At 63.5% G+C, this 54,172-nt stretch carries 56 protein-coding genes and 3 pseudogenes (1 of these 59 cut by a window edge); 31 read left to right on the top strand and 28 right to left on the bottom strand.

Going from position 1 to position 54,172, the window contains the following annotated elements:
* Positions 1 to 202, bottom strand: partial view of an ABC transporter ATP-binding protein/permease gene (locus AC0L3B_RS05900; protein ID WP_018453429.1) — the 5' end (the start) only. It extends 1,562 nt beyond the left edge of the window; the window shows 202 of its 1,764 coding nt (coding positions 1-202); it begins with the start codon at positions 200 to 202; its stop codon lies beyond the left edge, outside the window.
* Between the two features lie 312 nt (positions 203 to 514).
* Here AC0L3B_RS05900 and AC0L3B_RS05895 point away from each other — a divergent pair.
* Both AC0L3B_RS05895 and AC0L3B_RS05890 read left to right on the top strand, forming a co-directional pair.
* Positions 515 to 820, top strand: a pseudogene (locus AC0L3B_RS05895) (L-lactate permease); the annotation flags it as partial.
* A 259-nt stretch (positions 821 to 1,079) separates the two neighbouring features.
* A complete protein-coding gene (locus AC0L3B_RS05890) occupies positions 1,080 to 1,478 on the top strand; it encodes an META domain-containing protein (protein WP_018453431.1) in 399 nt (132 codons plus the stop codon).
* Between the two features lie 196 nt (positions 1,479 to 1,674).
* Here AC0L3B_RS05890 and AC0L3B_RS05885 read toward each other — a convergent pair whose 3' ends face one another.
* The 3 genes from AC0L3B_RS05885 to AC0L3B_RS05875 all read right to left on the bottom strand — a co-directional run bounded on the left by AC0L3B_RS05885 (position 1,675) and on the right by AC0L3B_RS05875 (position 5,157).
* Positions 1,675 to 2,886, bottom strand: coding sequence for a hypothetical protein (locus AC0L3B_RS05885; protein ID WP_247299347.1), 1,212 nt, complete (start codon positions 2,884 to 2,886; stop codon positions 1,675 to 1,677).
* Between the two features lie 200 nt (positions 2,887 to 3,086).
* A complete protein-coding gene (gene groL / locus AC0L3B_RS05880) occupies positions 3,087 to 4,718 on the bottom strand; it encodes a chaperonin GroEL (protein WP_446480847.1) in 1,632 nt (543 codons plus the stop codon).
* 142 nt (positions 4,719 to 4,860) lie between these two features.
* Complete coding sequence (locus AC0L3B_RS05875) at positions 4,861 to 5,157, bottom strand: co-chaperone GroES (RefSeq protein ID WP_007596954.1); 297 nt, start codon at positions 5,155 to 5,157, stop codon at positions 4,861 to 4,863.
* Between the two features lie 313 nt (positions 5,158 to 5,470).
* Between AC0L3B_RS05875 and AC0L3B_RS05870 the strand changes: the two genes are divergently transcribed.
* Complete coding sequence (locus AC0L3B_RS05870) at positions 5,471 to 5,992, top strand: hypothetical protein (RefSeq protein WP_018453434.1); 522 nt, start codon at positions 5,471 to 5,473, stop codon at positions 5,990 to 5,992.
* Positions 5,993 to 6,241: 249 nt separating this feature from the next.
* On the opposite strand, the gene AC0L3B_RS05865 is transcribed toward AC0L3B_RS05870, so the two are convergent.
* Positions 6,242 to 7,021, bottom strand: coding sequence for a protein phosphatase CheZ (locus AC0L3B_RS05865; protein WP_018453435.1), 780 nt, complete (start codon positions 7,019 to 7,021; stop codon positions 6,242 to 6,244).
* 314 nt (positions 7,022 to 7,335) lie between these two features.
* Here AC0L3B_RS05865 and AC0L3B_RS05860 point away from each other — a divergent pair, with 314 nt between their 5' ends.
* Positions 7,336 to 8,136 carry a L,D-transpeptidase gene (locus tag AC0L3B_RS05860; RefSeq protein WP_018453436.1) on the top strand — a complete coding sequence of 267 codons (801 nt, stop codon included), beginning with the start codon at positions 7,336 to 7,338 and terminating at the stop codon, positions 8,134 to 8,136.
* A gap of 73 nt (positions 8,137 to 8,209) precedes the next feature.
* Here AC0L3B_RS05860 and AC0L3B_RS05855 read toward each other — a convergent pair whose 3' ends face one another.
* From AC0L3B_RS05855 to AC0L3B_RS05835, 5 genes are all read right to left on the bottom strand, one after another.
* The gene (locus tag AC0L3B_RS05855; protein ID WP_018453437.1) at positions 8,210 to 9,022 is read right to left on the bottom strand and encodes a DUF2076 domain-containing protein; all 813 of its coding nucleotides are present in this window, start codon (positions 9,020 to 9,022) and stop codon (positions 8,210 to 8,212) included.
* Positions 9,023 to 9,158: 136 nt separating this feature from the next.
* Complete coding sequence (locus AC0L3B_RS05850) at positions 9,159 to 10,004, bottom strand: ChbG/HpnK family deacetylase (RefSeq protein ID WP_018453438.1); 846 nt, start codon at positions 10,002 to 10,004, stop codon at positions 9,159 to 9,161.
* Positions 10,001 to 11,062: a glycosyltransferase family 2 protein gene (locus AC0L3B_RS05845; RefSeq protein ID WP_018453439.1), complete on the bottom strand. Its 1,062-nt coding sequence runs from the start codon at positions 11,060 to 11,062 to the stop codon at positions 10,001 to 10,003. Before AC0L3B_RS05845 ends, AC0L3B_RS05850 begins: the two co-directional genes overlap by 4 nt.
* Before the next feature lie 100 nt (positions 11,063 to 11,162).
* Positions 11,163 to 12,140, bottom strand: a complete 978-nt coding sequence (gene hisG / locus AC0L3B_RS05840) for an ATP phosphoribosyltransferase (protein ID WP_018453440.1) — start codon at positions 12,138 to 12,140, stop codon at positions 11,163 to 11,165.
* Between the two features lie 3 nt (positions 12,141 to 12,143).
* Positions 12,144 to 13,292 (bottom strand): ATP phosphoribosyltransferase regulatory subunit, encoded by a 1,149-nt coding sequence (locus tag AC0L3B_RS05835; protein ID WP_026232531.1) that lies wholly within the window; start codon positions 13,290 to 13,292, stop codon positions 12,144 to 12,146.
* A gap of 734 nt (positions 13,293 to 14,026) precedes the next feature.
* Here AC0L3B_RS05835 and AC0L3B_RS05830 point away from each other — a divergent pair.
* On the top strand, positions 14,027 to 14,971 hold the full coding sequence (locus AC0L3B_RS05830) for a helix-turn-helix domain-containing protein (RefSeq protein ID WP_240543985.1): 945 nt from the start codon (positions 14,027 to 14,029) through the stop codon (positions 14,969 to 14,971).
* Between the two features lie 9 nt (positions 14,972 to 14,980).
* On the opposite strand, the gene AC0L3B_RS05825 is transcribed toward AC0L3B_RS05830, so the two are convergent.
* Positions 14,981 to 15,733, bottom strand: coding sequence for a 16S rRNA (uracil(1498)-N(3))-methyltransferase (locus AC0L3B_RS05825; protein ID WP_085361274.1), 753 nt, complete (start codon positions 15,731 to 15,733; stop codon positions 14,981 to 14,983).
* 208 nt (positions 15,734 to 15,941) lie between these two features.
* Between AC0L3B_RS05825 and AC0L3B_RS05820 the strand changes: the two genes are divergently transcribed.
* Positions 15,942 to 16,601: a hypothetical protein gene (locus AC0L3B_RS05820; protein ID WP_085350104.1), complete on the top strand. Its 660-nt coding sequence runs from the start codon at positions 15,942 to 15,944 to the stop codon at positions 16,599 to 16,601.
* On the top strand, positions 16,598 to 17,530 hold the full coding sequence (gene ubiA / locus AC0L3B_RS05815; protein WP_473380150.1) for a 4-hydroxybenzoate octaprenyltransferase: 933 nt from the start codon (positions 16,598 to 16,600) through the stop codon (positions 17,528 to 17,530). Before AC0L3B_RS05820 ends, ubiA begins: the two co-directional genes overlap by 4 nt.
* Here ubiA and AC0L3B_RS05810 read toward each other — a convergent pair.
* On the bottom strand, positions 17,527 to 18,045 hold the full coding sequence (locus tag AC0L3B_RS05810; RefSeq protein ID WP_085350102.1) for a DUF6101 family protein: 519 nt from the start codon (positions 18,043 to 18,045) through the stop codon (positions 17,527 to 17,529). The genes ubiA and AC0L3B_RS05810 overlap by 4 nt on opposite strands.
* A 264-nt stretch (positions 18,046 to 18,309) precedes the next feature.
* On the opposite strand from AC0L3B_RS05810, the gene AC0L3B_RS05805 reads away from it, so the two are divergent.
* The 7 genes from AC0L3B_RS05805 (at position 18,310) to AC0L3B_RS05775 (ending at position 24,431) form a co-directional block, all read left to right on the top strand.
* Positions 18,310 to 19,713 carry a TldD/PmbA family protein gene (locus tag AC0L3B_RS05805; protein ID WP_473380149.1) on the top strand — a complete coding sequence of 468 codons (1,404 nt, stop codon included), beginning with the start codon at positions 18,310 to 18,312 and terminating at the stop codon, positions 19,711 to 19,713.
* The gene (locus AC0L3B_RS05800; RefSeq protein ID WP_085350100.1) at positions 19,700 to 20,518 is read left to right on the top strand and encodes an inositol monophosphatase family protein; all 819 of its coding nucleotides are present in this window, start codon (positions 19,700 to 19,702) and stop codon (positions 20,516 to 20,518) included. The genes AC0L3B_RS05805 and AC0L3B_RS05800 overlap by 14 nt, the downstream gene beginning before the upstream one ends.
* A gap of 60 nt (positions 20,519 to 20,578) precedes the next feature.
* Complete coding sequence (locus tag AC0L3B_RS05795) at positions 20,579 to 20,821, top strand: DUF4170 domain-containing protein (RefSeq protein ID WP_007596929.1); 243 nt, start codon at positions 20,579 to 20,581, stop codon at positions 20,819 to 20,821.
* Positions 20,818 to 21,531 carry a lysophospholipid acyltransferase family protein gene (locus AC0L3B_RS05790; protein ID WP_085361277.1) on the top strand — a complete coding sequence of 238 codons (714 nt, stop codon included), beginning with the start codon at positions 20,818 to 20,820 and terminating at the stop codon, positions 21,529 to 21,531. Before AC0L3B_RS05795 ends, AC0L3B_RS05790 begins: the two co-directional genes overlap by 4 nt.
* Entirely contained in the window at positions 21,494 to 22,840 is a 1,347-nt protein-coding gene (locus tag AC0L3B_RS05785; RefSeq protein ID WP_085361278.1) for a 3-deoxy-D-manno-octulosonic acid transferase, read from the top strand. The genes AC0L3B_RS05790 and AC0L3B_RS05785 overlap by 38 nt, the downstream gene beginning before the upstream one ends.
* The gene (gene lpxK, locus AC0L3B_RS05780) at positions 22,833 to 23,849 is read left to right on the top strand and encodes a tetraacyldisaccharide 4'-kinase (protein ID WP_377829069.1); all 1,017 of its coding nucleotides are present in this window, start codon (positions 22,833 to 22,835) and stop codon (positions 23,847 to 23,849) included. Before AC0L3B_RS05785 ends, lpxK begins: the two co-directional genes overlap by 8 nt.
* Before the next feature lie 246 nt (positions 23,850 to 24,095).
* The gene (locus AC0L3B_RS05775; RefSeq protein WP_007596925.1) at positions 24,096 to 24,431 is read left to right on the top strand and encodes a GYD domain-containing protein; all 336 of its coding nucleotides are present in this window, start codon (positions 24,096 to 24,098) and stop codon (positions 24,429 to 24,431) included.
* Positions 24,432 to 24,758: 327 nt separating this feature from the next.
* On the opposite strand, the gene AC0L3B_RS05770 is transcribed toward AC0L3B_RS05775, so the two are convergent.
* Positions 24,759 to 24,953 carry a hypothetical protein gene (locus AC0L3B_RS05770; protein WP_083926320.1) on the bottom strand — a complete coding sequence of 65 codons (195 nt, stop codon included), beginning with the start codon at positions 24,951 to 24,953 and terminating at the stop codon, positions 24,759 to 24,761.
* 492 nt (positions 24,954 to 25,445) lie between these two features.
* Here AC0L3B_RS05770 and AC0L3B_RS05765 point away from each other — a divergent pair, with 492 nt between their 5' ends.
* A complete protein-coding gene (locus AC0L3B_RS05765) occupies positions 25,446 to 25,751 on the top strand; it encodes a hypothetical protein (protein WP_473380148.1) in 306 nt (101 codons plus the stop codon).
* A gap of 16 nt (positions 25,752 to 25,767) precedes the next feature.
* Here AC0L3B_RS05765 and AC0L3B_RS05760 read toward each other — a convergent pair whose 3' ends face one another.
* Positions 25,768 to 25,995 (bottom strand): DUF2093 domain-containing protein, encoded by a 228-nt coding sequence (locus AC0L3B_RS05760; RefSeq protein ID WP_007596922.1) that lies wholly within the window; start codon positions 25,993 to 25,995, stop codon positions 25,768 to 25,770.
* Between the two features lie 175 nt (positions 25,996 to 26,170).
* On the opposite strand from AC0L3B_RS05760, the gene AC0L3B_RS05755 reads away from it, so the two are divergent.
* The gene (locus tag AC0L3B_RS05755) at positions 26,171 to 26,995 is read left to right on the top strand and encodes a dienelactone hydrolase family protein (protein WP_085385430.1); all 825 of its coding nucleotides are present in this window, start codon (positions 26,171 to 26,173) and stop codon (positions 26,993 to 26,995) included.
* Between the two features lie 223 nt (positions 26,996 to 27,218).
* Positions 27,219 to 27,389, top strand: a complete 171-nt coding sequence (locus AC0L3B_RS05750; RefSeq protein ID WP_162496400.1) for a hypothetical protein — start codon at positions 27,219 to 27,221, stop codon at positions 27,387 to 27,389.
* 264 nt (positions 27,390 to 27,653) lie between these two features.
* On the opposite strand, the gene xseA is transcribed toward AC0L3B_RS05750, so the two are convergent.
* A complete protein-coding gene (gene xseA / locus AC0L3B_RS05745) occupies positions 27,654 to 29,294 on the bottom strand; it encodes an exodeoxyribonuclease VII large subunit (protein ID WP_473380147.1) in 1,641 nt (546 codons plus the stop codon).
* A 119-nt stretch (positions 29,295 to 29,413) separates the two neighbouring features.
* On the opposite strand from xseA, the gene AC0L3B_RS05740 reads away from it, so the two are divergent.
* The 6 genes from AC0L3B_RS05740 (at position 29,414) to AC0L3B_RS05715 (ending at position 34,569) form a co-directional block, all read left to right on the top strand.
* Complete coding sequence (locus AC0L3B_RS05740; RefSeq protein ID WP_204512391.1) at positions 29,414 to 30,424, top strand: alpha/beta hydrolase; 1,011 nt, start codon at positions 29,414 to 29,416, stop codon at positions 30,422 to 30,424.
* Positions 30,421 to 30,975 (top strand): hypothetical protein, encoded by a 555-nt coding sequence (locus tag AC0L3B_RS05735; protein WP_473380146.1) that lies wholly within the window; start codon positions 30,421 to 30,423, stop codon positions 30,973 to 30,975. The genes AC0L3B_RS05740 and AC0L3B_RS05735 overlap by 4 nt, the downstream gene beginning before the upstream one ends.
* Positions 30,975 to 31,274: a winged helix-turn-helix domain-containing protein gene (locus AC0L3B_RS05730; protein ID WP_204512389.1), complete on the top strand. Its 300-nt coding sequence runs from the start codon at positions 30,975 to 30,977 to the stop codon at positions 31,272 to 31,274. The genes AC0L3B_RS05735 and AC0L3B_RS05730 overlap by 1 nt, the downstream gene beginning before the upstream one ends.
* Positions 31,275 to 31,593: 319 nt before the next feature.
* Positions 31,594 to 31,773 carry a hypothetical protein gene (locus AC0L3B_RS05725; RefSeq protein WP_018453462.1) on the top strand — a complete coding sequence of 60 codons (180 nt, stop codon included), beginning with the start codon at positions 31,594 to 31,596 and terminating at the stop codon, positions 31,771 to 31,773.
* Between the two features lie 257 nt (positions 31,774 to 32,030).
* On the top strand, positions 32,031 to 34,211 hold the full coding sequence (locus tag AC0L3B_RS05720; protein WP_473380145.1) for a PAS domain-containing sensor histidine kinase: 2,181 nt from the start codon (positions 32,031 to 32,033) through the stop codon (positions 34,209 to 34,211).
* On the top strand, positions 34,204 to 34,569 hold the full coding sequence (locus AC0L3B_RS05715; protein ID WP_018453464.1) for a response regulator: 366 nt from the start codon (positions 34,204 to 34,206) through the stop codon (positions 34,567 to 34,569). The genes AC0L3B_RS05720 and AC0L3B_RS05715 overlap by 8 nt, the downstream gene beginning before the upstream one ends.
* A 168-nt stretch (positions 34,570 to 34,737) precedes the next feature.
* Here AC0L3B_RS05715 and AC0L3B_RS05710 read toward each other — a convergent pair whose 3' ends face one another.
* Positions 34,738 to 35,274 carry an REP-associated tyrosine transposase gene (locus AC0L3B_RS05710; protein WP_377788330.1) on the bottom strand — a complete coding sequence of 179 codons (537 nt, stop codon included), beginning with the start codon at positions 35,272 to 35,274 and terminating at the stop codon, positions 34,738 to 34,740.
* Positions 35,275 to 35,421: 147 nt separating this feature from the next.
* Positions 35,422 to 35,904, bottom strand: coding sequence for a hypothetical protein (locus tag AC0L3B_RS05705; protein ID WP_473380144.1), 483 nt, complete (start codon positions 35,902 to 35,904; stop codon positions 35,422 to 35,424).
* 188 nt (positions 35,905 to 36,092) lie between these two features.
* Here AC0L3B_RS05705 and AC0L3B_RS05700 point away from each other — a divergent pair.
* Both AC0L3B_RS05700 and AC0L3B_RS05695 read left to right on the top strand, forming a co-directional pair.
* Positions 36,093 to 36,392: pseudogene (locus AC0L3B_RS05700) on the top strand (winged helix-turn-helix domain-containing protein).
* A 168-nt stretch (positions 36,393 to 36,560) separates the two neighbouring features.
* Positions 36,561 to 37,172: a hypothetical protein gene (locus tag AC0L3B_RS05695; RefSeq protein ID WP_473380143.1), complete on the top strand. Its 612-nt coding sequence runs from the start codon at positions 36,561 to 36,563 to the stop codon at positions 37,170 to 37,172.
* Between the two features lie 41 nt (positions 37,173 to 37,213).
* On the opposite strand, the gene AC0L3B_RS05690 is transcribed toward AC0L3B_RS05695, so the two are convergent.
* From AC0L3B_RS05690 to AC0L3B_RS05680, 3 genes are all read right to left on the bottom strand, one after another.
* Positions 37,214 to 37,843 (bottom strand): hypothetical protein, encoded by a 630-nt coding sequence (locus AC0L3B_RS05690; RefSeq protein WP_473380142.1) that lies wholly within the window; start codon positions 37,841 to 37,843, stop codon positions 37,214 to 37,216.
* Between the two features lie 42 nt (positions 37,844 to 37,885).
* On the bottom strand, positions 37,886 to 38,626 hold the full coding sequence (locus AC0L3B_RS05685) for a DUF2569 family protein (RefSeq protein ID WP_473380141.1): 741 nt from the start codon (positions 38,624 to 38,626) through the stop codon (positions 37,886 to 37,888).
* Positions 38,627 to 38,781: 155 nt separating this feature from the next.
* A complete protein-coding gene (locus AC0L3B_RS05680; RefSeq protein WP_473380140.1) occupies positions 38,782 to 40,752 on the bottom strand; it encodes an AAA family ATPase in 1,971 nt (656 codons plus the stop codon).
* A gap of 950 nt (positions 40,753 to 41,702) precedes the next feature.
* Here AC0L3B_RS05680 and purD point away from each other — a divergent pair.
* Positions 41,703 to 42,986 (top strand): phosphoribosylamine--glycine ligase, encoded by a 1,284-nt coding sequence (purD, locus tag AC0L3B_RS05675; RefSeq protein WP_473380139.1) that lies wholly within the window; start codon positions 41,703 to 41,705, stop codon positions 42,984 to 42,986.
* A 108-nt stretch (positions 42,987 to 43,094) separates the two neighbouring features.
* Positions 43,095 to 43,583, top strand: a pseudogene (locus AC0L3B_RS05670) (alpha/beta fold hydrolase); the annotation flags it as partial.
* On the opposite strand, the gene AC0L3B_RS05665 reads toward AC0L3B_RS05670, so the two are convergent.
* Positions 43,580 to 44,038, bottom strand: coding sequence for a nucleoside deaminase (locus tag AC0L3B_RS05665; RefSeq protein WP_039798664.1), 459 nt, complete (start codon positions 44,036 to 44,038; stop codon positions 43,580 to 43,582). The pseudogene AC0L3B_RS05670 and the gene AC0L3B_RS05665 overlap by 4 nt on opposite strands.
* Before the next feature lie 120 nt (positions 44,039 to 44,158).
* Between AC0L3B_RS05665 and AC0L3B_RS05660 the strand changes: the two genes are divergently transcribed.
* Both AC0L3B_RS05660 and rsmD read left to right on the top strand, forming a co-directional pair.
* Positions 44,159 to 46,318 (top strand): pseudouridine synthase, encoded by a 2,160-nt coding sequence (locus AC0L3B_RS05660; RefSeq protein ID WP_166517539.1) that lies wholly within the window; start codon positions 44,159 to 44,161, stop codon positions 46,316 to 46,318.
* A gap of 2 nt (positions 46,319 to 46,320) precedes the next feature.
* A complete protein-coding gene (gene rsmD, locus AC0L3B_RS05655) occupies positions 46,321 to 46,875 on the top strand; it encodes a 16S rRNA (guanine(966)-N(2))-methyltransferase RsmD (RefSeq protein WP_018453470.1) in 555 nt (184 codons plus the stop codon).
* Between the two features lie 9 nt (positions 46,876 to 46,884).
* Here rsmD and mutL read toward each other — a convergent pair whose 3' ends face one another.
* A complete protein-coding gene (gene mutL / locus AC0L3B_RS05650) occupies positions 46,885 to 48,696 on the bottom strand; it encodes a DNA mismatch repair endonuclease MutL (protein ID WP_473380138.1) in 1,812 nt (603 codons plus the stop codon).
* A gap of 264 nt (positions 48,697 to 48,960) precedes the next feature.
* Between mutL and AC0L3B_RS05645 the strand changes: the two genes are divergently transcribed.
* Positions 48,961 to 49,278: a ribbon-helix-helix domain-containing protein gene (locus tag AC0L3B_RS05645; protein WP_018453472.1), complete on the top strand. Its 318-nt coding sequence runs from the start codon at positions 48,961 to 48,963 to the stop codon at positions 49,276 to 49,278.
* A 147-nt stretch (positions 49,279 to 49,425) separates the two neighbouring features.
* On the opposite strand, the gene AC0L3B_RS05640 is transcribed toward AC0L3B_RS05645, so the two are convergent.
* From AC0L3B_RS05640 to AC0L3B_RS05625, 4 genes are read right to left on the bottom strand one after another with little or no spacing between them, the layout of a single operon-like run.
* Complete coding sequence (locus AC0L3B_RS05640; RefSeq protein WP_473380137.1) at positions 49,426 to 50,994, bottom strand: GMC family oxidoreductase; 1,569 nt, start codon at positions 50,992 to 50,994, stop codon at positions 49,426 to 49,428.
* Positions 50,995 to 51,023: 29 nt separating this feature from the next.
* The gene (locus AC0L3B_RS05635; protein WP_204512381.1) at positions 51,024 to 51,572 is read right to left on the bottom strand and encodes a gluconate 2-dehydrogenase subunit 3 family protein; all 549 of its coding nucleotides are present in this window, start codon (positions 51,570 to 51,572) and stop codon (positions 51,024 to 51,026) included.
* Positions 51,573 to 51,616: 44 nt separating this feature from the next.
* A complete protein-coding gene (locus AC0L3B_RS05630; protein ID WP_473380136.1) occupies positions 51,617 to 52,012 on the bottom strand; it encodes a VOC family protein in 396 nt (131 codons plus the stop codon).
* Positions 52,013 to 52,399 (bottom strand): c-type cytochrome, encoded by a 387-nt coding sequence (locus AC0L3B_RS05625; protein ID WP_018453476.1) that lies wholly within the window; start codon positions 52,397 to 52,399, stop codon positions 52,013 to 52,015.
* Positions 52,400 to 52,824: 425 nt separating this feature from the next.
* On the opposite strand from AC0L3B_RS05625, the gene AC0L3B_RS05620 reads away from it, so the two are divergent.
* Positions 52,825 to 53,013, top strand: a complete 189-nt coding sequence (locus AC0L3B_RS05620; RefSeq protein WP_240544164.1) for a hypothetical protein — start codon at positions 52,825 to 52,827, stop codon at positions 53,011 to 53,013.
* A 62-nt stretch (positions 53,014 to 53,075) separates the two neighbouring features.
* Here the strand turns inward: AC0L3B_RS05620 and arfB are convergent, their stop codons facing one another.
* Complete coding sequence (gene arfB, locus AC0L3B_RS05615; RefSeq protein WP_018453479.1) at positions 53,076 to 53,492, bottom strand: alternative ribosome rescue aminoacyl-tRNA hydrolase ArfB; 417 nt, start codon at positions 53,490 to 53,492, stop codon at positions 53,076 to 53,078.
* A gap of 113 nt (positions 53,493 to 53,605) precedes the next feature.
* Positions 53,606 to 54,172 (bottom strand): M16 family metallopeptidase (locus AC0L3B_RS05610; protein WP_473380135.1); only part of this gene is annotated, 567 nt, incomplete at its 5' end.

The following is a 54,172-nucleotide window of genomic DNA, read 5'->3' as shown; positions in this document are numbered from 1 at the left end:
CGAAGCTATCCCAGTCACTTGCCTGCAGTGAGCTGTAGAACCGGTTCTGCCATTGATTGACCAGGACGTCGATCGCGACCAGCGCCAGCTCCATCGCGATGACTGCGGCAAGCAGGCCGCGGCCGGCCCATTTGTCCTCCGACCGGAAATAGGGGGCGGCGATTCGCCAGACGATCGCGAGCGTGGCGCTGATGTTCTTCACAGAGCTCTGTCTCCTGAGGGATGTGCACAACTGCCCGGGGCCAAAGACTTGGGACGACGGCGGAAATCGGCGCGCTTAGACTAAAGTCGCAAGTCCTGCAATTTGCGTTGGCTTGTCGCAGCTTGCAACCCTAGCATGGGGCTCGACGGCGCGGGGTGGGGGCCTTCGGGATTTCGCGAGCTTGTGAGCGGACGGGAACCGCTGCATCCGCGAGGAATTCGCGTCCGGCTCGGGGGGTATCGCTTCAGCGTCAAGCAGGATCGGCTGTCCACGCGGGCCGCCTGCAGCACACATGCGTGGGGGAGGAAGATCATGTGGAATCAAGTTTATGACCCGTTGCACAGCCCCGTGCTGTCGACGATCGCCGCGGCAGTCCCTGTCGTCACATTGCTGGTCCTGATCGCGAGCGGACGGGTCCAGGCTCATATCGCAGCGGTCATCGCGGTGATCGTGGCCAATTTGATCACGATCTTCGTCTTCACCATGCCGGCGAACATGTCGATCCGCGCCTCGGTGCTGGGCATCGTCACCGGGTTCTTCCCGATCGGCTGGATCGTTCTCAACGTCATCTTCCTCTACCAGGTGACAGTGAGCACCGGACGCTTCGAATTGGTACGGGCACGAGGGCACGATCCTGCGCTTCGTGTTCTGGCACTCGATCGTGCTGGCCTCGTTGGTCGGCGTGTTCGTGACGCTGCAGGCCTATGTCTGGCCGTTCACGGCGATGGTCCTGAAGTAGCAGGCCACGCCCGGCTTCAAGCCAAATCCCCGCGAGGTTGCTCCTCGCGGGGATTTTTGCGTGGCCCATGGGCGAACCTTCTCAACGGCGCCGCCGTCTTATAGAAGGTGCCGCAAATCACGTCGGTCGAGAGGTCTCATGGTTTCGTTCAGGCAGATGGTGTGTGCGGCGGTTGCAACGCTCGCGATGTCCACGCTCGCGCGTGCGGAGGACGGTTTTCCGTTCGGCACCGAGATGACGCTGGAGGCGCTGCCGCAGCCGGGCTCGAAGCGGATTCCGAACATCGAGATCGGCGACAATGGCGAAGTCGTGCTGGAGCTCTGGTGCAAGGGCGGCAAGGGCCAGTTCTCGGTTGCCGGCAACACCGTGATCTTCGTCCCCGGCCAGATCCAGGACCGCTCCTGCCCGCCGGCAAGGGCCCAGGCCGACGACGATCTCGTTGCAGCCCTGGGCAGTGTCGAGACCTGGAAGCGCCAGGGTGACGTGCTCACGCTCGTCGGCCCCAAGCCGCTGCGCTTTCGCGTCAACGGCAATTAGCCCCTGCTGTCATTCCCCGCGACCCGGCTACGCCAAGGCTTCGCCGGGGTTGAGGTCCAGGGGCGCCGAAGCTTTAGCACAGGCGGCAGGCGGGGAATCCAGTACGCCGCGGCTTCTCGATTCATCAAAACCTTCTCGGAGTACTGGATCGCCCGGTCAAGCCGGGCGACGACCGAGAGTTGATATGCGGGCTACATCACTTCCACACCGACTTGTCGGCGTCCCAGCGCTGGCCTTTCAGCTCCTTGGTGAGCGCCTCGACCGAACCGTTGTCGTCGGGCTGATCGCCTTCCTCGTCCGCGGTCGCTTCGTCCGAGAGATTGAGCTTGGCGCCGCTGCTCTCGTCAGTGGTCGTGGTCGCGGGACTCCCGATCCAGAGCATGAGCTTGTCGGTCGTGCCGGGCTTGTCGGGCGAGACGAGGCCCGCGACCTCGATCGTGTCGGTGAGCTCGAGCGCGGGAAAATCCTGGTTCGGTCGCTTGAACACCAGCTTGAGCTTGCCGGTCGCCGGGTTGAAGCTTTGCGAGACCGGCTTTGCCGCGAGCGTCCTGCTCAGCACGCCAGCCACCGCGGCCGCGAGCTTGTCGCGGTTGATCTTGTCGCCCTCGCGCCAATCGGCGGCGGCAATGCGGATGGTGCGGTCCATCTCGGTCATGCCCGCGGTCCAGCCCGCGGCGGTGACGCCGGGCGTCGCCTTGAATTTCGCCAGCAGCGCGCCGGCGCGCTCCGGATCGACCGACATGTTGATGGTCTGCTCGCCCGCGCGCAGCGCGTCGCAGCCGACGGTGAGACTCGCCAGCGTCACCTCGACGTCCTGGCCCTTCAGGCTCTTCAGGAACTCGGTCGCGGCATCCAGCTTGACCTTGACCGCGATCGCTTCCGGCGAGACGTCGGTGAAGTCCTTCGGCTGCGGCGTGATGCCGTCGTCGGAGGTCTGGTTGTCGAGGAATTCCTTCTCGCTGAGATCGGAATTGTCGGGCGAGGTGACCTCGGTCACGGTCTGGCCAATGCTGATCTGGCCGCGGAATTCGAACGTGTCTCCGGCCTGTTTGCGCAGCAGCTTGACTGTGACCGGCGCCTTCGCGCCGAGGCTCTGCGTCGTACCCGTCAGGTTCTGGCCCGCGACCTGGAGATTGACGACGAAGCGGTCCTTGCGGTCGGAATTCTTCGCGACGGGATAGCAGACGTCGAGCACGGCTGCGGTGACGGTCTTGCCCTGGCGTGTCTCTTTCAAGATCACGTCGGCATTGCCGTCCATCAGCCCGTCGATCGAGGTGAAATAGCGCGTCTCGACGCCGCCGGGCGCCGTGGCCTTCGGCGCCAGCTTCATCTGGGCGGATGCGACCTCTGGCGAACCTGCAAGCAGAGCCGCCAGAACGGCCGTGGAGCAAAACACAAGCGCGCGCATCGACGAAATCCCCGGGCAAAGTGGGCATGATCCGGAAAGTGTGAAGCGGTTTTCCGACGAGATCAGGCCCAAACAATTCGAATCGGCCGTCACCGTAGTGGGTTTTGGCCGCCGGTTGAATTGGAAAGCACGGGCCATGATCGGCAAAAAGAAGGCCGCCCGGAGGCGGCCTTCGCAGCACTGTCAGGCGAGGTTCGGCCTTAGAAGCCGCCCATACCGCCACCGGCCGGCATGCCGGAGGCGGCTTCCTTCTTCGGCGACTCCGCGACCATGGCCTCGGTGGTCACCAGCAGACCGGCGATCGATGCGGCGTCCTGGAGCGCGGTACGCACCACCTTGGCGGGGTCGATGATGCCCTTCTCGACCATGTCGACATACTCCTCGGTCTGGGCGTCGAAGCCGAAGGTCTCGGACTTGTTCTCCAGGATCTTGCCGACGACGATCGAGCCTTCCACGCCCGCGTTCTCGGAGATTTGGCGGATCGGGGCTTCCAGTGCCTTCAGCACGATGTTGATGCCGGCCTGGACGTCGGCATTGGCGTTGGTCAGACGGCCGACCGCCTTCTTGGCGCGGAGCAGCGCGACGCCGCCGCCGGGGACGATGCCTTCCTGCACCGCGGCGCGAGTGGCGTTGAGCGCATCCTCGACGCGGTCCTTCTTCTCCTTGACCTCGATCTCGGTGGCACCGCCGACGCGGATCACCGCGACGCCGCCTGCGAGCTTGGCGAGGCGCTCCTGGAGCTTCTCACGGTCGTAATCCGAGGTGGTTTCCTCGATCTGGGCCTTGATCTGGCCGACGCGGGCCTCGATCTCCGGCTTCTTGCCGGCGCCCTTGACGATCGTGGTGTTCTCCTTGTCGATCACAACCTTGCCCGCGCGCCCAAGCATCTTCACCGTCACGCTCTCGAGCTTCATGCCGAGGTCTTCGGAGATCAGCTGGCCGCCGGTGAGGATCGCGAGGTCCTCGAGCATGGCCTTGCGGCGGTCGCCGAAGCCCGGCGCCTTGACGGCGGCGACCTTCAGGCCGCCACGGAGGCGGTTGACGACCAGGGTGGCCAGCGCCTCGCCCTCGACGTCCTCGGCGATGATGACGAGCGGCTTGCCCGACTGCACCACGGCTTCCAGCACGGGCAGCATGGCCTGCAGGCCGGACAGCTTCTTCTCGTGCAGGAGGATGTAAGCGTCCTCGAGCTCGGCCGTCATCTTCTCGGGGTTGGTGACGAAGTAGGGGCTGAGATAGCCGCGGTCGAACTTCATGCCCTCGACGATGTCCACCTCGGTGTCGAGTGACTTGTTCTCCTCGACGGTGATGACGCCCTCGTTGCCGACCTTCTGCATCGCCTGCGCGATCATCTTGCCGATGGCGGCATCGCCGTTGGCCGAAATGGTGCCGACCTGGGCGACCTCGGAGGAGGCGGCGACCGGCTTGGCGCGCTTCTCGATGTCCTTGACGACGGCCGCGACCGCGATGTCGATGCCGCGCTTGAGGTCCATCGGGTTCATGCCGGCGGCAACCGACTTGGCGCCTTCGCGGACGATGGACTGGGCCAGCACGGTCGCGGTGGTGGTGCCGTCGCCGGCGAGGTCGTTGGTCTTGGAGGCGACCTCACGCACCATCTGGGCGCCCATGTTCTCGAACTTGTCCTCGAGCTCGATCTCCTTGGCGACGGTGACGCCGTCCTTGGTGATGCGGGGCGCGCCGAACGACTTCTCGATGAGCACGTTGCGGCCTTTCGGGCCGAGCGTCACCTTGACGGCGTTGGCGAGAATATCGACGCCGCGCAGCATGCGTTCGCGCGCGTCTCCGGAAAACTTGACGTCTTTGGCAGCCATGGTCTGCAATTCCTCTTCTTCGTGATGTGTCTTGCTAATTGGGTCGCCTCATTCCGGGGTCCGCGATCGAACCCGGCGGAATGATGCATGCCCGGATCGAGTGACCCGGGCATGCATTCAGCGGCCGTTCAGGCGTCTGGCCTTAGGCCATCACGCCCATAATGTCCGACTCCTTCATGATCAGGAGCTCATCGTTGTCGATCTTGACCTCGGTGCCCGACCACTTGCCAAACAGCACACGGTCGCCGACCTTGAGGTCGATCGGGATCAGCTTGCCGGCCTCGTCGCGACCACCGGGGCCGACGGCGACGACTTCGCCCTGGGACGGCTTTTCCTTGGCCGTGTCCGGAATGATGATGCCGCCCTTGGTCTTTGACTCGGCGTCGATACGTTTGACCACGACACGGTCATGCAGCGGACGAAATTTGGATTTAGTCATGACGTTTCCCTTTGGAGGCTCGCTTCGGAAGGAGAGGAAGTGGGCGGGCGGCGCTTCCGTCCACCCTTCCCGAGGATCGATCGGCGCGCGTTAGCAATCCATCTTTCAGAGTGCTAATGGTGCGCCCGGGAATATGGCTTGGCCGCGATCCTGTCAAGCAAAGGTGGTTAAGCGATTGGTGAGACGGATATAGGATGGTGACATTGGAAACTTGTTCGGGGTGCCGGCGTATTAAAGGACGTCATTGCTCCGGCAGCGGTTTTGCGCTTGGCTGCGTAAGGGGTGCGGCCATGGTTTTGTCCGGGGGAATGCCATGATCAGTTCAGCTCACGCGCGCACGGTCGCCAATCTGGCGGCGGCTTCTTGCCTGGCGCTGCTGCTTGGTGCCTGCGGCGGCGGCATGAGCCTGCCGTCCTTTTCTTCGTCCTCACCGCCCCCCGAGGCCGAGCCCGGCACCGGTCCGGAAATGCCCGCGTCGATCCGCGCCGACGAGATCGTCGGGCGCTGGGGCCTGGCCTCGTTCCAGAACCCGGCCGACCGCGCCCGCACCGAGGCTGCCGCCCGGGCCCAATGCAAAAATCCTTACGTGATCACGGCCGGCTCCTCCGGCGGCGTGATCATGCATCTGGCCGACCAGGCAACACCGCAGGAGCTGCGCCTGAAGGGCTCGCCGAGCGGCAAGAACTATATCGGGCCGGCAGGTCCGACGCCCGGCGACCAGGACCGCGAGATCGTCTCCTTCGACGGCCGCGTCCTCATCACCCGCTTCATCGACAAGGACGCCGCCACCCGCTACGGCAACATGGTCTACGTCCGCTGCGCGCCGAGGGCGTAGTCTCTATCCTTCGTCATGCCCCGCGACCCGGCTACGCCAAGGCTTCGCCGGGGTTGAGGTCCAGGGGCGCCGAAGCTTTAGCGTAGGCGGCAGGCGGACATCCAGTACGCCGCGGCTTCTCGGCTCAATCATTGCCGTCTCTGGAATACTGGATCGTCCGCCTGCGCGGACGATGACAGCGGGGGACGATAGACAACAAAAAAACGCCGGCTTGCGCCGGCGTTTCGTTATTCAGAGCGTCGCGTCCGTTCAGTCGAACAGCGCGTCGATGTCGTCCTGCGAGGCGTGGCCGACGTCGCCTGCGAGCTTCGGGCCGTTGAGAAGCTTGTCGTCATCGCTGCGGGTGTCGACCTGCGGCACGACGTGGGACTTGATCGCGTCGACGCCGCCCCAGATTTCCATCATGGAATTGATGTGCTGCTCGATGAACTTCATCGTGCTCATGACCTTGCTGATGCGCTGACCAGTCAGGTCCTGGAAGTTGCAGGCTTCGAAGATCGAGATGACGCGTTCCTGGATATCGTCGGCGAGCCGCTTCTGCTGATCGGCCGATTGCACCTTGGCCATCGCGCTGGCCGCCTGGTCGATCGACTCGGCGGCTTCGAGGATCTGCTGGGTCGCCTGTTCGGTACCGCCGACGACCGCGCCGAGCTCGCCATTGACCTTGGCCATTTCGCCGCCGTCGAAGCTCTTGCCATGCAGTGTCGCGATCTCGCGCTTGGTGCGGTCGATGGCGTCGTGGATGAGGTCGAGCTCGACCTTCAGCTTCTCGCACTGCTCGATCTGCGCTCGGTAAGTATCGAGCATGGTACGGGCTTCCGAGAGCTCGTGGGCGGTGGAGGCGTCGATCGCCGCCATGGCGGCGCTGCCGGACAACGGCGCGGTGCCCTTCGCCATCTGCGTGCGGATCGCACGCAACTCGGCCATGATCTCGCTATGCATCGGCGCAGCCTCCTCAATCATTTCGGGGCTGGGCATCTCGCCGACAATAGCCTCCTCGACACGAAAACGTTTGCGGTGAATAGCCATCAAGAACTCCCCCCACCTCACTCACGCGTCTTTGTAGGCAGAAGCGATTTAACACGAAGTTCACAGCCGGAACTGTCGTACGGCTGTGCGCGACGGCTTGCAAACGAGCGATTAACCATGCGTGCGCGGCGTTCATCGAAAATAAACGCTGATCGCCAAATTGCGCCGCTGCCGACGACGTGGTGAATCGAAATGGCGTTTCCGTTTACCAAACAAAACGGCTTTTGCTCTTTATTGACCACGTCGCGGGTGCGGATCAGCCATCACCTCGCCACGACGCATGTGATCTAGACGAAACAGTACAGAGTACGTCGATGTTCAAGAAAATGTCTGTTGCGCTGCTTGGCAGCGCTTGCACCTTCCTTGCCGGCGTCAACAGCGCCAGCGCCTTCGACAATAGCGTGCCGAACGATCCGCCCGCGGTGCTGTACCAGCCGCAGGTGCCGCCTGCGCCGGTTCGCGTCGCGTCCAATTCGAACATGGGCGGCGGCTTCATCGAGTTCATCTTCGGTGACGGGCCCGGTCGCGGTCCGGCCTACGCTCCGCAGCAGCCGGTGTATCAGCAGCAGCCGGGTTATTATGACCAGCGCCGCCTGCCGCCGATGGGCGAACCGCAGATGCAGGACGCAGGTCTCCAGCAGGAGGCGGTCGACCCGCGGCAGCGTCAGTTCGATCCGAAATTCGAGAAACAACTCGTTGACTATAGCGGCAACGAAAGCGCCGGCACGATCGTGGTCGATACGCCGAACAAATTCCTCTACCTCGTCGAGGGCAACGGCCGCGCGATGCGCTACGGCATCGGCGTCGGCCGCCCCGGCTTCACCTGGTCCGGCGTGAAGTCGATCACGGCCAAGCGCGAATGGCCGGCCTGGACGCCGCCGGCGGAAATGATCGCGCGCCGTCCTGACCTGCCGAGGCATATGGAAGGCGGCCCCGAAAATCCGCTCGGTGCGCGCGCGATGTATCTCGGCTCGACGCTCTACCGTATCCACGGCTCCAACGAGCCTTGGACCATCGGTACCAACGTCTCCTCGGGCTGCATTCGCATGCGCAACGAGGACGTCATCGATCTCTACGGCCGCGTCAACGTCGGCACCAAGGTCGTGGTGATGTAGGCGCATAGCGCTCGGAACCAAAAACGGCCGCCTCATCGGCGGCCGTTCTCGTTTGGAGCAAGGATAAGAAGCGTCAGGCGTAATCGCTGCCGCCATCATCTCCGCCGCCGAAATCGCCGTCGTCGGCGAGGTCGACATTGCCGCCGTCATTGTCGTTCTGATCGTTGTAATTCTGGTCGTCGTTCGAAGCGTGGTCGGCGAAGCCCTGCCGGGAAGCATCGCCGCGGTTCGAGCCGATGTCGTCGAGGCCGGCATCGCGCGCGAGCGAGCCGCCGGACTGATCGCTGCCGGTCCAGGGGCTGCGATCGCCCAGGGCATTGGTGTCGCCGAAGGCCTGCTGATGCGATCCGCCCATCATGCCGCGGATGCTGGAGAGCAGCAGCGAGCCGCCGACGACGCCGGCCGCGGCGGCCGCCGCCGTGCCGAGGAACGAGCCACCGCCACCGCCGATCGGCGGCGCACCATAGCCCTGACCCGGTCCTTGGCCGTAGGCCTGCCCGTACGGTGGTTGGCCATAGCCCGGCTGGGGCTGCTGCATCGCCTGGCCGCTGTTCCATACCGGCCGCGAGTCACGCGGCGGCACGTTCGGAACCGAGCCGCGCGACGGGCCCCCGCCGAATAGCGTGTCGCGCATGGTGTCCAGGAAACCGCCGGACTGCGCCTGCTCGGGCGCCTGCGCCGCCTCCAGCTCTTGGATGCGGTTGTGAGCACGCTTCAGCGCCTCGTCCTGCAACAGCACGGTCTGCACCAGCGCATAGATGGCGCCGGGCGCCTTGCGCAGGCCGTCGGAGATCGCGGCGATCGCGTCGGGATCGCGCGGTGCATTTTCCAGTTTCGAAAGCCGGTCGAAAAGCTCGTCGACGAGCTGGCGTTCCTGCGGCGTCATGGTCAGTCTCCCTCGCGCAAAACAAGCGCGAGGCAGATGTAGGGTTCCATTGTGGCCCCAACAGTGCCGGCTGGATTAAATTTCGGTATGCGACAAGCTGCCCCGCGGGGCGGCTTTCTCGCAAACTTCGCCGGTTTTACCCCAGCGTGACGCCGCTGTCCGTCAGCAGGCGCGCAAAGGCATCGCCGGCGAGATAGGAGTGCTCGCGTTCGCGGACATCCGTCATCGGGTCGAGCCCGGTGAGAATTTCGTCGACGAAGCCGGGATGACACATCACGAGGCCGCCATCCGGCAGGCCTTCGAGAAATTGCCGCATCAGCTCGCCGAAATCGGCCGCCCGCGTGAAATCATAGGCGCCGGCGAAGCCGGGATTGAAGCTGAGGCCCGCGCTGACGGCACGGCGGCGGAATTGCGCGCTGAGAATGTCGAGCACCATGGCTTTCGGTGAGGCCAGCCGCTGCATCAGCGGCAGGTCGCGGCCGCCCTGGCGCACCCAGGCTTTTGGCGCGACTTCGCTCACCGCATCGACAAAGCCGTCGCGCACCTGCGGGTAGAGCTGCACATGCTGATGGCCGTCGACGAAGTCAGGCGCGCGTCCGAACGCTTTCGCGAAGGCTGCCAGCTGCGCCTTGACCTCGTTGCGAAAGAACTCGCGGTCGAGCCTTCGCGCAAGACCCGCGCGCAGCAGCTTCGGAAACGGGAGAAACATGTCGCCGTCGAGCGGACGGAAATGCATGGTGAGCGGCCGGAACGGTGCCGACAACGTCACGTGCAATCCGATCGCGCAGCGTGGGCTCGCTTGCGCTGCCGCCTGGAGCGCTTCGATCTCGCTGCGCTCGACCGCAGGTCCCACCATCATCACCGAGGTAGCGTTGAGACGGCCGCGTTCGATCAGGTCGCGGATGGCGCGATTGACGCCCGGGCTGATGCCGTAATCGTCGGCGCAGAGCCAGATCCGCCGCAGCGGCGCGGCCGCGCTCATTCGGCCGCCGTCCTCTTCGAGGCGTCCAGGCTTGAAGCGTCCTGGGCCTTCTCGGTTTCGAAATGCTTTTCACTGTGCTCGGCGACGAAGTAGATCGGGCGCGCCTTCAGCTCGGAGAGGATCTTGCCGATATATTCGCCGACGATGCCGATCATGATGAGCTGCACGCCGCCGATCGTCATCAGGCCGATCACGAGTGAGGGATAGCCGGGCACCTGCTTGCCGGTGGTCAAGACCTCCCAGAGGATCGACAGACCGAACAGGAACGCTCCGCCGGCGAGGATCACGCCGAGCAGGCTGGCGAAGCGCAGCGGCGCCACCGAGAACGAGGTGACGCCTTCGATCGAAAGACCAAGCAGGCGTGCGGCGCTGAAGGTCGTCACGCCATGGGTGCGCGGCGCGGGCTCGTAATCGACGCGGATCTGGCGGAAGCCGATCCAGCTCGCGAGGCCCTTGAAGAAGCGGTTGCGCTCGGGCAGCTGCCTCAGTGCTGCGACCGCGCGCGGCGACAGCAGGCGGAAGTCGCCGGCGTCTTCGGGAATCTTCTGGCGCGCGCCCCAATTGATCAGCGCATAGAAGCCGCGCCCGGCGAGCCGCCGCAGGAAGGGCTCGTTGTCGCGATGCGCCTTGGCGGTATAGACGACGTCGTAGCCGTCCTCGATCCAGTGCCGCACCAGTCGCTCGACCAGCGACGGCGGATGCTGGCCGTCGCCGTCCATGAACAGCACCGCGCCGAGCCGGGCATGGTCGAGGCCAGCCATCAGCGCGGCCTCCTTGCCGAAATTGCGCGACAGCGACACCACCTGGACGTCGACCGCGTCGGCCGGCAGCGAGCGGGCGATCGACAGCGTCGCGTCCGCGCTACCGTCGTCGACATAGACGACCTCGCAAGCCAAGCGATAGCGCTGCCGCAAGGTCTTTGCGAGATCGCAGATGCGCTGGTGTAGGGCGGCGAGGCCCGCGGCTTCGTTGTAGAGCGGGACGACAATCGACAGCCCCTTCGCGGCGGCGCTTGCCGCGTTGGTCGTCATGCCGGAAACGTCAGAGCCCAGCGTCATCGATCAAGGTTCCAGAGGCGTTCAAGGTCATCTCAACAGCATATGGTAGCTGCCGTTTGCTGTCGCTACGCTGAACGGAATTGCTCAACAAACTTTGGGCTCACTGCCGCAGGAACGCCTCGAGCCTGGCGAACAGCGGGTTCTCCCGGTCGAACACGTAATCCAGCGAAACCACCGAGACGGTCTCGGCGCCATGCCCGCGCAGGAAGCTCGCGAGTGCATAGAGCTGGCCCGGCGGGCAGTGCAGCGTGAGCATGCCTGACGAGGTCGGTCCGCCGAACGGGGCTTCGACGCCGAAGCGCTCATGGGCCTCGGTGAGCATGGCCGCGTCGCACTGGCGGAAGCGGGTGCGGACTTCGCGGTATTTGTTGGCCCGCGCCCGCGCCGCGATGTGATCGAGGATGATTCGCGCGGTCTCCCGCGCTTGCGGCGACCAATCGGCGTCCCTTGAGGCGACCAGATTGGCCTGGCTGCGCAGGATCACGCCGTCGTCGAGCACCCGCAATCCGTTGGCGGCGAGCGTCGCGCCGGTCGTGGTGATATCGACGATCAACTCGGCGCTGCCGGCGGCCGGTGCGCCTTCGGTCGCGCCCGTGCTTTCGACGATGCGGTAATCGGTGATGCCTTGGCTCTGGAAGAAGGCGCGGGTGAGATTGATGAACTTGGTTGCGACCCGCATCCGCATGTGATGCTGCTCGCGGAAGCCGGTGGTGACGTCGTCGAGGTCGGCCATGGTGCGGACGTCGATCCACGCCTGCGGCACCGCGACGACGACGTCGGCATAGCCGAAGCCGAGGCCTTCGATCAGGGAGACGCGCTTGTCGGCGTCCGCGATGGTCTCCCGCACCAGATCCTCGCCAGTGACGCCGAGATGCGCCGAGCCGCGGGACAGTTGCGAGGCGATTTCGCTCGCCGAGAGATAGGCGACCTCGACATTGTCGAGGCCAGCGAGCGTGCCGCGATAGTCGCGGGCGCCGCCCGCCTTCGACAGCTTCAGCCCGGCGCGGGCGAAGAAGGCCTCGGTATTTTCCTGAAGGCGGCCCTTGGAGGGAACGGCCAGAACGAATGGCGCGCTCATGACTTAAGCTCCCACCTTGCGGCCGATCCGGGTCAGCGCATCCACCCAGACCGAGAAACCGACCGCGGGGATCGGCTCGGCCGATCCAAGCTGGGTCATCAATCCGTCATAGCGGCCGCCGGCAACCAGCGGCTCGGCGCCGTTGCCGCGGTGATGCAGCTCGAATTCGAAGCCGGTGTAGTAGTCGAGCCCGCGCCCGAACGCGGTGGAAAAGCGCGTCGCCTTCACATCGATGCCGCGCGCGGCCATGAAGCCGACCCGGCTTTCGAACTGGTCGATCGCAGCACTGAGGTCGAGCTTCGCATCATTGGTGAGCGCGCGCAGCTCGGCCACGGCGTCATCGGGGTTACCCGATATCGACAGGAAACGTTTGAGCACGGCGATGGCCTCGCGCGGCAGCGCGCCGCCCTTCAGCGTCGACTGCTCGAGGAAGCGGTCGGCAATCTCGGCGGTGGTGCGGCCGCCGACATTGGTGGTGCCGGCGATCGACATGAGGTCGGTTACGAAAGCGAGCGCTGCCTTGCGGTCGGAGCCGGCGAGCGCCGCGAGCACGCCCTCATATTCGCTGCGGGTCGCGGTGGTCGCGGCTGCCAGCCGCTCGAGATCTTGCTCCAGGCTGATCTTGCGGTTGAAATCCTTGACCAGGCGGCGGCGCCAGACCGGATAGAGGTCGAGCGCGTCGAGCAGCGCGTTGAACAGCGCCACGTCGCCGGTGCGGATCTCGACGTCGCGAACGCCGAAGGCGGCGGTCGCCTCCAGCGCCAGCGCCAGCATTTCGGCATCGGCCGCGGCGCGGTCCTGGCGGCCGAACGACTCGATGCCGGCCTGCAGGAATTCGCTGCTCTGGCCGCTGCGGTAGCGGAACACCGGGCCGAGATAACTGAACCCGGCCGGCTGGCCGGCACGGCCAGAGCTGAGGTAATCGCGGGCCACCGGTATGGTCAGGTCCGGGCGCAGGCAGAGCTCATCGCCGGATAGGTCCGTGGTCAGGTACAGGCTCTTGCGGATGTCCTCGCCGGAGAGATCCAGGAACGGTTCGGCCGGCTGCAGGATGGCGGGCTCGGCCCTGACATAGCCGGCCTGCGCGAACGACAGCAGCAGCGTGTCCGCCCAGGCGGAGCCGGCAGCATTTGAGGTGGCAGTCGCGGTCATCTCGGGGTCCATCGTCCCGGTGGAACCGGGCAGGGCAAGCAGGGAACGAATTGCCGCAGGCCTTAGCATGGCCCGGAAGCGGTTTCGACCTCCAAAGGATCAATCGCTTAACAGCGCCGGAGCGACGCACCGTCAGCAGAGGATGCGAAGCCCAATTCAGGCGTCGTCGCCAAGCTAGGTAATATAATACCTAATCGCGCTGCGGCCGATCGAGTTAGGTTGGACGCCTCACCCTCATTCATTCGGCCAGCGAGCTCTCCGGGCCGCTTCCACGAAGGAATGGCCGCCTGGCCGGAATGCTCGCTGCCTCACATGTAACCTCATCCGCGAGCTGCTTGGCCCGGTTGAGGGTGTCCACTGGTCGCATGCTCAATTTGGGTAGGGCGGACGGTCCGTTCGCAGAGCCTTCGTTTACAATGCGAAAGTTGGTTTCCGATTCATGCGGCAACGCACAGACGTTATCGGAACGGTCGCGCGACACACGCTGGCCTATATGCTGTTTTGATTAGCGAGATGTTCCGGCACTACGACTTAGATCCACTCGACCTTCTGATCGTTCGTGCCATTCTCAATGCCCCGCGACCTGCGGCGCGCCGGGGCCAGAGCGCCGGGTGGTTTGCGCCGCGCTAAAGTCGCCGTCTCTACGAAGAACGTCAGGTAAGCAGCAGAACATGGATCAAAGCCGTCTAGTCCCTGCTCGCGAGGCAATGCAAAAGATAGCGGCGGATCGCTTGATGTCGTTCCAGGATCTCAAGCCGTCCTCGGCGCTCGAGCTCAAATCGTATGACATCGATCATTTCGGTGAGACCGAGAAATACGCCGGCGCATCGAGCATGCCGTTGTCTGTCGGGACGACCGCGATCATGCGTGCCCGGCTCACCTTGCCGACCCTGACCCTGTCGCTGTTGAAAACCTTCCCCCGGATCATTCGCGGCTATCAGCTCACCAATGCTGCCGCAGTGGTGGTACCGATGGATCACGTGACCTCTGCCCGCATCAACGGGCAATCGACCGGCGGTTCTGTTGTCATTCTAAAAGGCGGTTCAGATTGCTTGGTGCATGAGCCGGAGGGGCGTCTGCTGGCGGTGGTCTACTTCAGTCCATCCGGGCGGGAGCCATTGCCTGAATTGAGCGATGGATGCCATTTGCTGAATCCGGCGCCGGACGTGCTTGCCTCGCTGCGCCGTCTGATCTCGATCTCGCTTGAAACCGCGGCAAATGACCCGGACTTCCTGAACGAGCCGGCTTCGCAAACGATTGTCGAACGATCACTGCTCAGCACGATGGATGCGGCGATCTGGTCCAGTGTCGCAAGCGCACCTGCGTCGTCCACCACCGAGCATTATCGGCGGATCGTGGCTGATATGGAAAAACTGATTCGGCGCGATCTGATGATCTGGCACAAGACCACCGAACTGGCGGAACAGGCGGGCGTGTCGGTCCGGACTCTCCAGAGTGCGACACGGGCCATCTGCGGCATGAGCCCACATCGCTATAGCCGGGTCTTGCGCCTCTGGTCGGTACGCAAGCAACTGCGCACCGGCCGAGCAGGCCGGAGTGTGAAGTCCTGCGCGCTTGCGCATGGTTTCTGGCATCTCAGCGAATTCGCAGCGAGCTACAGAGAGGCTTTCGGAGAGTTGCCTTCGGAGACCCTGAACCGATCGCTACGAGGCGAATAGCAACGTGCCTTAGCCGCGTTCGCCACCCCAGTCGCCCAGCACCGCCTGCACCAGCGCCAGCGCGGCCACCGCGGCGGTGTCGGCCCGCATGATGCGGGGTCCGAGCGCCAGCCGCAGGATTTTCGGCTGCCGCAGCAGCAGGACCCGCTCTTCCTCGGCAAAGCCGCCTTCGGGTCCGATCAGCACGTCGATTCCCTCCCCGGCGCGTGTGGCTTGCAAGCTCCGAATGGGGTTTTCGAGCTCCGCCGCCTCGTCGCAGAAGATCAGCAGTCTGCCAGCGGCGCGCAGGGTCAAGAAGCGCTCCAGCGGCACCGGCTCGGCAACGGTGGCGATGCTGAGAATGCCGCATTGCTCGGCCGCCTCGACGACATTGGCGCGCATCCGCTCGGTATTGACGCGTGAGGCCTGGGTGAATCGGGTCAGAACCGGCTGCAGGCTGGCGGCGCCCATCTCGATGGCCTTCTGCACCATGTAGTCGAGCCGGGCATGCTTGAGCGGGGCGAAGATGTAGGCGAGGTCGGGCAGCCGGTCCTGCGGCCGGGTCTGCTGGAGGATGACGAGACCGTCCGGCCGCTTGCGGCCTTCAATGGCGGCCTGCCACTCGCCGTCGCGGCCGTTGAACGCCAAAACCTCGGCCCCGGCGGCAAGCCGCAGCACATTGCCGAGATAATTGCTCTGGTCGCGGTCGAGCTCGACCCTGCCGTCCTGGGCAAGCGGGGCGTCGACGAACAGGCGGGGGCCGCGGAAATCGTGGGAAGGCATCGTCAAAGGTCCGATTTGCCGCCGTTCTTAACCGAAAGCAGTCCTTTCGGGGTAAATTTTGCCAAAATGGTGCGTCGGCGCGCCGCGCTCCCGCCCTATTCAACGGGTTGTTAAGGGCCGGCGGGAATCGTAAAATCGCGAGCACGCTGGTTGCGCTTCAATTGGGAAGACGCCGAACCCGCATGCTCCTGCCGGAGAGACTGCCTTGATGATCCGTCATTTGATGGTTCCGATCACTGCCGCCATGGTCACGATGGGCGCCGTTGGTGCCTATGCGCAGGGTTTTCCCGCGCCGCTGCCGGGCCAGGCCCCAACCAGTTCCGCCTTCCCGCCCGTCAATGGCTCGGCGCCCGTCGCCTCCGTCGGCGGCGCGCCGCAATCGTCCTTCCCCGTGAATGGGGCCGCTCCTGTCGGTGGCGCCGGCGCCTTCAGCGCGGCCCCGCCGACGCAAGCCGGTCCCGGCGAGGACTGCATGAAGGCGTTCATGCCTCTGCGCGAAGATGCCGAAAAACGCGGCAAGCTGATCAAGGCCGCGAGCGACCGTCACGCCCCGCCTGACGAGGCCTGCAAGCTGATCCGCAACTTCAGCCAGGCTGAGACCAAGATGATCAAGTACATCGAGGCCAACGCCTCGAAGTGCGGGATTCCGGCGCAGGTCGGCGCGCAAATGAAGGACGGCCACAAGAACACCGAGGCCATGGCGGCGAAGGTCTGCAATGTCGCGCAGCAGATGCAGAACCAGCCGCGCGGACCGGCCGGTCCGTCGCTGAGCGAAGTGCTGGGTTCGGGCTCGCCGCCCGAGGCCAATGCCGGCAAGAAGGGCGGCAGCACCTTCGACACACTCAACGGCAACGTCCTGACGCGATGAGCGACACGTCAGCCCGAGTTGCCGATTCCACTGGCAACTGGGTCGATACGCGTGCGCCGCAATGGGCGCGGCCTTATCTGCGCTTGTCCCGCTTCGATCGTCCGATCGGCTCCTGGCTCCTGTTGATGCCGTGCTGGTGGTCGGCGGCGCTCGCCGCCGGCATGGCCCATGACGTCCGCGGCCTGCCGCTCACCATCGTCCTGTTCTTCATCGGCGCCTTCGTCATGCGGGGGGCAGGCTGTACCTGGAACGACATCACCGACCGTGACCTCGACGACAAGGTCGAGCGCACCCGCTCGCGGCCGCTGCCCTCGGGCCAGGTGAGCGCGAAGCAGGCGCTGGCGTTCATGGTCGCGCAGGCGCTGATCGGGCTCGTGGTGTTGCTGCAGTTCAACCGCTTCGCGATCCTGACCGGCATTGCCTCGCTGCTGATCGTCGCGATCTACCCGTTCATGAAGCGCATCACCTGGTGGCCGCAGATCGTGCTCGGGCTCGCGTTCTCCTGGGGCTCCCTGATGGGATTTGCCGTCACCTTCGGGCGGATCGATGTCACCGCGCTCGTGCTCTATGCCGGCGCGATCTCCTGGGTGATCGGCTACGACACGATCTACGCGCATCAGGACGCCGAGGACGATGCGCTGATCGGCATCAAGTCCACCGCGCGCCTGTTCGGCGCGCATACGCACCAGGCGCTGATACTGTTCTACGGCCTCGCGGTGCTGCTGATCGGCGTGGCGCTGGCGTCGGGCGATGCGCGCTGGCCGGCCTGGCTCGGACTTGGGGCCTTCGCCGTGCATCTGGCCTCGCAGATCGGGCGGCTGAATATCAGCGACGGCGATCTCTGCAAGCGCCTGTTCTACTCGAACCGCGACGCGGGGGTGTTGTTGTTTGCGGGTTTGCTGGCCGACGCGGTGATGCGGACGGCTTAACTCCGGGCGATGATCTCGCGCTCATCGCGATGCACCGACAACTCCCGTGCAACACCGGTGCGGCGGCGCATCAGAAATTTCGGACGGCGGTCGCGAATCGCGTTGGCGCGGCGGCGGCGCGGCGTGGGCTTGCGTGCGCCTTCGTCGAGCTGCGGAAGCGCGAACAGCTCGCTCCAGATCGCCCAGGCCTCAACGAGTTCGTCGCCATCGGCGCTGACCAGCAGCGGAATGGAGAGCGAGGGATCGCGATGCACGAGGACGAGGGTCTGGGCCTCGTCGTTGCCGCGCAGCGCGACGCCGATGAAGTCGCTGACGCGGACGTTGATCGCCATCCGCATGCCGCGGACGGCACGGTGCAGCACGACACGTTCGCGATGAAGCTCGATCTGCCGGACATATCCGTCGGCACGCGGATCATGCGCATCGAAGCGGACCGGAAGGGAAAGGGGGTCGAGCCGCAGGGAGCGGCTCGACCCGGCGGGAGCGATCCCGCTTGTTGCTGTTTGACGCCTCACGGCTTTAGTTCTCCCCGCCGGGATTATGTTCCCGGTCGATGCGAGGACCTTAGCGCGTGCCTTTCCGAAACCGCTTAAAAAGGCTGGTTAATCCAACCTCACCGCCGCGCATGATTGACAAGACCTTGGCGCGCATGATTGACGAGACGTTGCGCACAAGCTGCGAATCTGAGCTTTTGGTGGGCTGAAAATGCTTGAAGTCCGCGCGATCAGGGCACATCTGTGGGTTCCGGTCCCGCAGCCCGACCCAACAGGATTTCGTTTGTGAACCCTTCACCAAGCTCGACGCTTTCGCCCAAGGATTCGTCCACAGCCAGCCGCGACCTGTTCGACCAGTCTGCGCTCTCCGATCTCGCGCAGCGGCTGGTAGAGGCTGCCAGGCGCGCCGGCGCGGATGCGGCCGATGCGGTCGCCGTCCGTGGCGTCTCGCAAGGCGTCGAGGTGCGCGACGGCCGGGTCGAGGAATCCGAACGTTCCGAGGGCGACGATGTCGGCTTGCGCGTGCTGGTCGGCCGACGCCAGGCGGTGGTCTCGACCAACGACGCCAGCGGCGATGCCGTGACCAAGCTTGCCGAGCGAGCGGTTGCGATGGCGCGCGTCGCGCCCGACGACAAATATGTCGGCCTTGCCGATCCCGCACTGCTCGCGCGCGACTTCCCCGATCTCGATCTGCTCGACCCTGACGTGCCCGCGACCTCGGAGCTCGAGCGCCGCGCGCTCGAAGCCGAGGCTGCGGCGCTCGCTGTGAAGGGCGTGACCAAATCCGGCGGCGCCTCGGCCTCCGCCGGCATGGGCGGCATGGTGCTCGTCACCAGCACCGGCTTCCACGGCTCTTATCTGCGGTCCAGCCAGGGCATCTCCGCCACCGCCATTGTCGGTGACGGCACCGGCATGGAGCGCGACTACGACTTCACCTCGGCGCCGCATGGTGTAGACCTCTTGTCACCGGAGATCGTCGGCCGTTCCGCGGGCGAGCGCACCGTGGCGCGCTTCAATCCGCGCAAGGTCGAGACCTGCAAGGTGCCTGTGGTGTTCGATCCGCGCGTCGCGGGCTCGCTGGTCGGTCACGTCGTCGGCGCCATCAATGGTGCTTCGATCGCGCGCAAGACCAGCTTCCTGAAGGACAAGCTCGGCCAGCAGCTGTTCGCCAACAACATCCGCATCATCGACGATCCCCTGCGCAAACGCGGCCTGCGCTCGCAGACGTTCGACGCCGAAGGCGTTGCCGTGAAGAAGATCGCGCTGATCGAAGAAGGCGTGCTGACGACCTGGCTGCTCGATTGCGCCACCGCGCGTGAGCTCGGTCTCACCACCACCGGCCATGCCCATCGCGGCGTCTCCTCCTCGCCGTCGCCCGGGCCGTATAATCTGCATCTCGAACCCGGCACTCCCACGCCGGCCGAGCTGATCTCCGACATCAAGCAGGGGTTCTACGTCACCGATTTGATTGGCTCGGGGGTCAACGGCGTGACCGGCGATTACAGCCGCGGCGCCTCCGGCTTCTGGATCGAGAACGGCGAACTCACTTATCCCGTGAGCGAGGTGACGATCGCCGGCCATCTGTTCGAGATCTTCAAGTCGATGCAGCCGGCGAACGATCTCGAGTTCCGCTACGGCGTCAATGCGCCGACGGTGCGCATCGAGGGTTTGACGCTTGGCGGACGTTGACGCGAACGCAACAGGTGGAGCCATCCTGACGCGCGACGCGGCGCTGCTGCAAGAGACGGTGCGGGAGGCGGGCGCACTCGCGCAGTCGATGTTCCGCACCGAGCTGAAGAAGTGGACCAAGGGCGCGTCCTCGCCGGTCTCGGAAGCCGACATTGCCGTCAACGATCTCCTGGAAGCGCGCCTGCGCGCGGCGACGCCCGACTATGGCTGGCTGTCGGAGGAGAGCGCCGACGACGAGGTGCGGCTGTCGCGGCGGATGACCTGGATCGTCGATCCCATCGACGGCACCCGCAACTACCTCAACGGCCACGACGAATGGTGCGTCAGCGTCGCGCTGGTCGAGGATGCCTCGCCCGTCCTCGCCGCGGTGTTCGCGCCGACGAGCGATGAGTTCTTCTTCGCCGCCCGCGGCCAGGGCACGACCCTCAACGATGTGCCGGTGCGGGCGACGGCGGGATCCGAGCTCGACTTCTCGCGGGTCGCGGGTCCGAAGCCCCTGGTTGAACGCCTGAAGCCGTCACTGGGCGAGATCAAGCTGCATCCGCGAATCGGTTCGCTCGCGCTGCGGCTGTGCCGCGTCTCCCATGGCGCGCTGGATGCGGCTTTTGCGGGCGGCAACAGTCATGATTGGGACCTTGCCGCGGCCGATTTGATCGTGCAGGAAGCCGATGGTAGGATGAGCGATCTCTCCGGAGATCCCATCCTCTATAACCGCCGGCAAGTCACGCATGGGGTGCTGGTGGCAGCGGGTTGCGATCGTCATGCGAACATTGTCTCGCATTTTCGAAACCGCCCCTTGCCGTGAAGCGCTTTCTCGTGCTTGTCGAACACTGCTTTGCCGGGCAGCCCGTTAGGAACAGAACCGATGCCAGATAGTGCCCCGCAACAACTGCTCCACCTCGTCGTCGGCGGCGAGCTCGTCGATCTCGAGCACAACACCTTCAAGAACCTCGACGACGTCGAGATCGTCGGCCTCTATCCGAACTATGCGACCGCGCACGCCGCCTGGCGTGCCAAGGCGCAGAGCACGGTCGACAACGCGCAGATGCGCTATTTCATCGTCCATCTCCACCGGCTGCTCGACCCGAATCAAGAACCGGCGCGTTGAAAAAGCTGCTTCGCAATACGCTGAGGAGCAGTTTCGTCCAGCGTGCCGTCGGAATCCTGGCGGCGGAATATCTGCGTCTGGTGTGGCGGACGAACAAATTCACGTTCGATCCGCCCGACGTCTATGACCGCGTCGAACCGCAGATCCCGGCGATCTTCGCGTTTTGGCACGGTCAGCATTTCCTCACCCCCTTCATCAAGAACAAGGACTGGTACAAGGCCAGGGTCCTGATCTCCCGTCACCGCGACGGCGAGTTCAACGCGATTGCCGCCGAGCGGCTCGGCATCGGCACCATCCGCGGGTCCGGCGACCATGGCGGCGCGTTTCACCGCAAAGGCGGGGTCGGTGCCTTCAAGGAAATGGTGCGGACGCTCCAGGACGGTTGTAATGTCGCGCTGACCGCCGACGTCCCCAAGCGCTCGCGCGTGGCCGGGCTCGGCATCATCATGCTGGCACGGGAATCGGGGCGGCCGATCATGCCTTTTGCGATGGCGACCAGCCGCTTCGTCCGGCTCAAGAACTGGGACCGCACCACCATCAACCTGCCGTTCGGGCGGGGCGCATTGGTCGGCATCAAGGAAATCCACGTTCCACCGGATGCGGACGCCGCCACCATGGAAGCGCTGCGGCTCGAGCTGGAGGAGACCTTGAACGAGGCGACCCGCCGCGCCTATGCGCAACTCGGCCGGCCGGGACCTGCAGATGCCTAAATCGCTGCCCGGCTCGCTGCCTTTGACGCTGCGGATGTACCGGCGCCTGGCGCGCGGCCTGGTGCCGCTCGCGCCTGTGCTGATCAAGCGGCGCCTGAAGCAGGGCAAGGAAGATCCCGCGCGCGTCGGCGAACGGCGCGGCCTGTCCCGGGACGTGCGGCCGCACGGCCCGCTGGTCTGGATTCATGGCGCCAGCGTCGGCGAGGTCCTCGCCGCGGCGGCATTGATCGAGCGCTTGCGCGATCTGAACCTGCGCATTTTGCTCACCTCGGGCACCGTCACGTCGGCTGCTATTGTCGCAAAGCGCTTTCCGCCCGACGTCATCCATCAATACGTGCCGTATGATTCCCCGCGTTATGTCGCGCGCTTCCTCGACCATTGGAAGCCGTCGCTGGCGCTGTTCATCGAATCCGATCTGTGGCCGAACCTGATCTTGGCAGGCGCCGCGCGCCGCGTGCCGATGGTGCTGATCAACGGGCGAATGTCGCCGCGCTCGTTCCCGCGCTGGCGCCGCATGCAGGGCACCATCTCGGCGCTGCTGTCGCGTTTCGACATTTGTCTGGCGCAGTCGAAGACCGATGCCGAGCGCTTCTCGGCGCTCGGCGGCCGGGACGTCGTCACCACGGGCAATCTCAAGCTCGACGTGCCGGCGCCGCCGGCCGATCCTGCCAAGCTCGAACGGCTGATGGCGATGACGCGCGGGCGTCCGATCATCGTCGCGGCCTCGACCCATCCGGGCGAGGAGGAGATGCTGGTGGCGGCGCATCGCAGCCTCAGCGGATTCTTCCCGCAGCTCCTGACCGTGATCGTGCCGCGCCATCCGGATCGCGGCTCCTCGATCACGGGCCTGATCACGGCGTCCGGCCTGAAGCCGGCCCTGCGCTCGCGCGACGAGCTGCCGACGGCGACCACCGACGTTTATGTCGCCGACACCATGGGCGAGCTCGGCCTGTTCTATCGCCTCTCGGACATCGTGTTCATGGGCGGATCGCTGATCCACCATGGCGGCCAGAATCCGATCGAAGCGATCAAGCTCGGCGCGGCCATCGTCCATGGTCCGCACGTCTTCAATTTCGCCGACGTCTACGAGGCGCTCGATCACAGCGGCGGTGCGCGCCAGGCCGACACGCAGGAGCTGCTGATCAAGCAGCTCGGCCAGCTGCTCGCCGATCCTGCCGTGCGTCACAAGATCCAGCAATCGGGCGCCGGCGTGGTCGAGGATCTCGGCGGCGCGCTCAACCGCACCATGACCGCGCTCGAGCCTTATCTTCTGCAGTTGCGGATCGAGATGGGGGCCGCCAATGCGTGAGCCGGCCTTCTGGTACCGGCCACGTTCGCTCGAATCGTACGCATTGGGGCCGCTGGGTGCGCTCTACGGCGCGATCACCGAACGGCGGATGCTGCGCGCGGGCGTCGACGCCGGCATCCCCGTGATCTGCGTCGGCAACTACCATGTCGGCGGCGCCGGCAAGACGCCGACCGTGCTGGCGCTGACGAAGCTCCTGCGCGAGCTCGGCGAGACGCCGGTGGTGCTCAGCCGCGGCTATGGCGGTAGCCTCAGGGGCCCGGTAATGGTCGACCGCATGCGTCACACCGCGTCCGACGTCGGCGACGAGCCGCTGATGATGGCGCGCGACGTTCCCGTCACGGTCGCGCGCGACCGCCTCGACGGCGTCGTGCTGGCGAAGTCGCAAGGCGCCACCGTGATCCTGATGGACGATGGTTTCCAGAACCCGCGTCTTCTCAAGGACACCTCGCTGATCGTGATCGACAGTGAGCGCGGCCTCGGCAATGGCAAGGTGTTTCCGGCCGGTCCGCTGCGTGCGCCGCTGGAGGCGCAGCTCGCGCGCACCGACGCGCTGGTCGTGATCGGCGGCGGCCGCGCCGCCGATGGTGTCGCCGCCGAGCTAGCCAGGCGCAACAAGCCGGAACTGCGCGCGCGGCTGAAACCCGACGCCGAGGCGGTCGCAAGACTGTTGGGCAAGCCGGTGTTCGCGTTCGCCGGCATCGGCGATCCCGAACGGTTCTTCCGTACGTTGCGCGCCAGCGGCATCGAGCTCGCGCGCACGCGCGCCTTCGCCGATCACCACATGTTTTCGAACGAGGAGATCGCAGCCGTCGCTGCGGAGGCGCGGCGCGCGCAGCAAACGCTGGTGACGACGGAAAAGGATCTCGCACGTCTGCACGGCCGCGAAGGCGTGCCGGATGACATCGTGCCTTTCGCGGTGCAGCTCGAGTTCGATGACCCGGTTGCGCTTCGGCAATTGATCAGCGATCATCTCTACAAGGCGCGCGAGCGGCGGTTTTCCAGGCGATGATCTCGTAAGGTGGGCGAGATCTGATCGGGACGACATGTCGCACTGATGAATTTCCTTCCGCACGTTCGGGAGTTGATGTAGCCTCGCATGAGAGCCGTCACCGGGACGTGCCGAACTCCCGGAAATCATCGACGGCGTTTATGCCCACGGCGGGCAGTACCTTCATCATTTCAGATGCAGCGGCCGTAACGACGAGTTCGGAACGGCAGGGAAAGTCATTGCCAAAAACCCAGAGGAGAACATGCCATGCATTTTTGCCTCACCGGACAATACACACCCCGCGCTCTCAATGCCATTTTGGAGAACCCCAAGACCGATCGTCAGGAGGCGGCAAGAAAACTCATCGAAGCGGCCGGCGGAAAGCTGATTTCGATGTTCAGCGTTGCGGCCGACGGCCCAGGCGTGTTGGTGATTTTCGATGTGCCTGATCCGGGTGCGGCTCCGGCCATCTCCGGCCTGACCGTCACGGCGGGCACCCTGCAGAACGTGAAACTGACGCGGCTGTTCACGCAGGACGAGATCAAGCAGGTCCGCCAGAACGCGGCGAAGCTGCGTTCTTCGTATACTCCGCCCGGAAGCTGACATCCGGATCTAAAGCGAAGCCGCCGCAGTCGAAGGAAGCGGCAGCAACGCTCACCTCACAGCAAGAAGCACGTCTGCAACCGAGGCAAGGCGAAGGCCTTCCAGCCTGCGTTGACGAACCATGCTGTCCGGTGCGTGCTGCGTCCGCGGCGTTCAGCAGTCAATCATGCTCACCACGCCCCAACGGCCATCAATCCGATAATGGTCAGGCACGAGACGCAGGCCACCATGGCGGTATAGTACTCGGGTGTATTCATTGCTGCCTCCCAAACTGTTGCCAACTGCTTGGTCACTGCTACGGGGAGAGATCGCCGGTCTCGGGCCGCTTCAATTCGGCGCGCGGCGACCGGTCTTGCGTTGTGCGTCCGTCCTCTCATCGTCACCCTGATCCGGATGATGATGCGCGTCGAGAGCTTCAAAGCGTTCAGCTGCGATCAGAAGCTGTTTCCGCATTTCAGCGAGGCGGGCGCGGCAATATTCACGATAGAGCAGGTCTAATATGGTGGGCATGATCACCCCCATCGTTGATTTTCGATTACAGATATTCCACCGCAAATTTTCGAGGTGATCGTAGCCCGACAGATGGCTCTTCGATATGAGCCCGTTCACAGACGGCGCCAATTCCAGAGCTCAGTGGCCGCTTGGCTGACTTGATTGTCTGTGCGATAAAAAGAGCAGGGCCAGTTACCTAAGATGAAGCATAGCGGCGCTTTGTTTCACCAAGACTTCGTCAAACAACCTAAGAGCGCCAATCGCAACAAAGAATCCAACCACAACGCGAAATAACTAACCATGGAGTGCAAACACTCTTCGATGCAACGCGGATTGGCATAACGGAAATCATCGCGGCTGTGAGAGCAGCATTTCTGATCCGTCCGAACATGCCTCGTGAAAAAGCTGCACCGCTCGTGCTATGCCGGCAGGGCAGCTGCGCTTTGCCCATCGACAGCAGCCTGCCATTCAGGCGCCATTCATCGCAAGCTCCTATCGTTTTCAGACGCTCAGGAGAATGCGATGAAGTTGCCGTCCGCCGCCGTTGCCGCCAGTCTTGTGGGTCTGATCGTGGCGCCGGTGTTTGCACAGACGGCACCGCCGGCGGCGTCCACCGCCACAGTGCCGGTCCCCGCGACCAAGCGCGTGACGTGTCTTTCCGCGACGGCGAGCCTGAAGGGACAGGACAAGCGCGACCAGATGCAGCTCTGCATGGCGCAGGCGCGGCTCGATTGCCTGAAGCAGGCGATCGATCAGAAGATCGTCGGCGAGACCAGGAAGAGTTTCATCAAGACCTGCGTGGGCGCGGATGGCGCGGAGCAGCGATAGACGCGCGGCTGCGGCCTCACGCCTGCGGCTTGGGCGCGCCCGGGTAATGCCGCTCGAGCACGGCGGCGGGCGTGGCGTAGGCTTCCTGCAGGTCCACGCTCCAATATTTCAACTCGTCGAGCGGGATGCGCGTATCGGTGATCGCGCAGCGCACGAAGGTCCCCGGCGAGATCACGCGGAAATCGCCGTCGAGATACTGCACCTGCGCTTCGCCATGGCCCGAGGGGCCGAACTTGTTCAGCACGGTCGAAAGTCTCCGTGGAAGGCCGCTCCGGGATCACCTGGGAGGGCACGATGTGTTGGACGGGATGTAGCACAGATAGGGTGGCTTGTCCGCCCGGTAAACCCACCGGTTTGTGATGTTTTGGCGCCGTTTCCGCGTGATAGTGCTTGAGCGAAGGATCCAACGGCAAAGTTCGATGCGCCTTCCGTTCACCGCCCTGTTCCTGACGTTCCTGATCTCGGCCGCGCACGGCTCGCCGGCACCGCAGCCGGTCGAGATTCCGCTGGCGTCCGGCGTGCTGCATGCGCAGCTCTACAAGCCCGAGGGCACGGGGCCGTTTCCGACCGTGATCGCGCTCCACGGCTGCGGCGGCCTCGGTGGCCATTCCGATTCCGTCCTGCCGCGCTACCGCGACTGGGCCGAGCGGCTGCTCAAATCCGGCAACGCCGTGCTGCTCCCTGACAGCTACGGCTCGCGCGAGCTCGGGCCGCAATGCCGCGTCAAGGAGATCCACGTCAAGGCGCGGCGCGAACGCGTCACCGATATCGCGGCGTCGCGCGCCTGGTTGATGAAACAGAGTTGGGTTGCACGCGACCGCGTCAGCCTGATGGGCTGGGCCAACGGCGCCAGCGCGCTGCTCTGGGCCGTGCGTCCGCAAAACCTTGCGCGCGAGACGGGCCCGGATTTCCGCGCCGCGATCGCGTTCTATCCGGACTGCAGGATTTCCGCCGGCCTCGGGTGGAGCACACGGGTGCCGACGCTGGTGCTGATCGGTGGCAATGACGACGTCTCGTCGCCGCCGGCCTGCCGCCAGATGGTCGATGGTGCGCATGGCCGCAGCGCGCTCGCGCGCATCGTGGTCTATCCCGGCGCCTATCACGATTTCGACCGCGCCAACACCCCGCTGCATGCAGCGAGCGGCAGCACCGACGCCGCCGCGCCCGAGCACGGCCATCTCGGCACCGATGCGGCAGCGCGCGCGGAGTCGCAGAAGGAAGTCGTGGAGTGGCTGGCGCGATGATGGCAGTGCCGTAGCCCGGATGAGCGTAGCGATATCCGGGTAGGCCTGTCCCGCATGTCGCTGCGCTCATGCGGGCTACATGTGGCGAGCGGGGCCGCCCAAGGGAACAACAGCGGACAGCCCCGCATCGACCACCGCCCTGCACGGATCATGGCCGACCGTGACTCTCCGGATCGCGCGCCGTGATGGTTTCATTTCGTAACGACGCCATCATTCGACCACGATGTCGATTAAACGCAATCCCATGCGCAACCGCTTCGTCCTGTTCTCCTCCGCCCTGATCGTCTTCACCGTCGCGGTCTTCCTGTTTGAAGCCCATGCCGGCGCGCCAATGCGTGCGCCGGAACATTGCGGCTTCTGGACCACGATCGACGCGGGCTTGTCCTGCCGCTGAGACGCGCAGTCTTGTAGCCCGGATGAGCGTAGCGATATCCGGGGCCGCCGGTCCCGCATGTCGCTACGCTCATGCGGGCTACGACAGCGAGTTCGTGACACGCGTCCCACACACTCGCTGTCATCGCCCGGCTTGACCGGGCGATCCAGTAGGCCGAGGCGGCTGTGATGGATCGAGACGCCGCGGCGTACTGGATTCCCCGCTCCTGTGCGCAATTGCGCACAAGGCGGGGAATGACACCGAGGGTGGAACGCCGCCCTCCGCCTAAAACAAATTCCCCTGATCCACCGGCTTGCCCACGCGCTTTGGCGCAGGCTTGGCGTCCTGCGCGGCTGGCTTCGCTTGCGCCGGCGCGCGCTTCGCTGTCGGTGCTGCACGATCCGCATCCGCAGTCGCACCCACACGTCCATCCGCAAACTCGATCTCGACCCTTGCGCCGGGACCGATCTCGTTCGCCGAATGCAGGGGATGGCCGGCCTCGTCCCGCACCAGCGCAAAGCCGCGCGCGAGCACGCCGCGATAGGACAAGGCGGAGAGCAGCTTGCCGCTGTTCTCGACGCGGGCATCCAGCCGCTGCAACAGCGTCACCAGCGCGCGGCCCGCGCGCTCGGCCAGGCGATGCGTGCGCTCGCGCTGGCGGTGAATCGCGTTGCGCTGCGCCTGCGCATTGGACAGTTTTGAGGCACGCAAGCGCACCTCCAGCCCGGCAAAGCGGTCGCGCCGCCGCCGCAAGAGCGAGCGTGCGGATAGGCCGAGCCGTTCGCCGCACACGGTGAGGCGATGATCAGCCTGCGCGATCTGGCCGTGCAGCACCCGCAGCGTCAGCTTGGCGCCTGCGGCGGTGAACCTTCGGAAATGCGCGTGGGTGTTGGCCTTGAGGCAGCGGGGCAGGGACGCTCCCGCCGAATCCAGCCGCTGCCGCGGGATCGCCAGCAAATCGCCGGCGGCCGGCAGCGCGCGCGCGGCGGCACGCAGCTCGCTGCGGCGGCTCTCATGGCCGCGTTGCCAGCAGGACCGGGTGCGTCGCCCGAGATCGCCGACCTCGACGAAGAGATCGCTGCGCACCGGCACCGCCATCTCGGCCGCCGCCGTCGGCGTCGGCGCGCGCTTGTCGGCGACGAAATCGATCAGCGTGATGTCGGTCTCATGCCCCACGGCCGAGATCAGCGGGATCATGCTCTCGGCCGCGGCACGGACCACGATCTCCTCGTTGAACGACCAGAGGTCCTCCAGCGAGCCGCCGCCGCGCGCCACGATCAGCACGTCGGGGCGCGGAATCTTGCCGCCCTCCGGCAGCGCATTGAAGCCGCGGATCGCGGCCGCGACCTGCTCGGCCGAGCCTTCGCCCTGCACCTTGACCGGCCATACCAGCACGTGGCGAGGAAAGCGGTCCTCCAGGCGATGCAGGATGTCGCGGATCACGGCGCCGGTCGGCGAGGTCACCACGCCGATCACCTCCGGCAGCCACGGCAAAAGCTGCTTGCGCGCCTCGTCGAACAGGCCTTCGGCGGCGAGCTTCCTCTTGCGCTCCTCCATCAGCGCCATCAGCGCGCCGATGCCGGCCGGCTCCAGCGCCTCGATCACGATCTGGTATTTCGAGGACCCCGGATAGGTCGTGAGCTTGCCGGTGGCGATGACCTCGAGCCCCTCCTGGGGCTTGAAGCGCATGCGGCCGTGCACGCCCTTCCAGATCACCGCCTCGATCTTGGCGCTCTCGTCCTTGAGCGCGAAATAGCAATGGCCCGACGAATGCGCGCCGCGGAAGCCGGAGATCTCGCCGCGGACCCGGACATGGCCATAGGTGTCCTCGACCGTCCGTTTCAGGGACTGGGAGAGCTCCGAGACGGTGAATTCGGGAGTGTTGAGCAGGGGTTCCGCTGACGGCATCGGCAAACGATTCGGCATGTGGGGATCAGACCCGACGTTAAGGATTTTTGCAGCGCCGCGCCAATCCGCGTATTGACCAAAAGAGTACTCTGCCGTATAGAGTCCTCTATAGTTGATCGGTTTAAGGGGAGTGGATCATGGCAATTCGAGTGCTGCGCGGCGTTTTGAACGGACTGAAATGGGCTCTGTGTGCGGTCGGCGGTGTGGCGCTGATCCTGGCCGTGATGATCGCAACGCCGCTGGAGCGGCCGCCGGAGATGCGATCGGTCTCCGACTCCGCCAAGGGCATCGATTGGTCCACACTGCCTCCGCTCGAGCGTTTCCAGGCCCGCGACGGCACCTGGATCGGCTTCCGCCACTACGCTGCCAATGGTCTTGCAACCGGCCGTGGCGCGATCTTCATCCACGGCTCGTCCGGCTCCAGCGGCACCGTCAATCATGCCCTGACCCATGCCATCGCCGCGCGGGGCGTGGAGACCTGGGCGCTCGACATCCGCGGCCATGGTGGATCCGGCACGCGCGGCGATATCGGCTATGTCGGCCAGCTCGAGGACGACCTCGTCGACTTCGTCGCTCAAATCCGCAAGACCGCACCGGAGCTGCCGCTCACCTTGATCGGCCATTCCGCCGGCGCCGGCTTCTCGCTGCGCGTCGCCGCCACGCCGATCATGCAGGACATGTTCGTGCGCACCGTGCTGCTCGCACCCTATCTCGGCTATGACGCGCCGACCAACAAGCCGCATGCCGGCGGCTGGGCCAATGTCGACCTGCCGCGCTTCTTCGCGCTGGCCACGCTGCGCAAGATCGGCATCGACTGCTGTTCGCAGCTTCCGGTGCTCGCGCTCGCCGTGCCCGCGAGTTCGGCAAAATATCTCGTCGCCACCTATTCGGACCGCCTGACGCGCAATTTCGCGACGCGCGGCTATCGCCTCGATCTTCCGGCGGCGACACGTCCGGTCACGATCTTCGGCGGCGCCGAGGACGAGATGATGATCTCGGATAAATATGCAGAAACCGTGCAGGCGGTGAAGCCATCGGTCGACGTCAAGATCATCGACGGCATCAACCACATGGGCATCGTCACCAACCCGAAGGCGATCTCGGTCATCGCCGACGATGTGACGACGCGCGGGACAGGGCAGTCATGATCGACAGCAAGGAAGCCTCCGCGGCGCTGGCCGATATCGACGACATCGTCCAGCGCGTGAAGCAATCGCAGCTCTATGAGCTGGCGAGCCACGCCGCCGTCTGGTGGGGCGCATTGGTGTTCGCGGGCAATCTCGTGACCTGGCTTTGGCCGGTCTATGCGGGCTACGCCTGGGTTGCCGTGGACGTTTTGGGCGCCGGCGGTCTGGTGGTGCTGCGCATTCTCAATCCGCCGCATCACTCCCATGGCACCGCTTTCAACGTCAGACTGCTTCTGGTGTTCGTGCTGTTCTTCGCCTTCGGTTATCTCTGCACCAACGTGCTCGGTCATTTCGGTCCGCGCCAGCTGGGCACGTTCTGGCCGCTCTACTTCATGCTGTTCTATTCGCTGGCGGGTCTCTGGTTCGGCTATGCCTTCATGGCGATCGGTCTCGGCATCTCCGCGCTGACGCTGATCGGTTATTTCTACATCGGCGAGGCGTTTCCGCTCTGGATGGCCTTCGTCAATGGCGGAGGCCTGATCCTCGGCGGCCTCTGGATGCGGCGGATCTGATGGCCGAGCTCGACGACATCATCCACCAGCCGTTGCGGCTGAAGATCATGGCGGCGCTGAATGCGCTGCCGGGCACCGGCGGCCTGGAGTTTTCGCGATTGAAGAAGCTCACCGGCGCGACCGACGGCAATCTCGGCGCGCACATCGAGACGCTGGCCAAGGCAGGCTACGTGTCGGTGGAGAAGGCCTTCGTCGGCAAGAAGCCGCAGACCACGGTGACCGCGACCGCTGCGGGGCGCGGAGCGTTCGCGCGGCATGTGGCGACGCTGCAGGAGATTATTGCGGGGAAGCAGGGGTAGGACGTACTCATAAACGTCGGCTTACTAACGCAAAGCGGAAGTCTCCCACCTCGGGCATGATCGATGGCTTGTGACCCGAAGCTGACCTGCGAGGCTCGCCCGTACAACGATAGTCCATATCAATTTGGGATTGCCGGCATTGCGATGGCCGATTGCTGCGGGTCCAAAGCTATCTCGATACACGCTCCTTCAAAATGTCCGCATCTTCAAGTGCCAGAAGCTCATTGCGACGATTGAGGCACCCACGACATCGATTAATCTATGTTAAGGCCGCGCCCGTAACTGGGAGGTAAAATGTTCCCAACGGGGAAGGCGTGCGATGGACTACCGCGCTTATATCATGGGCGAGGACGGGCGGATCAGCGGCGTTCATGAGATCGATTGCGCCAACGACGACGAGGCCACAGCCAAAGCGAGACAGCTGCTCGACGGCCACGATTTAGAAGTGTGGCACAGAGATCGGCGCGTCACTGTTCTCAAGCACCACACAAGACAGTAACGCCGCTCAGTGGCGGTCGCGGCCATGCAATGTCCCCGGTCAGGCGGCGTTTAGCGGACATGCTCATCAGCTTGTCCTGACGCCGATAACCGCCATTAGCGGACCCTCGCGAACCCGTACCTACGGGGGGAACCAAGGGGCCCGTGATGCGTTAAGAGCAGTTCGGCGGGCCGGAGGGGCGTCCGCCCATGTTTATTGCACGAACGACGCTCGTATCGGGTCGTCGTTCCTCTCGCCCCCGAGAGCCGGGCACCCGCATGTCGAACGTAGAAGAATTCCCTCTCTCCGCCCGGCACCGCCCCACGGAGTTCGAGGCCCTGGTTGCGGCCGGCGCTGCCGCGCTCGATGCCATTCCGGGCGCAGTCTATCTCTGTGACGCGGAGGGGCTGCTGGTCGCCTATAACGCGGAGGCTGTGGTGCTGTGGGGGCGCACACCTGATGTTGGGAGGGAGCGCTTCTGCGGTTCACACCAGCTCTACCTGCTGGATGGAACTCCCCTCGCGCATGCCGACTGCCCCATGGCCACCGCCGTTCGCGCGGGAACGCCGACGCGCAATGCCGAAGTGATAATGGCGCGGCCGGATGGCTCTCGCTTCACGGCCATGGTCAACATCCGGGCGTTGCGCGACTTTTCTGGTCGCATCCAGGGCGCCATCAATTGCTTCCAGGACATCACCGGACGCAAGCAGGTCGAGGAGGAAGTCCGCCGCACGACGCAGGATCTGCAGGACTTTTTCGACAACGGCGCGGTGGGCCTTCACATCGTCAGTGGCGAGGGAATTATCATTCGCGCCAATAAGGCCGAATTGGATCTGCTTGGGTACCGGCCCGAGGAGTATATCGGGCGTCATGTCGCCGAGTTCCACGCCGACGCTCCCGTGATTGGCGATATTCTCCAGCGTCTTTCGTGCGGTGAGCCGCTGCAGCGCTACCCTGCCCGGCTGCGCGCCCGCGACGGCACGATCAAGCATGTCCTGATTACCTCGAACAGCCGCATTGTGGACGGCAAGTTTGTCAACACGCGCTGCTTCACGACCGACGTCACCGAACTGCATGCTGCCGAAGAGGCACGGCAAGCAAGTGAGGCGCGGCTTGCGGCGACTTATGAGGCCGCCAGCGTCGGCATTTCGGAGACCGACGAGAACGGTCGCTTCTTGCGGGTGAATGATTCCCTCTGCCGCATCACCGCGCGCAAACGCGACGAACTGTTGGGGATGACCTTCCTCGACTACACCGATTCCAACGATCAGACCGAAGATGCCGAACTGTACGCGCGGCAAGTCCGCGGCGACATCGAGAACTACACGGTTCGCAAGCGTGTGGTACGGCCTGACGGGTCCGTTCGCCATCTGGATATCTTCAGTTCGTCGGTGCGGGATTCGGAAGGCTGCTTCCTTTATGGCGTGCGGGTCGCTCAGGATGTCACCACCACCAAGCAACTGGAGGATCGCTTGCGTGAAGGCGAGCAGCGCATGCGCGATCTCCTCGAGGCGTTGCCAGCAGCCATCTACACGACGGACGCCAAGGGGCGCATTAATTTCTTCAATCGGGCTGCCGTCGAGATGGCGGGCAGAACGCCGCAGCCAGGCGACGAATGGTGTGTGACCTGGAAGCTCTATTGGCCCGACGGCTCGCCGCTGCCGCACAATGAATGCCCGATGGCTGTTGCGCTGCGCGAAAACCGGCCGGTTCGCGGTGCCGAAGCGGTGGCCGAACGTCCAGACGGCAGACGCGTGCCGTTTATTCCTTTTCCAACGCCGCTGCGCGACGCGGACGGCAATCTTGTCGGCGCCATCAACATGCTCGTCGACATTAGCGAGCGGAAGAACGCCGAGAACGCTCAAAAGGCTCTCATCGACGAACTAAACCACCGTGTGAAAAACACCCTGGCCACGGTGCAATCTCTGGCGAACCAGACCGCCCGTCACGCCGCCGATCTGCAGGAATTTCTGCCGACCTTCACGGGACGGCTGCTTGCGCTCGCCCGCGGACATGACCTGCTGACGAAGCGAAACTGGCAGGATACGCCTTTCGAAAAGCTCGTCCACGATATCGTCGCTCCGATGTCGGGCGGACGGGTGCTGACTAGCGGGCCGCACGTTGAGCTAGACGCCCGCATGGCACTGAGCATCACCATGGTGCTCAACGAGCTTCTGACTAATGCGGCGAAGTACGGCGCACTCTCAGTGCCGAATGGATCAGTTGCGCTCACTTGGCGGATCAGCGCCGGCGAGCGCTCGCCAGCCGTGCTGGATTGCGAATGGCACGAACGTGGCGGACCACCTGTTACGCCTCCAAAGCGGCGCGGCTTCGGCACGCGGTTGATGGAACGTTGCGTCGAGCATGATCTCGCAGGTGAGTTCGATCTGGTATTCGAGCCGGAGGGCACTCGCTGCCGCATGGTGTTTCCCATTATGCCTGCAGCGTCCAATGGTTGAGCTGTCCGGCGCCAAGGTTCTCCTGGTCGAAGATGAGGGCCTTGTGGCCCTCATGCTCGAAGATATGCTTGAGGAACTGGGCTTGAAGGTCGTTGCCTCAGCAGCCCACGTACAAAAGGCGTGCGAACTCGCGACGACGGCATCGTTCGATTTGGCGCTCCTTGATGTGAACCTGGCTGGCGAACTTGTTTTTCCGGTAGCTCGCATCTTGCGGGAGCGAAGGATTCCCTTCCTGTTTAGCACGGGTTACGGCGGACCTCCGCTCGAGGAGGAGTTCAACAGTTCGCCCGCGATAGGCAAGCCGTTTTCTATCGATCAGTTGAACGAGAAATTGCGGGCGATTCTGGCGCTCCCATAGCAGGACGGCTTCGCGCGTTTCCTTGCGTCGGATGCCGATCCGGGCGCCGTGTGCAGGTGCCGAAAGCGAGTACGATTCTCCGGGGTCCGAGGCATCAAGGGGCCAACGCTGCTTTACTGGTACAAAGCTCGTAGGATGGGTTGAGCCCTTGCGAAACCCATCGCTTCTCTATCCCCGTTCTCCGAAATCGCGGCCGTCATCCGACTGATCGCCGGCCCAATCGGCCGGGTAATTGCCGAACTTTATGTGGCGATGAAACGAGGAGGGCGCCCAGTCACGGACTCTGTCGACGAGCCCGTGCTTGACCGGATTGATATGAACATAGTCTACATGCCGCGCGAAATCAGCTTCGTCGCGAATGGTATGCTCCCAATATCTGCGTTGCCAGATGCCCCGTTCACCTTTGGCCGCGCGGCTTGGGGATATCCTCTCGTTGCGCGCCAGGCCGCGCGAAAAGGTGGATTTGATCAACTGCCAGCGCATTGCAAAATCGGCACCACCTTCTGGCAACGTCCACACCGTGTGAAGGTGATCAGGCAGCACCACGATGGCATCGATCGTGAATGGATGGCGTCGGTGCGTTTCACGAAACGCCGTGCGCAACAACCCGATATGATCCGTCAGCAACGCTAGCTTCCGCTCCGCCAGGTTGACCGTGAAGAAGAAGCACCCACCCGGAAGAAAGTTGCGGCGGTACGCGGTCATGACGGGACGTTACCACGAAACAAGTGCGATGGGTTTCGCAAGGGCTCAACCCATCCTACGGGCTCTCCTGCGACTCAGCCTAGGGACGGCACCTTAGGAAGTTGCTGAGCGAGCATTGTACCGAAGTTCGCGCACGCAAACGCGATGTCATCGAAATCCTTCGGAAATCTTCAGAGGCTCGCCCAATCGAAAAACAAGATCGCGAGTCTCCATCCGCATCTGAATTACCGTATCTTTCTCCGCATAAAAGTTCTTATAGACCTCAATCTCTGCGCCGTTTTGCTCGACGAAAATCTTTGCTCTGGGGACGCTGATCTTGAGAACGCCGGTCGCGTCAACGTCCCGGCGTCCGACGACCCCATCGTGATGCTCCAAACAATTTCGCGCGGATTGTAGTGAGCCGTAGGCCTCCGCAAACGGTACCGGCTTTTCGAGCCCGCGATTTACTTGCTCCATCAGGTTCGGAAAGTTCATTGCCTCCGCTTTGGCCCGATAGGGAGTGAGAATCTCACCCAGCGTCGCGCTTGTCGGAGCTCGAATTTTTCCCTCTCTCAACAGCGCGATGAAGAAATATGCCTCCTCTAGCGATGCCCTGACGCCGCGCATCAGATCTTGGAACGCCTTAATCAAAACCCAGCGCTCATGAACCCCACGTCGTTCTTCGGCAGATAGCTCCGGCCCTTTGATGTCAAATCGGAAGAATTCATCGCCGGAGCAGGAGGTGGTTGAGAAAGATCCGTTTTGGACAGCGCTTCGAAATAGAGATCAATGACCTCTCGGCAAATCACGGCTGCCCGATGAGCAGGTGCTGCGACGCCGTGGCCGAGCTCGACGACATCATCCACCAGCCGTTGCGGCTGAAGATCATGGCAGCACTGAACGGGCTGCCGGTCTCGCAGGACTGGAATTTTCCCGGCTGAAAAAGCTCACCGGCGCGACCGACGGCAATCTCGGCGCGCATATCGAGACGCTGGCCAAGGCGGGCTACGTGTCGGTGGAGAAGGCTTTCGTCGGCAAGAAGCCGCAGACCACGGTGACAGCGACTGCTGCGGGCCGCGGCGCGTTCGCGCGGCATGTGGGCGACGTTGCAGGAGATCATTGCGGGGAAGCAGGTTTAGGCACTCGGGAAGACTGGTGGGTGGTACTGCCAGCCACGAGCATTGATAAGACTGACTTTTTTAACCCTTCTGATCTCCTTCTGTGTAGCGTTTTTGTTTTCGCGTCAACTCGCTATCGTTGCAGCGCAGGGTGTCTGATTCTGATCCCGCTGAAGAGAGTTGCCGGGAATGACAACGCCGTTCGAGATTTCCTTGGTCCACCAACTTGGACAAGATTCTGTCCGCATGGCGAACGACTGGTTCTTCAAGTGGCACAACATCAACATTCCTAACCATATGGTCGACGTTGAGGACTTTCATGGCGGGCGCATCCGCGTCGGGGGCATCCTTTTCCAAGGACAGATACAGGACATTTATTGGTCTTCAGTAGGCAAACATTTGATGGATCGTGTCCACAGCGGCTTTCGCCAATGGGAGGCGGAATGTGCATCTTACCCGCCCGATTTGAAACGGTCGTCTCTGGATGCGTTGGAGCGATCACTGAACGGGTATATTGCCCGCATTGTTCAGGAGGCGACTAGGACCGATCAAAGACTAAGGGGCAATGGCAATCCCGCCAATGTTCCGGTCTACAACACCTCTGAAACGCACACCCGCGCAAATGTCGAGGTCGTGAGGCTTAAGGCCGCCCATATCGCTCTTATTCCTCAGGAGCAGCTACCCTCGAAGGTCTCAATGATGAAGCGCATCGAGGAGCACCTTACTAAATGGCGGGGCTTATACACGGCGGTCGGCTTGCTCGTAGCAGCAGCCGGATTAGCAGCGAAGCTGTTCCTCTAAGGTCGGCTTCGCTGACGTGGGGCTATGCGCCAATCGACATTTCAAGTCAGCGCGATCAATGCAGTCAAAATGATGCAAGCGCCGATTATTGAGTTGAAGTAATATGGGTGAACGACCGCGATCTCTAACCAATTGCTCTTTTCGCCAACGATTCGATCGATTTCATCCTTTCTAAGTGCTCCTGGTTGCAGTCCCGTTTCATAGAAATTCTGCGCCAAGCGCTTGACCCGTTTTTCGAAGCGTTCGCGTGCGTTAAAGAACAGACGAGCACGCCAATTTAATGCAGACACAAATGCTCGGGTGTCGTCCCCATTCCAGCCATCGATATCCCAGGTGAGTTTGCGCGAAAGCCAGACGATCCGGCCCTTCTTCACAATTTCCCGAGCCTCTTCTTCGTCGAGACCCTTGGCAGGTATAACATCAACGATCCAGAAGAAGATGGCCTGATAGGTCCACATAATCAAGAACCATACCCCCGCTGTCACAAGGGCGAGAGCCTCCATCGTGACATACGCTAACACGATTTTGACGAGCAGGCTGTAACCGGTCTGCTGTGCAATGATTATGGCAACCGCAACAACGACGAAAAACGCGAGCCTTCCACAGACGATCAGCGGGAAACTGAGCAGCCGAAAGAGCTTGTGCGCTCGATAGTCAAGCATTCCGAACATGAAGTCTCCCCGCACTTGCGGATGCAACTATGGGTCTGCCTTTCATTTCATAAACGTGTTCGCGACCCGACGTGACCGCATGACGTAAGGGATCCAAATGAAAGCGCTGATGATGGCAACGATTAGCTGACCACCATCTTTCTCATCGAGGTGAAAGCTGCTTCCAAGTGACTGTCCCGTCGTCGCTCCAATGATGAAGGCTATCCAGAGGGAATCGAGTAGCGGCATGCAGATTACGGCAATCATCTGCAAAACGAAGGCGCGGGGAAAATATCGCGAATGCTGGAAAAGGAGCACTATGGTGTAAATCACGAGTGAGACAAAGAGAGCGTTCAAGAGAGCCTCGCCCCAAATCGCTGTCGGGAACCGCTTCCATATTTGCTCATCAATTGACGTGTAGTACTGCCCCAACGACACGAGCAGGCGGAGAAGCCCTACAACCTGTCCGAACGCCACAAGTCCGAGCCATCCGCCGATCCCAGTCAGTTCCGGCTTGACGTTCTTGAACGCAGCGGCCTCCTCAGCTCCAACCACCGGCATTCGGGCAGCCGCTTCTTCCGCTGTTGGCGGTACCGGAGGCGTTGCGTGCTGTAAGGGCGGCGGCCGGAACAACTGTTGAGCGACCTCGCGAACGTCCTCGGCTGCTTTCCATTCGTCGAAGCCAGAACGCCAAATCATGACCCGGCGCGGATCGGCAACGCGTGAGAGGAGCGGTAACAGCTCACTGAGTGACAACGGTCCACGTGTTTTTCCGCCTTCCGCGTAATACCAAAGTTCAGACATTTAACGCCCCGTTTTCTCTTAGCCTATGGCGATAGCTGGACGTCAAACTGGTGGCGAGGGCCTCCGGCGCTTCGCGCAACCTCTGCGTCTTGTCATCCCAATGCGATTGCTCGCTTTGGACAACGTCAACAGCTACCTTCTTCGGCGACCGCAGCCTAGCTAGGCTGGATCGCCGCATTTACTGCCTCTAAGAGCTTCTCCGCCCGATCCAGCGTCTCTTCCATCGCCGGAGTCGTTGCGTCAAGCTTGTCGAGATTGCGGATCAACCACGCAGAGGCGGTGAAATGATCGAATGTAGGCATTGGCTCGGGAAGTACATTGAAGGCTGCCTCCGCTTTTTTTACGAGCCGCACGGTACTTGGATCAGCCTTCTCTAAGCTCGTGGCCGTTAGCCTATGCTTCGCAGGTAATTCATACGCCTCGTTTACGATCTCCGCGAACAGCCCGATTTCGAATAGGTCCTCGATGTCCGACTCGGCTTTCCCGGTAAAATCTGCGATCGTGAAGACTTTTCCTGCTCGCAGTATTTCGCTCTTTCGTAGTTCCTCTATTTTCTTTACGTCTTGCTTCGTGTGGTCGGCGAGTACAGCAATATCCAGCTTGTTGCCGCCGAAGAGCGAGACGAAGGCGCGAACATTCCCGATTCCACCTGTCGGACACATAGTCCATCTGGGATCGAGCCCGGTGCGCTCGCGCGCTTTCAGCGCGGAGGAAAGTGCTTGCAAATAAAGAATGTCCGACGCGCCTTCGACCAGAAGTGTGTGCTTGCCGATGAAGAGCGACTGCGTGATCTCATAGCCCAAAGCTCCCTGCAGAGGAAACAGGGTATCGGGATCGCGCGTCAGCACGTCCTCGCGGACTTTCGTTCCGAGCGGCACGCGCCGGGTGCCCTTCAACTCTACCTGGTCCTCGACTACCCTTGCGGCAGTCAACTTGTCCGGTGCGACCATGAATGGCGAATGGGTTGAATAAACGATCTGATGAAATGGAGCTAACTTCTCGTCGAAGTAACGGAGCAGATCGCCCTGTGCCTTACCATGTAGCGTCAGGCCCGGCTCATCGAGCAGAAGGACCACGGGAGTGGCATCCTCTTTCACTTGCGCGAACTTCACCAAGAACGAGAAGAACCAAACAAACCCGGCGCTACGTTCGGAAAAAGGAGTATCCACGCGATGTAGGGCGTTGTAGATGCGCGCTCGACCGATAATGTTTTCGTTCAATGGAGGCCTGTCTTGCGGTCGGGCCGGATCAATGGTGACGACCACTGACAAGTCAGGATTCTGCGTCCAGAACTCAAGTATTTGGTCAGTGATGTTGTTCGAAGCCGCCTGAAGTTTGGCGTTGAACGTTTCGTATGTACCAACGGTTAGAATTTCATCGAGAGGAACTCCGGCATACTCCAAGAATTCCATGAACAAACGCGCGCCGCTATTCTCGTCCTTCAGAATTTCATTGTTGCTCTTCCACGTCTTCAAGAAATCTAAACGGACTGCGCCATCCATCCGGTCGTAGTTCGAAAAATACATGAACTTCGGGAAGTGCGGCTTAAGGATCGCGTACACAAGCGTTTTGAATGATGCGTGTGGTTTGAGCCAGTTCAGAAACGTGGTCTGATCCTCAGTTAGTTCAGGGATTGTCGCGATCTTTGCCGTAAGATCGGAAGTGTCGTCGGCGAGCTTGAGTGCGGCAAGCTGCTCCTGATTGAAGCCGCGACCATCAAGCAGGTGCGCAACAGCCCGTTTCGTGTCGATCTCGAATTTCCATTCGGGCTCCGAGCTGTATCGACGACTTATCTCAATAATCGGCGATTTGAGCGCTTTGTCACCGAGGACAGCGCGAACATCTGCGATCTCCTGGTGGGTCAGTTTCCACTTGGTTTGGATCGCGACCGCTTCTTCACCCTTGTGTCTTTGCGAGTAGGCAGTGAGGTGACGGCGTGGATAATCTCGTTCTCGGTCGAACACGATTGGTGTGCTTGGGTGCGGGTTAAGCGCAGCGAGCGCTAGTAGCACGGCGCTCTTACCGGCCTCATTTTTACCGACCAAGCAGGTGACGTTCTCGAGGGTGAAAGGTTCGGAGTCTTCAGCGGACCGGAAATTCGTAACATGACCTTCAATCAACTTCATTTAATCCCCCACCTGCGAATCGGATGAGTGGCTACGATGGCACAATGCTGGGTAGCAGTTCGAGTCCGAGGACGTTGTCCCACTTATTCACAGGGCCTACGACCGATCAGAATGGCGAGTCAGGAAATGACGGAGGATTATCCAATCAGGCGATACAGCCCAAAGCCTGCAGCGTAGGCGGCTGCCGCTTGGAGAATGTTTATGATTGATATTCGAAAGAGGTAGGCTAGCGGACCGCCTGATGCGGCCTGCATTGACCGCGCTCCGAAGTAGATCAAGTTCCAAATTACCATAGCGCCGCCCACGAAAATCACAGTGTAAAGGGGCAATCCCTTGTACCCGGCGTAAGCAGCAGCTCCGAGGATAATGGCTAGCAAGGTTGGCATAATCGGACCGTCAAAAATATCCGGCGTGTGTGCCTGCACGCCAAGCCGCCCAAGAGAGCACGCCAATTACTATGACCTTGATTGCCAGAAGACTCCGTATTCCAGAGTTGACGAAATCGACTGGTAAATTCGCTTCCAATCGTTTGCGCATGTACCAATCCGGGTCCACAACGGCCCTCACGGCGGCTCCAGCGTTATTTGCGATCCCAAATGCGCTGAACCAAAAGGCAAGTTTGTACTCGCCGATTACGTAAAGGAATCCCGCAAATCCGACAAAAAAATAGTCAGTGATGCCCGTCATTCGACGAGGGTAGCGCAGTCCGCGTTCTGTAGCGACTCTGACAGTGTTGGTCGTTGCTGCGATATCAATGCCACACGAACTGCCAGCAGAATTTCTATTTTGAACACCGCTGACACTGGGCTATTGAAATTTCCGGAAGGGGAGAAGGGGCAGCGGAGCAAGCCGTCCGGAATGCGGGGGAGTCCGGCGCAGCCCCCCTTGAGCCCCACCCCGATTCGTGCGACCTCCGCCCCCAGCAAAACCCTTCATTTCTGAGCCCTCTTATGCGCATTCTCCTGCTTGGTTCCGGCGGCCGCGAACATGCGCTGGCGTGGAAGATCGCGGCCTCTCCCCTGGTGACCAAATTCTGGTGCGCGCCGGGCAATGCCGGGATCGCGCGCGAGGCGGAATGCGTGGCGCTCGACGTCGCCGACCATGCCGCCGTGATCGACTTCTGCAAGGCGAATGCGGTCGAGCTCGTGGTGGTCGGCCCGGAGACGCCGCTGGCGGCCGGCATCGTCGATGACCTCACCGCCGCCGGCATCAAGGCGTTCGGGCCGAACAGGATCCCCGCCCAGCTCGAAAGCTCGAAGGGCTTCACCAAGGCGCTGTGCACCGAGTTCGGCATTCCGACCGGCGCCTACAAGCGCTTCACCAACGCCGCCGATGCGCGTGCCTACGTCCAGAGCCAGGGCGCGCCGATCGTGGTCAAGGCCGACGGTCTTGCCGCCGGCAAGGGCGTCGTCGTCGCCAAGTCGGTGCGCGAGGCGGAGGACGCCATCGCCATGATGTTCGAGGGCGGCTTTGGGGAGGCCGGCGCCGAGGTCGTGATCGAGGAGTTTCTGCCGGGCCGCGAGATCAGCTTCTTCGCGCTGTGCGACGGCGAGACCGCCATTCCGCTGGCGTCCGCGCAGGACCACAAGCGCGTGTTCGACCACGACGTCGGTCCGAACACCGGCGGCATGGGCGCGTATTCGCCGACGCCGCTGGTCACGCCGGCGATCCATGACGCGATCATGGCCAAAATCATTCTGCCGACGGTATCAGGCATGAAGCAGCGCGGCACGCCGTTTCGCGGCATCCTCTACGCCGGGATCATGTTGACGACGCAGGGCCCAAAGCTCTTCGAGTTCAACGTGCGCTTCGGTGATCCCGAGTGCCAGGTGCTGATGCTCAGGATGATGTCGGACATCGTGCCGGCCTTCCTCGCCGCCTGCGACGGGCAGCTGAAGAACTTTGACCTCCGCTGGCATCCGGAGGCCGCGCTCACGGTGGTGATGGCGGCGAAGGGCTATCCCGGCGACTATCAGAAAGGCACGCGGATCGAGGGGCTCGATGACGCCTCAGAGGTCGAGACCGCCGAGATCTTCCACGCCGGCACGGTCGAGAAGGACGGCGCCATCCTCGCCAATGGCGGCCGCGTGCTCAATGTCTGCGCGCTCGGCAAGACCGTGACGGAAGCGCAGGTGCGCGCCTACCAGGCCGTCGACCGCATCAATTGGCCGGAAGGCTTCTGCCGCCGCGACATCGGCTGGCAGGCCGTGGACGCCGAGAAGGCCAAGAGCTGACAGGCTTTTTTCGCACACGCGCGCAATTTCGCCCCGCCCGACGGCACTCCGAAATTATGTAGGCGGTTGTTGGACTTAGCTACTGTGCATGGGGTTGTTTTTCGACTTAATTACTGGGAGCGGATGAACCGCGCCTATGCGCTGAAGATCTATCACTGGACTTTTCTGGCGCAGCCCTATCCGCTGCCGGAGACGCTGGTCGCGAGCAATGGCGAGTTCTTCCTGCGCTTCAAGATGGCGAGCCAGACCAAATCGAAGACGCTCGATGCGATCGACAAGCGCGCGCTCGAACACTACATCGCCCCGTTCCGCGATCCCGCCCGCGTCCACGCGATGTGCGAGGATTATCGCGCCGGCGCCTATTTCGACTACGATCTCGACAAGGCCGATTTCGAGGCCGGCAAGAAGATCACCATTCCGATGCTGGCGCTGTGGGGCAATGCCGGCGTGGCGCAAGCCGCCGCCACCCCGCTCGACATCTGGAAGCAATGGGCGACGAACGTGGACGGCATGCCGGTGGATTCCGGCCACTTCCTCACCGAGGAAAATCCCGGCGTCACCGCGAAGGCGCTGCGCGAGTTCTTTGCCGCGCCTTAGCGCCGCTCGCGAAAGAAGTCCTTCAGCATCCGCGCCGACTCGCTTTCGCCGACCCCGGAATAGACATCCGGGACGTGATGGCAGGTCGGCGAGGTGAAGAACCGCACACCTGATTCAACCGCGCCGCCCTTGGGGTCGGCGGCGCCGTAATACAGGCGCCTCACCCTTGCAAACGAGATCGCGCCCGCACACATGGTGCACGGCTCCAGCGTCACGTAGAGGTCGCAGTCGACCAGACGCTCGCTGCCGATCTTTTTGGCCGCCTCGCGCAGCGCCACGATCTCGGCATGCGCCGTGGGGTCGTAGTCGGTCAGCGTCCGGTTCGCCGCGGTGGCGATGACCTCGTAATTGCGGACCACGACACATCCGATCGGAACTTCGCCCGCCTTTCCGGCGTTTTCGGCCGTTTTGAGCGCCAAATCCATGAAAGAGGGGGCTTTCAAGCCTCGTATCATCGCGAGAAACCTGCTAGTAGCTGCGCCTTCAGCAGAAGTGCTTGACCGAATTTGCCTGAGCATGCGGCTCGAGACGAGCGCGCACAATGCTTTCTGGCCATCCCCTGAGTGAGATTATTCATGCCTCGCGACAGCGACAAAGACAACGATTCCCGCGGCCGGCGTGATCGCGGCCCGGCCAAGGGAGGCCCGGCCAAGGGCCGGTCCGGCAAACCACGCGGGCCCGACAAGAAGTTCGCCAAGCGCGGCCCTCCCGGGGACAAAGGCGACGCCCGCCCGCCCCGCGGCGACCGCGACAGCCGTCCATCATTCCGCCGCCGCGAGGAGGGCGATGCCCCGCGCCGCGACTTCAGCGACCGCCCGAAGTTCAATCGCCAAGACCGGCCGCGTGAAGACCGGCCGCGCGGCGAGGATCGTGGCGAGCGCAGCTTCAAGCCGCGTGGCGATCGTCCCTTCAAGCCGCGTGAAGACCGTCCGTTTTCCGATCGTCCGTCGCGCGACGGCGAGAAGCGCCCGTTCAAGCCCCGTGGTGACCGCCCATTTTCTGATCGCCCCTCGCGCGATGGCGACAAGCGGCCGTTCAAGCCGCGCGGTGATCGCCCGTCCTATGGGCGTGATGACCGTCCGCCGCGCAGGGATCGCGACGATTCCCGTCCGGCCGGCCGAACCGGTGACGCGAAGTTTGGCGACAAGCGACCTTATGCGCCGCGTGGCGACCGTCCGGAACGCAAGTTCGACGGCGAGCGGAAGTTTTCGCGCGGCGCACCGGACCGCAATCGCAGCGAGCGCAGCGATTCAAAACCCTGGCAGAAGCGCGATGCGGCGCCTCGCGGCGACCGGCCGCCGCGCAAGGACTTCAGCAAGGGTCCGCGCAAGGATTTTGGCGGCAGCGACCGCGGTGGGGACAAGCCCTGGCAGAAGCGCGACGATCGGCATGGCGGTGGCGAAGACCGTCCGCGCTTTTCCCGTTCGCGCGACGATCGTCCATCGGGTGATCGTCCGTTCCGCGAGCGCCCCAAATTCGATCGTCCTAAATTCGATCGTCCACGCGATGATCGTCCGAGGTTCGATCGCGGCGGCGATCGCCCGAAATTCGATCGTCCGCGCGAGCGCTCCGAAGGCCGTTCCGACTGGCACGAGCATCCCCGCAGCGAAGCGCGTTCCGGCGATCGTCCACGCCGCGAAAACGAGGACGAGAGCAGGATCTTCGAGAAGCGTCCGGCCTTCGGCGGTCGCGGCGCCTATCGCGAGCGCGATCGTGATTCCGAGCGGCGGCCGCGCCGCGAGGAAGAGACCAAGCCGAAGAAGGCCGGCGAGCGTATCGCCAAGGTGCTGTCGCGCGCGGGCCTCGCCTCGCGCCGCGATGCCGAGGAGATGGTCACGCAGGGCCGCGTCAGCGTCAACGGCCGTGTCATCAATTCGCCGGCGCTCGACATCACCTCGAACGATGTCGTCACTGTCGACGGCAAGCCGTTGCCGGAGCGCGAGCGCACGCGGCTGTTCCTCTATCACAAGCCCCGCGGCCTCATGACGACGCATGACGATCCCGAGGGCCGTCCGACCGTGTTCGACAATCTGCCCGAAGGTCTGCCGCGGCTGATCAGCGTCGGCCGGCTCGACTTCAACACCGAGGGCCTGCTGCTGCTCACCAATGATGGCGGGCTCGCGCGCACGCTCGAGCTGCCGGACACCGGCTGGCTGCGCCGCTACCGTGTCCGCGCCCATGGCGACGTCACGCAGGCGCAGCTCGACGAGCTGAAGAACGGCATCGAGATCGAGGGCATCAAATACGGTCCGATCGACGCCACGCTGGAGCGTGACCAGGGCGCGAATGTCTGGCTGGTTTTCGCGATCCGCGAGGGCAAGAACCGCGAAGTGCGCAACGTCTGCGCTCATCTCGGGCTCGAGGTGAACCGGCTGATCCGGGTCTCCTACGGCCCGTTCCAGCTCGGCGAGGTCCCCGAGGGCCAGGTCGAGGAGATCAAGTCCCGCGTGCTGCGCGACCAGCTCGGCGAAAAGATCATCGAGAAATCGGGTGCGCAGTTCGACGTGCCGCAGAAATCTGCCTCGCATGAGGGCGACGACGTGCCGCGCGAGAAGAAGCCGGCGACCAAGCGCGGCGTGATCAACGACCGCAAGGGCCGCCGCGTGCTGGTGCAACGCACCGGCAGCGAGGAAGCGCGCGAGCGCAACGAGGCTGAGGCGAGCGGCTACGGCCCGCCGCGCCGTCCCAAGCGCGGCTATCACGGCAAGCGCGATCTGGCGCCGAAGGAGGACTGACGTTGCGCGTCGTCGGCGGTCGATTGAAGGGGCGCAATCTGGCCTCACCGTCCTCGCGCGACATCCGCCCCACGGCGGACCGCCTGCGTGAGTCCGTGTTCAACATCCTCGTGCACGCCTATGACGATCCGATTGCGGATGCGCGCGTGCTCGATCTCTTCGCCGGCACCGGTGCGCTGGGAATCGAAGCGTCTTCACGCGGCGCGAAGTTCACGCTGTTCGTCGACAACGGCGCGGAAGCGCGCGCCCTGCTGCGGAATAATGTCGAGACGCTGGGCCTGGGTGGCGTGACAAAAGTCTATCGCCGTGATGCCACCGATCTCGGGCCTGCGCATCCGGTCGAGCCGTTCTCGCTGGTGTTCCTCGATCCGCCCTATGGCAAAGGGTTTGCGGAGAAGGCGCTTGCGAGCTTGCGCGACGGGGGCTGGCTCACGCCGGGCGCGCTGCTCGTGGTGGAAGAGGCGAAGGCTGCGCAGTTCGTCACGCCGGAAGGCTTCGAGGAATTGGAGCGGCGCGCTTATGACGACACGGAGTTCGTGTTTTTGAAGCGGCCGTAATTTCGAACGTTACCGTCGCCCGAACAGCTTCTCGACATCCGACAGCTTCAGCTCGACATAGGTCGGCCGGCCGTGATTGCACTGGCCGGAGTTCGGGGTGTCCTCCATCTCGCGGAGCAGGGCATTCATCTCCTCCGGTCGCAGCCTGCGGCCGGCGCGCACCGAGCCGTGGCAGGCCATGGTGGCGGCGACGTGCATCAGGCGGCGCTCCAGAGGCAGCGCCTCGTCCCACTCGGCCATGTGCTCGGAAAGATCGCGCAACAGGCCGCCGGCGTTGGTCTTGCCGAGCAGCGACGGCGTCTCGCGCACCGCAACCGCGCCGGGGCCGAAGGATTCGATCGCAAGGCCGAACGACGCCAGCTCCTCGCTGCGCTCGAGCAGGCGCTCCACCGTGGCCTCGTCCATCTCGACGATCTCGGGGATCAGCAGGATCTGCCGCTGCACGCCGTTGGCCGCCAGCGAGGCCTTCAGCCGTTCATAGACGATGCGTTCATGCGCGGCGTGCTGGTCGACGATGATCAGGCCGTCGCGGGTCTGCGAGACGATATAGGTCTCGTGGATCTGGGTGCGCGCCGCGCCGAGCGGGCGGTCGACGAGATCGCCGACGGGCTGGCTCTCGATCCGCACGTCTGCACTGGGCGCGCCGACATCGAACGCAGCCTGCGCGCGCTCGGCGAAGGCGGGCGCGGCCGCACCATCGAATGACGGCATCGGCGCGACCGGGGCGGATGGCGACTGGCGCCAGTCCCAGCTTGCCGGGCGCGGCGTGAATGCGGGGCGGAACGAAGACAGCGCGCTTTCGCCGCTGTTGGCGGCCGTACGCCGGCCCTCCCGTGCAAGCCCGTCCTTCAATCCGTGCACGATCAGCGCGCGGACGAGGCCGGCGTTGCGAAACCGCACCTCGGTCTTGGCCGGATGCACGTTGGCGTCGACCTCGCGCGGATCGAGCGTGACGAACAGCGCCAGCACCGGATGACGGTCGCGCGGCAGATAGTCGGCATAGGCCCCGCGTACCGCCCCTAGGATCAGCTTGTCGCGCACCGGGCGGCCGTTGACGAACAGATATTGCCCGAGGGCGTTGGCCTTGGTCAGCGCGGGCGCTGCGGCATAGCCGGCGACGACCACGCCCTCGCGCTCGGCATGGACCTCGATGGCATGGCTGCGGAACTCCGCCCCCAGGATGTCGCCGAGGCGCGTCAGGCGACCGGCGACGCCGGGCAGCGCCGCAGCCCAGGTCACCGGGGCGCGCTCTTCGCCCGCCAGTGTGAAGGCGATTTCGGGCCGCGCCATCGCGAGGCGCCGCACCACCTCACGGATCGCTTCCGCCTCGGTCCGGTCGGTCTTCAAGAACTTCAGCCGCGCCGGCGTCGCGTAGAAGAGGTCGTTGACCTCGACCCGCGTGCCATGCGCGAGCGCGGCCGGCATGATCTCGGACTTCTCGCCGCCCTCGACGTTGAGCGCCCAAGCGTGCGGCTCGCTGGCATGCCGCGTGGTGATGGCGAGCCGCGCCACGGAGCCGATCGAGGGCAGCGCTTCGCCGCGGAATCCGAGCGTACGTATCTGCAGCAAGTCCTCATCGTCGAGCTTGGAGGTGGCGTGACGCTCGACCGCCAGTGACAGGTCCCTGGCGGTCATGCCGCCGCCGTCGTCGGTGATGCCGATCCGCCGGCGCCCGCCGCCATCGGTAAAGACGTCGATCCGGCTCGCGCCGGCGTCGATGGCGTTCTCGACCAGTTCCTTGACCACGCTCGCGGGACGTTCCACCACCTCGCCGGCGGCGATGCGGTTGACGACCTGTGCGGGCAATTGGCGGACGGGCATGAAACTCGATTTTCGGCTTTGATCTTGGGCTTCGATCTGGATTCGCGGAGAACGCCATTCTAGGCCGTGTTGCGTCAAAAGCATGTGTTGGGCAACAGGAACGTGGCGGGCTGGGGAAAAGGGCTATCTATCGCATTGATGGGATTGGACGTTCGAGAAAATCGCGCAACCGGGATGGATCGATCTCCGGCTGCCGTCCCGATTGTGGGGTACCGGGCTGCGGTGTAGCATCGCGAAAAAATGGCAACAGGACGGGAGGACGCCATGTGCCATCTCTTCGCGCATCAGCCCCAAGGCGACTACGAATCCCAGACCCGCTCGTTGCGGATCGGTGGGCATTGCACCTCGATCCGGCTGGAAATGGCATTCTGGGACACGCTGGAGGAGATCGCGGCCAAGGAGAACATGAGCGTCGGCAAGTTCCTGACGACGCTCTACACCGAGGTGCTCGACCATCACGGCGAGGTCAACAATTTCGCTTCGTTGCTGCGCTGCTCCTGCCTGATCTACCGCTCCAAGACGGCAGCGCCGGTGCAGGCGTTCAAGACGACGGTTGCGCCCATCCTCGATGCAGCGGAATAGCCCTGATGTCGTCCTGGCGAAGGCCAGGACCCATACCGCGGAATCCATCAGCGATGGGCGGTATGAGTCCCGAACAACAAGCCTTCGCCGAACTCCTTCCCGGGGCAATGGGTCCTGGCTTTCGCCAGGACGACGAACGAGATTGGATCAAATTTCCTTCTTCTGCATCGCACCCGCAATGTAATCCGCCTGCCGGATCGCCAGCGAGACGATGGTCAGCGTCGGATTGCAGGCTGCGCCGCTGGTGAACTGGCTGCCGTCGGAGACGAACAGGTTCTTGACGTCGTGGCTTTGCCCGAACTTGTTGACCACACCATCCCTGGGCTTCTCGCTCATCCGGTTGGTGCCGAGATTGTGCGTGCTCGGATAGGGCGGTGTCGGATAGCTCACGGTGGCGCCGACGGCGTCGTAGACCGCAGCGCCCTGCTTGTAGGCGTGCGCGCGCATCGCGAGATCGTTGGGATGATCGTCGAAGTGCACGCTTGCGACCGGCTGGCCGAACTTGTCCTTCACGACAGGATCGAGCGTGATGCGGTTGGTTTCCTGCGCCATGTCCTCGCCGACCAGCCACATCCCGGCCATCCTGGGATAACCGTCGAGCGCGGCGGTGAACGGACGTCCCCAGGCGCCGGGGTTGAGGAACGCCGCCATGAAGGGCAGTCCGAGCGACAGCGTCTCCATCTCGTAGCCGCCGACGAAGCCGCGCTTCGGATTGTTGGCGGCCTCGTCGCGGATGATGCCGGCCATGGTGGTGCCGCGATACATGTGCACCGACTTCTCGAACACGGCATAGACGCTACCGGTCATGTGGCGCATGTAATTGCGGCCGACCTGACCGCTTGAGTTGCCGAGGCCGGCGGGGAACATCGTGGATGCGCTGTTCAACAGCAGCCGTGGGCTTTCAATCGAATTGCCGGCGACCGCAACGATGCGTGCCTTCTGGCGCTGCATTGCACCGCTCTCGTCGGCGTAAACCACGCCGGTGACTTTGCCGGCGGCATCGTGCTCGATCTTGACCGCCATGCTGGCGGGGCGAACCTCGAGATTGCCGGTCGCCTCGCCCTTGGGTATCTCGGTGTAGAGCGTCGACCATTTCGCGCCGGACTTGCAGCCCTGGAAGCAGAAGCCGATCTGCTGACAGGCGCCGCGTCCGTCGCGCGGCTGGCTGTTGATCGCCATGTTGCCGGTGTGCACCGTCTTGTAGCCGAGCTTCTTTGCGCCGGCCTCCATCACTCTGAAGTTATTGTTGCCGGGAAGTCCGGGAATGCCGTTGGTGCGGGTCACGCCCATCTTGTTCTCGGCCTTGGCGTACCACGGCTCCATCTCCGCGAGCGTGACCGGCCAGTCCAGCAGGTTGGCGCCGGGAATGTTGCCGTAGGTGCTCTTCACCTTGAACTCGTGCTCGTCGAACCGCAGCGACGCGCCAGCCCAGTGTGTGGTCGAGCCGCCGACCGCCTTGACGATCCAGGCGGGAAGACCCGAGAAGTCTTTTGCGACGCGCCATGATCCCGATGTGGTGCGCGCATCGGTCCAGGCGAGCTGCGAGAAACTCTCCCACTCGTCATTGACGAAGTCCTGATTCTCGATGCGGGGACCTGCTTCGAGAATCACGACCTTGACGCCCTTCTGTGCGAGCTCGTTGCCCAGCGTGCCGCCGCCGGCACCGGAGCCGACGATCGCCACAACGCTGGAGTCGTTCAGATCGAATTTTGCCATATGCGTTCTCCTGAACCGTTGGGTGAGCCTTAAGCCTTCGGCAGCCAGTCGATGTCGGCGAAGCCGCGGTTGATGTAGCCGCCGTGTTCGGCGGAGGAGCCCTCGTAGCCGAACCGCGGCCAGACGTCTTTCTGGTTGTAGAGAGAGACGACGAGGTCGCCGCGCACCTTCTGGAAGAAGTCGCTCTGCTCGATCTCCTTCAAAAGCACCACGCGGTCGGCTTCCCAGGGCACTTCGACATAGGGCGCCTTGTGGCGATCACGCGCGTTCTGATCGAGCCTGGTGATGCCGTCGCTGATTAGCGCCTTGACGGCGGGGTCCTTGGCGGCCTTTCCGTCCCACGGCTTGATCGCGGTGATGTAGTAGCTGTCGCCGAGGACGTCGTGTGGATAGATATCGCGCGCGACTTTCAGCAGCGTCTTCATCGTCGCGGGCGAAAGCGCGCTTGCCTCGTCGGCCCAGGCGCCCTCGATGCTGACGGCGATGCTGGTCGCGACTGCCGCGACCGGCACGGCGGCCGCGGCGCCCTTGAGAAAGATGCGGCGGCTGTGCCTGCTTCGACGATCGACTTCTCTCATGGCATTCCTCCTTTGATTATTATGATTTTGATTTTGTGGTTCGATCAGTTGAAACGTCCGCCGCGCTGGATCACCTCGATCTTGTAGCCGTCGGGATCGCTGACGAAGAAGAAGCGCGCCAGCGTTTTGCCGTCGTGCTTGAAGTCGCGCAGCGGACCCGGTGCGAGCTTCTCACGCTCGAAGCGGGCATGTTCGGCATCGAGATCCTCGACCACCACGGCGAGATGTCCGTAGCCGTCGCCGAGCGCATACGACTCCTTGCGATCGAAATTGACCGTCAGCTCCAACTCGAAGGGTGAGGAGGTGTGACGCAGATAGATCAGGGCAAAGTCTGCGAACTTCAGACGGTCGGTGACTTCCAGGCCAAAGGCCCGTCTGTAGAAGTCGAGCGAGCGCGCCTCGTCGAGTGCGCGGATCATGGAATGGACCGGCTTTGCCACTCAGTTCTGCTCCTTAAGAAAGGCGATGATGGCGGCGCGCGTCTCCGGCTTCGCCTGCCGGTAGACCATGACCACGCCGGGAATCACGGCTTGCGGATTGGTCAGCCATGCGTCGAGCTTCGTCTCGTCCCAGGCGAAGGCTGCTTTTGCGAGGGGCTCTGAATAGTGAAAGCCTTCGACCTTGCCGGCGGGCCGCCCGACGATCCCGACAAGCGGCGGACCCTGCCGCACCGGTTCTGACAGGTTCGTGGTGTGGCACACCGCGCATTGCTGCTTGAACAGTGTTGCGCCATCCGGCGGCTTTGCAGCCGGCAAGGGCATCTGCGCCTCGGCCACCCGCACCACCAGCACCACCGCGGTGCACAATCCCAGCACGATCGCGCGCATCGTCAAAAGTCCGCCCGTCGACGTCAATTCAGCGTGCGCAAACTCTAGGCGCGGCAAAACATGCGGTGGTAGTAGCGGGCTGTTTCGCTGCGTGCGGAGGTGCACGCGGGTGCGTTGTTCCGCGCTGCCGTATATGCGGAGGACAATTCCGCGAAACCGCCGTCAAATCCCTAAACGATCACCAAACGAGACAGGTTGCATTGCGGTCGCGCCGTTCGAGATCGTAACGCGATGGACTGGTTCGGCTCAGACGGACGGCGCATCAAGCCGCCGAACCGATCATCGCGAAAATCCAGGAGAAATGGATGAAGTTGGTGAAGACCTCCGCAATCGCATGCGCCGTCTCGGCTCTCATTGTGACACCGGTTCTCGCGCAAGGTACGTCGTCTGGCGCGAGGCCTAGCGGCACCGTGCAAAGCAAACCCATGCAAGGCAGCACAATGGGCAGCGGCGACGAGGAGATGAGCGCCCAGCCGGGCGCGGCGGGCGAGACGACGGGCATGAAGCCGACGAAGGGCACCAGGGGCACGGTTGGCACCACGGGCAGTGCTGCACACAAAGGGACCGCCGACGATTCCGCGACGGGCGGTGCAGCCACGGGCAAGCGCTACTAGCCAATGGAGTGAGACGGCAGAACTCCGGTCGCCCTGCGGCCGGAGTTCTTTTGCAGTCTCTGCTAGTCGTCGAAACCGCGCCCGCGCTTCGACTTGATGTCGCTGCGGTGTTTCTTGCCCTCGAGCCGGCGCTGCTTGGAGCCAAAGGTCGGCTTTGTCGCGCGCCGGGGCTTCGGCCGGATCATGGCTTCGCCGAGCATTTCCGTAAGGCGGTCGATGGCGTCCTGGCGGTTGCGCTCCTGGGTGCGGAAGCGTTGGGCCTGGATCACGATGACGCCGTCCTTTGTCATGCGCTGCCCTGCGAGCCGGGCGAGGCGCAGCGCGGCATCCTCCGGAAGCGTCAGCTTCCGGGTGTCGAAGCGCAATTGCGCCGAGGTCGCGACCTTGTTGACGTTCTGCCCGCCCGGGCCGGAGGCGCGGACAAAGCCGATCTCGATGTCGTCCTCGTCGATGACGAGATCGCGGGATATCCGCAGCATGGTGGCACCACTCGTGATGCCCGGACATATCCCGGACGCCCAAGTTCGGCAATGGCGCCCTGAAATGCAAATGGCCGGGCGAGCGCGGCCATTCACGAAGCCTACGGAAGACGTCAGTTCGACTTCGTCGCCGGTGCGGCTGCCGGTTGCGCCGCGGCCTGCGGGGCGCGGCCGACGACGACGGTCAGAAGGCCTTGGCCCCAGAGGCGCCTTGCGGCCGCCTTGGCGTCGTCCATGGTGACCGCATCGACGACGGCGTTGCGCTTCTCGATATAGTCGATCGGCAGCTTGTCCTGTTGATATTGCAGCAGCGCCTGCGCGAGCTTCGAGGAGGTGTCGAGCGCCAGCATCTGCGAGCCTTTGAGGTAGGACTTGGCCTCGTCGAGCTCCTTCTGCGTCGGGCCTTCCTCGGCGATCCGGCGCACCTCCTTGTCGATGGCGTCGATGGTGTCGCCGGCACGGTCGGCGCGGGTGCCGGTATTGCCGATGAAAACCGCCGAATGCTCCATCCAAAGCAGCGATTCGAACACCGAATAGGCGAGCCCGCGCTTCTCGCGCACCTCGCGATAGAGCCGCGAGGACAACCCGCCGCCGCCGAGGATGTGGTTGACGACATAGGCCGCCATGAAGTTCGGATCGCTGCGCTTCACCCCGGGACCGCCGAAGGTGATCACGGTCTG

The organism is Bradyrhizobium sp. Kon56 (assembly GCF_055807635.1).
The sequence above is the reverse complement of the archived record's forward strand: the minus strand, read 5'-3'. Positions and strand labels throughout refer to the sequence as shown.

What these genes read in the sequence shown, in the direction of transcription:
- AC0L3B_RS05890 (WP_018453431.1), top strand. Translation starts at nt 1,080, where the DNA reads ATGGTTTCGTTCAGGCAGATGGTGTGTGCGGCGGTTGCAACGCTCGCG.
- AC0L3B_RS05885 (WP_247299347.1), bottom strand. Translation starts at nt 2,886, where the DNA reads ATGCGCGCGCTTGTGTTTTGCTCCACGGCCGTTCTGGCGGCTCTGCTT.
- groL (WP_446480847.1), bottom strand. Translation starts at nt 4,718, where the DNA reads ATGGCTGCCAAAGACGTCAAGTTTTCCGGAGACGCGCGCGAACGCATG.
- AC0L3B_RS05875 (WP_007596954.1), bottom strand. Translation starts at nt 5,157, where the DNA reads ATGACTAAATCCAAATTTCGTCCGCTGCATGACCGTGTCGTGGTCAAA.
- AC0L3B_RS05870 (WP_018453434.1), top strand. Translation starts at nt 5,471, where the DNA reads ATGATCAGTTCAGCTCACGCGCGCACGGTCGCCAATCTGGCGGCGGCT.
- AC0L3B_RS05865 (WP_018453435.1), bottom strand. Translation starts at nt 7,021, where the DNA reads ATGGCTATTCACCGCAAACGTTTTCGTGTCGAGGAGGCTATTGTCGGC.
- AC0L3B_RS05860 (WP_018453436.1), top strand. Translation starts at nt 7,336, where the DNA reads ATGTTCAAGAAAATGTCTGTTGCGCTGCTTGGCAGCGCTTGCACCTTC.
- AC0L3B_RS05855 (WP_018453437.1), bottom strand. Translation starts at nt 9,022, where the DNA reads ATGACGCCGCAGGAACGCCAGCTCGTCGACGAGCTTTTCGACCGGCTT.
- AC0L3B_RS05850 (WP_018453438.1), bottom strand. Translation starts at nt 10,004, where the DNA reads ATGAGCGCGGCCGCGCCGCTGCGGCGGATCTGGCTCTGCGCCGACGAT.
- AC0L3B_RS05845 (WP_018453439.1), bottom strand. Translation starts at nt 11,062, where the DNA reads ATGACGCTGGGCTCTGACGTTTCCGGCATGACGACCAACGCGGCAAGC.
- hisG (WP_018453440.1), bottom strand. Translation starts at nt 12,140, where the DNA reads ATGAGCGCGCCATTCGTTCTGGCCGTTCCCTCCAAGGGCCGCCTTCAG.
- AC0L3B_RS05835 (WP_026232531.1), bottom strand. Translation starts at nt 13,292, where the DNA reads ATGACCGCGACTGCCACCTCAAATGCTGCCGGCTCCGCCTGGGCGGAC.
- AC0L3B_RS05830 (WP_240543985.1), top strand. Translation starts at nt 14,027, where the DNA reads ATGTCGTTCCAGGATCTCAAGCCGTCCTCGGCGCTCGAGCTCAAATCG.
- AC0L3B_RS05825 (WP_085361274.1), bottom strand. Translation starts at nt 15,733, where the DNA reads ATGCCTTCCCACGATTTCCGCGGCCCCCGCCTGTTCGTCGACGCCCCG.
- AC0L3B_RS05820 (WP_085350104.1), top strand. Translation starts at nt 15,942, where the DNA reads ATGATCCGTCATTTGATGGTTCCGATCACTGCCGCCATGGTCACGATG.
- ubiA (WP_473380150.1), top strand. Translation starts at nt 16,598, where the DNA reads ATGAGCGACACGTCAGCCCGAGTTGCCGATTCCACTGGCAACTGGGTC.
- AC0L3B_RS05795 (WP_007596929.1), top strand. Translation starts at nt 20,579, where the DNA reads ATGCCAGATAGTGCCCCGCAACAACTGCTCCACCTCGTCGTCGGCGGC.
- AC0L3B_RS05785 (WP_085361278.1), top strand. Translation starts at nt 21,494, where the DNA reads ATGCGCAACTCGGCCGGCCGGGACCTGCAGATGCCTAAATCGCTGCCC.
- lpxK (WP_377829069.1), top strand. Translation starts at nt 22,833, where the DNA reads ATGCGTGAGCCGGCCTTCTGGTACCGGCCACGTTCGCTCGAATCGTAC.
- AC0L3B_RS05775 (WP_007596925.1), top strand. Translation starts at nt 24,096, where the DNA reads ATGCATTTTTGCCTCACCGGACAATACACACCCCGCGCTCTCAATGCC.
- AC0L3B_RS05770 (WP_083926320.1), bottom strand. Translation starts at nt 24,953, where the DNA reads ATGGGGGTGATCATGCCCACCATATTAGACCTGCTCTATCGTGAATAT.
- AC0L3B_RS05765 (WP_473380148.1), top strand. Translation starts at nt 25,446, where the DNA reads ATGAAGTTGCCGTCCGCCGCCGTTGCCGCCAGTCTTGTGGGTCTGATC.
- AC0L3B_RS05755 (WP_085385430.1), top strand. Translation starts at nt 26,171, where the DNA reads ATGCGCCTTCCGTTCACCGCCCTGTTCCTGACGTTCCTGATCTCGGCC.
- AC0L3B_RS05750 (WP_162496400.1), top strand. Translation starts at nt 27,219, where the DNA reads ATGTCGATTAAACGCAATCCCATGCGCAACCGCTTCGTCCTGTTCTCC.
- xseA (WP_473380147.1), bottom strand. Translation starts at nt 29,294, where the DNA reads ATGCCGAATCGTTTGCCGATGCCGTCAGCGGAACCCCTGCTCAACACT.
- AC0L3B_RS05740 (WP_204512391.1), top strand. Translation starts at nt 29,414, where the DNA reads ATGGCAATTCGAGTGCTGCGCGGCGTTTTGAACGGACTGAAATGGGCT.
- AC0L3B_RS05735 (WP_473380146.1), top strand. Translation starts at nt 30,421, where the DNA reads ATGATCGACAGCAAGGAAGCCTCCGCGGCGCTGGCCGATATCGACGAC.
- AC0L3B_RS05730 (WP_204512389.1), top strand. Translation starts at nt 30,975, where the DNA reads ATGGCCGAGCTCGACGACATCATCCACCAGCCGTTGCGGCTGAAGATC.
- AC0L3B_RS05725 (WP_018453462.1), top strand. Translation starts at nt 31,594, where the DNA reads ATGGACTACCGCGCTTATATCATGGGCGAGGACGGGCGGATCAGCGGC.
- AC0L3B_RS05720 (WP_473380145.1), top strand. Translation starts at nt 32,031, where the DNA reads ATGTCGAACGTAGAAGAATTCCCTCTCTCCGCCCGGCACCGCCCCACG.
- AC0L3B_RS05715 (WP_018453464.1), top strand. Translation starts at nt 34,204, where the DNA reads ATGGTTGAGCTGTCCGGCGCCAAGGTTCTCCTGGTCGAAGATGAGGGC.
- AC0L3B_RS05710 (WP_377788330.1), bottom strand. Translation starts at nt 35,274, where the DNA reads ATGACCGCGTACCGCCGCAACTTTCTTCCGGGTGGGTGCTTCTTCTTC.
- AC0L3B_RS05695 (WP_473380143.1), top strand. Translation starts at nt 36,561, where the DNA reads ATGACAACGCCGTTCGAGATTTCCTTGGTCCACCAACTTGGACAAGAT.
- AC0L3B_RS05690 (WP_473380142.1), bottom strand. Translation starts at nt 37,843, where the DNA reads ATGTTCGGAATGCTTGACTATCGAGCGCACAAGCTCTTTCGGCTGCTC.
- AC0L3B_RS05685 (WP_473380141.1), bottom strand. Translation starts at nt 38,626, where the DNA reads ATGTCTGAACTTTGGTATTACGCGGAAGGCGGAAAAACACGTGGACCG.
- AC0L3B_RS05680 (WP_473380140.1), bottom strand. Translation starts at nt 40,752, where the DNA reads ATGAAGTTGATTGAAGGTCATGTTACGAATTTCCGGTCCGCTGAAGAC.
- purD (WP_473380139.1), top strand. Translation starts at nt 41,703, where the DNA reads ATGCGCATTCTCCTGCTTGGTTCCGGCGGCCGCGAACATGCGCTGGCG.
- AC0L3B_RS05665 (WP_039798664.1), bottom strand. Translation starts at nt 44,038, where the DNA reads ATGATACGAGGCTTGAAAGCCCCCTCTTTCATGGATTTGGCGCTCAAA.
- AC0L3B_RS05660 (WP_166517539.1), top strand. Translation starts at nt 44,159, where the DNA reads ATGCCTCGCGACAGCGACAAAGACAACGATTCCCGCGGCCGGCGTGAT.
- mutL (WP_473380138.1), bottom strand. Translation starts at nt 48,696, where the DNA reads ATGCCCGTCCGCCAATTGCCCGCACAGGTCGTCAACCGCATCGCCGCC.
- AC0L3B_RS05645 (WP_018453472.1), top strand. Translation starts at nt 48,961, where the DNA reads ATGTGCCATCTCTTCGCGCATCAGCCCCAAGGCGACTACGAATCCCAG.
- AC0L3B_RS05640 (WP_473380137.1), bottom strand. Translation starts at nt 50,994, where the DNA reads ATGGCAAAATTCGATCTGAACGACTCCAGCGTTGTGGCGATCGTCGGC.
- AC0L3B_RS05635 (WP_204512381.1), bottom strand. Translation starts at nt 51,572, where the DNA reads ATGAGAGAAGTCGATCGTCGAAGCAGGCACAGCCGCCGCATCTTTCTC.
- AC0L3B_RS05625 (WP_018453476.1), bottom strand. Translation starts at nt 52,399, where the DNA reads ATGCGCGCGATCGTGCTGGGATTGTGCACCGCGGTGGTGCTGGTGGTG.
- AC0L3B_RS05620 (WP_240544164.1), top strand. Translation starts at nt 52,825, where the DNA reads ATGCAAGGCAGCACAATGGGCAGCGGCGACGAGGAGATGAGCGCCCAG.
- arfB (WP_018453479.1), bottom strand. Translation starts at nt 53,492, where the DNA reads ATGCTGCGGATATCCCGCGATCTCGTCATCGACGAGGACGACATCGAG.